The organism is Plantactinospora soyae, assembly GCF_014874095.1.
Lineage (GTDB): Bacteria > Actinomycetota > Actinomycetes > Mycobacteriales > Micromonosporaceae > Plantactinospora > Plantactinospora soyae.
Genome location: NZ_JADBEB010000001.1, coordinates 6719724 through 6775743 on the forward strand (window position 1 = coordinate 6719724; position 56020 = coordinate 6775743).

General features: G+C 72.1%; 55 protein-coding genes and 3 pseudogenes (1 of these 58 running past the window's edge). 30 read left to right on the forward strand and 28 right to left on the reverse strand.

Features of this window, described 5'->3' with window-relative positions:
* Positions 1–202: 202 nt before the first annotated feature.
* The 3 genes and pseudogenes from H4W31_RS44900 (at position 203) to H4W31_RS44905 (ending at position 2070) form a co-directional block, all read left to right on the forward strand.
* Entirely contained in the window at positions 203–397 is a 195-nt protein-coding gene (locus H4W31_RS44900) for a sugar-binding protein (RefSeq protein ID WP_225947228.1), read from the forward strand.
* A 173-nt stretch (positions 398–570) separates the two neighbouring features.
* Positions 571–1644, forward strand: a pseudogene (locus tag H4W31_RS29300) (PQQ-dependent sugar dehydrogenase); the annotation flags it as partial.
* Between the two features lie 15 nt (positions 1645–1659).
* Complete coding sequence (locus H4W31_RS44905) at positions 1660–2070, forward strand: cellulose binding domain-containing protein (RefSeq protein ID WP_404825735.1); 411 nt, start codon at positions 1660–1662, stop codon at positions 2068–2070.
* Between the two features lie 61 nt (positions 2071–2131).
* Here the strand turns inward: H4W31_RS44905 and H4W31_RS29305 are convergent, their stop codons facing one another.
* From H4W31_RS29305 to H4W31_RS29330, 6 genes are all read right to left on the reverse strand, one after another.
* Positions 2132–3316, reverse strand: a complete 1185-nt coding sequence (locus H4W31_RS29305) for a low temperature requirement protein A (protein WP_192769590.1) — start codon at positions 3314–3316, stop codon at positions 2132–2134.
* A gap of 145 nt (positions 3317–3461) precedes the next feature.
* Complete coding sequence (locus H4W31_RS29310) at positions 3462–4772, reverse strand: MFS transporter (RefSeq protein ID WP_192769591.1); 1311 nt, start codon at positions 4770–4772, stop codon at positions 3462–3464.
* Entirely contained in the window at positions 4769–5506 is a 738-nt protein-coding gene (locus H4W31_RS29315; RefSeq protein ID WP_192769592.1) for a Clp protease N-terminal domain-containing protein, read from the reverse strand. Before H4W31_RS29315 ends, H4W31_RS29310 begins: the two co-directional genes overlap by 4 nt.
* 64 nt (positions 5507–5570) lie before the next feature.
* Positions 5571–6074, reverse strand: coding sequence for a ribonuclease HI (gene rnhA, locus H4W31_RS29320; RefSeq protein WP_192769593.1), 504 nt, complete (start codon positions 6072–6074; stop codon positions 5571–5573).
* A 103-nt stretch (positions 6075–6177) separates the two neighbouring features.
* On the reverse strand, positions 6178–7338 hold the full coding sequence (locus H4W31_RS29325) for a low temperature requirement protein A (RefSeq protein ID WP_225945744.1): 1161 nt from the start codon (positions 7336–7338) through the stop codon (positions 6178–6180).
* A 329-nt stretch (positions 7339–7667) separates the two neighbouring features.
* The gene (locus H4W31_RS29330; RefSeq protein WP_192769595.1) at positions 7668–8072 is read right to left on the reverse strand and encodes a hypothetical protein; all 405 of its coding nucleotides are present in this window, start codon (positions 8070–8072) and stop codon (positions 7668–7670) included.
* A gap of 50 nt (positions 8073–8122) precedes the next feature.
* Between H4W31_RS29330 and H4W31_RS29335 the strand changes: the two genes are divergently transcribed.
* The 4 genes from H4W31_RS29335 to H4W31_RS29350 all read left to right on the forward strand — a co-directional run bounded on the left by H4W31_RS29335 (position 8123) and on the right by H4W31_RS29350 (position 13300).
* Positions 8123–8695, forward strand: coding sequence for a TetR/AcrR family transcriptional regulator (locus tag H4W31_RS29335; RefSeq protein WP_192769596.1), 573 nt, complete (start codon positions 8123–8125; stop codon positions 8693–8695).
* 127 nt (positions 8696–8822) lie between these two features.
* Complete coding sequence (locus tag H4W31_RS29340; protein WP_192769597.1) at positions 8823–10106, forward strand: GH1 family beta-glucosidase; 1284 nt, start codon at positions 8823–8825, stop codon at positions 10104–10106.
* Positions 10103–11368, forward strand: coding sequence for an MFS transporter (locus tag H4W31_RS29345; RefSeq protein WP_192769598.1), 1266 nt, complete (start codon positions 10103–10105; stop codon positions 11366–11368). The genes H4W31_RS29340 and H4W31_RS29345 overlap by 4 nt, the downstream gene beginning before the upstream one ends.
* A 228-nt stretch (positions 11369–11596) precedes the next feature.
* Positions 11597–13300, forward strand: a complete 1704-nt coding sequence (locus tag H4W31_RS29350) for a cholesterol oxidase substrate-binding domain-containing protein (RefSeq protein ID WP_192769599.1) — start codon at positions 11597–11599, stop codon at positions 13298–13300.
* Positions 13301–13314: 14 nt separating this feature from the next.
* On the opposite strand, the gene H4W31_RS29355 is transcribed toward H4W31_RS29350, so the two are convergent.
* The 8 genes from H4W31_RS29355 to H4W31_RS29385 all read right to left on the reverse strand — a co-directional run bounded on the left by H4W31_RS29355 (position 13315) and on the right by H4W31_RS29385 (position 21903).
* Positions 13315–14235, reverse strand: a complete 921-nt coding sequence (locus H4W31_RS29355) for a DUF1295 domain-containing protein (RefSeq protein ID WP_192769600.1) — start codon at positions 14233–14235, stop codon at positions 13315–13317.
* 196 nt (positions 14236–14431) lie between these two features.
* Positions 14432–15247, reverse strand: coding sequence for an inositol monophosphatase family protein (locus H4W31_RS29360; protein ID WP_192769601.1), 816 nt, complete (start codon positions 15245–15247; stop codon positions 14432–14434).
* Between the two features lie 73 nt (positions 15248–15320).
* The gene (locus tag H4W31_RS29365; RefSeq protein ID WP_192769602.1) at positions 15321–16787 is read right to left on the reverse strand and encodes an NADH-quinone oxidoreductase subunit NuoF family protein; all 1467 of its coding nucleotides are present in this window, start codon (positions 16785–16787) and stop codon (positions 15321–15323) included.
* A complete protein-coding gene (locus tag H4W31_RS29370; protein WP_192769603.1) occupies positions 16784–18583 on the reverse strand; it encodes a hypothetical protein in 1800 nt (599 codons plus the stop codon). Before H4W31_RS29370 ends, H4W31_RS29365 begins: the two co-directional genes overlap by 4 nt.
* Positions 18584–18966: 383 nt before the next feature.
* Positions 18967–19089 (reverse strand): MFS transporter small subunit, encoded by a 123-nt coding sequence (locus tag H4W31_RS43900; RefSeq protein ID WP_264084089.1) that lies wholly within the window; start codon positions 19087–19089, stop codon positions 18967–18969.
* On the reverse strand, positions 19086–20561 hold the full coding sequence (locus H4W31_RS29375; RefSeq protein ID WP_192772477.1) for an OFA family MFS transporter: 1476 nt from the start codon (positions 20559–20561) through the stop codon (positions 19086–19088). The genes H4W31_RS43900 and H4W31_RS29375 overlap by 4 nt, the downstream gene beginning before the upstream one ends.
* A 332-nt stretch (positions 20562–20893) precedes the next feature.
* On the reverse strand, positions 20894–21661 hold the full coding sequence (locus tag H4W31_RS29380) for an SIR2 family NAD-dependent protein deacylase (protein WP_192769604.1): 768 nt from the start codon (positions 21659–21661) through the stop codon (positions 20894–20896).
* 77 nt (positions 21662–21738) lie between these two features.
* Complete coding sequence (locus H4W31_RS29385; protein ID WP_192769605.1) at positions 21739–21903, reverse strand: hypothetical protein; 165 nt, start codon at positions 21901–21903, stop codon at positions 21739–21741.
* Between H4W31_RS29385 and H4W31_RS29390 the strand changes: the two genes are divergently transcribed.
* The 3 genes from H4W31_RS29390 to H4W31_RS29400 all read left to right on the forward strand — a co-directional run bounded on the left by H4W31_RS29390 (position 21902) and on the right by H4W31_RS29400 (position 24440).
* Positions 21902–22702: an SDR family NAD(P)-dependent oxidoreductase gene (locus H4W31_RS29390; RefSeq protein WP_192769606.1), complete on the forward strand. Its 801-nt coding sequence runs from the start codon at positions 21902–21904 to the stop codon at positions 22700–22702. The two genes, H4W31_RS29385 and H4W31_RS29390, sit on opposite strands and share 2 nt — an antisense overlap.
* Before the next feature lie 199 nt (positions 22703–22901).
* The gene (locus H4W31_RS29395; RefSeq protein WP_192772478.1) at positions 22902–23096 is read left to right on the forward strand and encodes a DUF397 domain-containing protein; all 195 of its coding nucleotides are present in this window, start codon (positions 22902–22904) and stop codon (positions 23094–23096) included.
* A gap of 171 nt (positions 23097–23267) precedes the next feature.
* Positions 23268–24440, forward strand: a complete 1173-nt coding sequence (locus tag H4W31_RS29400) for a winged helix DNA-binding domain-containing protein (RefSeq protein WP_318783466.1) — start codon at positions 23268–23270, stop codon at positions 24438–24440.
* Positions 24441–24465: 25 nt separating this feature from the next.
* Here H4W31_RS29400 and H4W31_RS29405 read toward each other — a convergent pair whose 3' ends face one another.
* Entirely contained in the window at positions 24466–25461 is a 996-nt protein-coding gene (locus tag H4W31_RS29405) for a threonine ammonia-lyase (protein WP_192769608.1), read from the reverse strand.
* Between the two features lie 109 nt (positions 25462–25570).
* Between H4W31_RS29405 and H4W31_RS29410 the strand changes: the two genes are divergently transcribed.
* From H4W31_RS29410 to H4W31_RS29425, 4 genes are all read left to right on the forward strand, one after another.
* The gene (locus H4W31_RS29410) at positions 25571–26755 is read left to right on the forward strand and encodes a low temperature requirement protein A (protein ID WP_318783467.1); all 1185 of its coding nucleotides are present in this window, start codon (positions 25571–25573) and stop codon (positions 26753–26755) included.
* A gap of 108 nt (positions 26756–26863) precedes the next feature.
* Positions 26864–27334 carry a DoxX family membrane protein gene (locus H4W31_RS29415; protein ID WP_192769610.1) on the forward strand — a complete coding sequence of 157 codons (471 nt, stop codon included), beginning with the start codon at positions 26864–26866 and terminating at the stop codon, positions 27332–27334.
* A 137-nt stretch (positions 27335–27471) separates the two neighbouring features.
* Entirely contained in the window at positions 27472–27924 is a 453-nt protein-coding gene (locus H4W31_RS29420) for a YbhB/YbcL family Raf kinase inhibitor-like protein (RefSeq protein ID WP_192769611.1), read from the forward strand.
* A 66-nt stretch (positions 27925–27990) separates the two neighbouring features.
* Complete coding sequence (locus tag H4W31_RS29425) at positions 27991–28956, forward strand: GNAT family N-acetyltransferase (RefSeq protein ID WP_192769612.1); 966 nt, start codon at positions 27991–27993, stop codon at positions 28954–28956.
* Between the two features lie 22 nt (positions 28957–28978).
* Here the strand turns inward: H4W31_RS29425 and H4W31_RS29430 are convergent, their stop codons facing one another.
* Entirely contained in the window at positions 28979–30508 is a 1530-nt protein-coding gene (locus tag H4W31_RS29430; protein ID WP_192769613.1) for a glycoside hydrolase family 43 protein, read from the reverse strand.
* A gap of 311 nt (positions 30509–30819) precedes the next feature.
* On the opposite strand from H4W31_RS29430, the gene H4W31_RS29435 reads away from it, so the two are divergent.
* The 4 genes from H4W31_RS29435 (at position 30820) to H4W31_RS29450 (ending at position 35425) form a co-directional block, all read left to right on the forward strand.
* On the forward strand, positions 30820–31842 hold the full coding sequence (locus H4W31_RS29435; protein WP_192769614.1) for a LacI family DNA-binding transcriptional regulator: 1023 nt from the start codon (positions 30820–30822) through the stop codon (positions 31840–31842).
* 181 nt (positions 31843–32023) lie between these two features.
* Complete coding sequence (locus tag H4W31_RS29440) at positions 32024–33544, forward strand: endo-1,4-beta-xylanase (RefSeq protein ID WP_318783468.1); 1521 nt, start codon at positions 32024–32026, stop codon at positions 33542–33544.
* A gap of 195 nt (positions 33545–33739) precedes the next feature.
* On the forward strand, positions 33740–34045 hold the full coding sequence (locus tag H4W31_RS29445; RefSeq protein WP_192769615.1) for a hypothetical protein: 306 nt from the start codon (positions 33740–33742) through the stop codon (positions 34043–34045).
* Between the two features lie 15 nt (positions 34046–34060).
* The gene (locus H4W31_RS29450) at positions 34061–35425 is read left to right on the forward strand and encodes a cupin domain-containing protein (RefSeq protein WP_192769616.1); all 1365 of its coding nucleotides are present in this window, start codon (positions 34061–34063) and stop codon (positions 35423–35425) included.
* Positions 35426–35493: 68 nt separating this feature from the next.
* Here the strand turns inward: H4W31_RS29450 and H4W31_RS29455 are convergent, their stop codons facing one another.
* The 6 genes and pseudogenes from H4W31_RS29455 to H4W31_RS29475 all read right to left on the reverse strand — a co-directional run bounded on the left by H4W31_RS29455 (position 35494) and on the right by H4W31_RS29475 (position 40747).
* The gene (locus H4W31_RS29455) at positions 35494–36183 is read right to left on the reverse strand and encodes a hypothetical protein (RefSeq protein ID WP_192769617.1); all 690 of its coding nucleotides are present in this window, start codon (positions 36181–36183) and stop codon (positions 35494–35496) included.
* Positions 36180–36890: pseudogene (locus H4W31_RS44465) on the reverse strand (FtsK/SpoIIIE domain-containing protein); the annotation flags it as partial. The gene H4W31_RS29455 and the pseudogene H4W31_RS44465, both read right to left, overlap by 4 nt.
* Before the next feature lie 132 nt (positions 36891–37022).
* A pseudogene (locus H4W31_RS29460) lies at positions 37023–38984 on the reverse strand (FtsK/SpoIIIE domain-containing protein); the annotation flags it as partial.
* Entirely contained in the window at positions 38977–39843 is an 867-nt protein-coding gene (locus tag H4W31_RS29465) for a hypothetical protein (RefSeq protein WP_192769618.1), read from the reverse strand. The pseudogene H4W31_RS29460 and the gene H4W31_RS29465, both read right to left, overlap by 8 nt.
* A gap of 6 nt (positions 39844–39849) precedes the next feature.
* Positions 39850–40110, reverse strand: coding sequence for a hypothetical protein (locus tag H4W31_RS29470; RefSeq protein WP_107259179.1), 261 nt, complete (start codon positions 40108–40110; stop codon positions 39850–39852).
* Between the two features lie 235 nt (positions 40111–40345).
* Entirely contained in the window at positions 40346–40747 is a 402-nt protein-coding gene (locus H4W31_RS29475; RefSeq protein WP_192769619.1) for a PIN domain-containing protein, read from the reverse strand.
* A 169-nt stretch (positions 40748–40916) separates the two neighbouring features.
* On the opposite strand from H4W31_RS29475, the gene H4W31_RS29480 reads away from it, so the two are divergent.
* From H4W31_RS29480 to H4W31_RS29490, 3 genes are all read left to right on the forward strand, one after another.
* Entirely contained in the window at positions 40917–43484 is a 2568-nt protein-coding gene (locus H4W31_RS29480) for an ATP-dependent Clp protease ATP-binding subunit (RefSeq protein ID WP_192769620.1), read from the forward strand.
* Positions 43485–43607: 123 nt separating this feature from the next.
* Positions 43608–43778, forward strand: a complete 171-nt coding sequence (locus tag H4W31_RS29485; protein WP_192769621.1) for a hypothetical protein — start codon at positions 43608–43610, stop codon at positions 43776–43778.
* Positions 43778–44158, forward strand: coding sequence for a DUF3140 domain-containing protein (locus H4W31_RS29490; RefSeq protein WP_192769622.1), 381 nt, complete (start codon positions 43778–43780; stop codon positions 44156–44158). Before H4W31_RS29485 ends, H4W31_RS29490 begins: the two co-directional genes overlap by 1 nt.
* A 73-nt stretch (positions 44159–44231) precedes the next feature.
* Here H4W31_RS29490 and H4W31_RS29495 read toward each other — a convergent pair whose 3' ends face one another.
* Positions 44232–44468: a hypothetical protein gene (locus H4W31_RS29495; RefSeq protein ID WP_192769623.1), complete on the reverse strand. Its 237-nt coding sequence runs from the start codon at positions 44466–44468 to the stop codon at positions 44232–44234.
* On the opposite strand from H4W31_RS29495, the gene H4W31_RS29500 reads away from it, so the two are divergent.
* Positions 44467–44682 (forward strand): hypothetical protein, encoded by a 216-nt coding sequence (locus H4W31_RS29500; protein ID WP_192769624.1) that lies wholly within the window; start codon positions 44467–44469, stop codon positions 44680–44682. The two genes, H4W31_RS29495 and H4W31_RS29500, sit on opposite strands and share 2 nt — an antisense overlap.
* Before the next feature lie 183 nt (positions 44683–44865).
* Here the strand turns inward: H4W31_RS29500 and H4W31_RS29505 are convergent, their stop codons facing one another.
* The 3 genes from H4W31_RS29505 to H4W31_RS29515 form a co-directional block, all read right to left on the reverse strand.
* Positions 44866–45837 (reverse strand): LysR family transcriptional regulator, encoded by a 972-nt coding sequence (locus H4W31_RS29505; RefSeq protein ID WP_192769625.1) that lies wholly within the window; start codon positions 45835–45837, stop codon positions 44866–44868.
* Positions 45838–45931: 94 nt separating this feature from the next.
* Positions 45932–46636, reverse strand: coding sequence for a ThuA domain-containing protein (locus H4W31_RS29510; RefSeq protein ID WP_318783469.1), 705 nt, complete (start codon positions 46634–46636; stop codon positions 45932–45934).
* A gap of 122 nt (positions 46637–46758) precedes the next feature.
* Positions 46759–47400, reverse strand: coding sequence for a hemerythrin domain-containing protein (locus H4W31_RS29515; protein ID WP_192769626.1), 642 nt, complete (start codon positions 47398–47400; stop codon positions 46759–46761).
* A gap of 157 nt (positions 47401–47557) precedes the next feature.
* Here H4W31_RS29515 and H4W31_RS29520 point away from each other — a divergent pair, with 157 nt between their 5' ends.
* Together H4W31_RS29520 and H4W31_RS29525 are read left to right on the forward strand one after the other, a co-directional pair.
* Entirely contained in the window at positions 47558–48886 is a 1329-nt protein-coding gene (locus tag H4W31_RS29520) for a M20/M25/M40 family metallo-hydrolase (RefSeq protein WP_192769627.1), read from the forward strand.
* Between the two features lie 177 nt (positions 48887–49063).
* Positions 49064–49732, forward strand: a complete 669-nt coding sequence (locus H4W31_RS29525) for a hypothetical protein (protein ID WP_192769628.1) — start codon at positions 49064–49066, stop codon at positions 49730–49732.
* A 95-nt stretch (positions 49733–49827) separates the two neighbouring features.
* On the opposite strand, the gene H4W31_RS29530 is transcribed toward H4W31_RS29525, so the two are convergent.
* Both H4W31_RS29530 and H4W31_RS29535 read right to left on the reverse strand, forming a co-directional pair.
* Positions 49828–50019, reverse strand: a complete 192-nt coding sequence (locus tag H4W31_RS29530) for a DUF5703 family protein (protein ID WP_192769629.1) — start codon at positions 50017–50019, stop codon at positions 49828–49830.
* Between the two features lie 145 nt (positions 50020–50164).
* A complete protein-coding gene (locus H4W31_RS29535) occupies positions 50165–51136 on the reverse strand; it encodes an aldo/keto reductase (protein WP_192769630.1) in 972 nt (323 codons plus the stop codon).
* A 258-nt stretch (positions 51137–51394) separates the two neighbouring features.
* Between H4W31_RS29535 and H4W31_RS29540 the strand changes: the two genes are divergently transcribed.
* The 6 genes from H4W31_RS29540 to mshC form a co-directional block, all read left to right on the forward strand.
* Complete coding sequence (locus tag H4W31_RS29540) at positions 51395–52447, forward strand: LLM class F420-dependent oxidoreductase (RefSeq protein WP_192769631.1); 1053 nt, start codon at positions 51395–51397, stop codon at positions 52445–52447.
* Between the two features lie 64 nt (positions 52448–52511).
* Entirely contained in the window at positions 52512–53345 is an 834-nt protein-coding gene (locus H4W31_RS29545; protein ID WP_192769632.1) for an undecaprenyl-diphosphate phosphatase, read from the forward strand.
* A 134-nt stretch (positions 53346–53479) separates the two neighbouring features.
* Entirely contained in the window at positions 53480–54226 is a 747-nt protein-coding gene (locus tag H4W31_RS29550; RefSeq protein ID WP_192769633.1) for a histidine phosphatase family protein, read from the forward strand.
* Between the two features lie 142 nt (positions 54227–54368).
* Positions 54369–54947, forward strand: a complete 579-nt coding sequence (locus H4W31_RS29555) for a DUF3090 domain-containing protein (RefSeq protein ID WP_192769634.1) — start codon at positions 54369–54371, stop codon at positions 54945–54947.
* 31 nt (positions 54948–54978) lie between these two features.
* Entirely contained in the window at positions 54979–55797 is an 819-nt protein-coding gene (locus tag H4W31_RS29560) for an SCO1664 family protein (protein WP_192769635.1), read from the forward strand.
* Positions 55798–55893: 96 nt separating this feature from the next.
* A protein-coding gene (gene mshC / locus H4W31_RS29565; RefSeq protein ID WP_192769636.1) for a cysteine--1-D-myo-inosityl 2-amino-2-deoxy-alpha-D-glucopyranoside ligase crosses the window boundary here: on the forward strand, positions 55894–56020 show its beginning. It continues 1112 nt past the right edge of the window; only the first 127 of its 1239 coding nucleotides appear in the window; its start codon is at positions 55894–55896; its stop codon lies off the right edge, out of view.

Sequence of the window (56020 nt, forward strand, 5' to 3'; positions counted from 1 at the left end):
TCGCGATGAATTATCGGGCCGGCTCCGAAAGTTTGCGGATCGCTCGGCGCCACCCGATGCGGATGATGGCCGGTCTTCCGGAAAGCCGCTGGCGCCGGGGCCACTGCGAAGGGACGGCGAACTCGTGCGAGAGCGCAGGGAGAGCACCGTATCCCACCGCCGGGACCCGACGAAGGTGATGATCATCTCTGTTCCGACGGGAATGCAACGGACTCCCCGACGGCGGCTCCACCGCCTACGAGCCGTCAATCCGCGGGCAGGTGCGCTGGTCGGCTTCGATCTACAGGTCAACGATGCGACCGGGGGTACCCGGACAGCGGCGACCACCTGGCACGACCCGACCGGGCAGTCCTACCTGAACACCTCGCGCTGGGGTGCGGTGGGCCTCGGGTCGTAACGGGCGGGTGGGGGACCCGCCGAGGACGCGGGCGAGCCGGCCGGGCGGGGACCGGCTCGCCCGCCCTCGGCGGCGATCTCGACCGTTGACCGGGGCGGTGATATATTGATGACCATCTCTGCCTTCGGTGGGCGATCGTGTCCTGCGGCGGCAGGTCGGTCCAACTGGAGGTAATGGCAATGAAAAATCGCCTTCTCGTCGCGGGTACGGCCCTGGTCGTCGGGTTGAGCGGTGCCGGGTTCGCTGTCGCGGGGACGACGCCGCAGGGCGGTGTCGGGGTGATGGCAGCCGGTGAATTCGACTTCAGCCGCCCCCAGACCGTCGCCACCAACCTGGTGGCGCCCTGGGGGCTCGGCTTCCTGCCCGACGGCAGTGCGCTGGTCGCCGAGCGGGACAGTGCCCGGGTGATGCAGATCCGTCCGGGGCAGACGCCGCAGCAGGTGGCGACGATCTCCGGTGTCGCGCCCGGCGGCGAGGCCGGTCTGCTCGGCCTGGCGATCTCGCCGACCTACGCCTCGGACCGGTACGTCTACGCGTACTTCACCTCCAGCAGCGACAACCGGATCATCCGGTTCCGGCTCGACGCCCCGCAGACCCAGACGCCGATTCTCACCGGGCTGGCCCGGGCGAACTTCCACGACGGCGGCCGGATCGCGTTCGGCCCCGACGGAATGCTCTACGCGGGGGTCGGCGACGCGGGCGTGACCGCCAACGCGCAGAACGCGCAGAGCCGCAACGGAAAGATCCTGCGGATGCGGCCGGACGGCAGCGTCCCCACCGACAACCCGACCGCCGGCTCACTGGTCTACAGCATGGGCCACCGCAACGTGCAGGGGCTCGCCTGGGACGGCCAGGGCCGGCTCTACGCCAGCGAGTTCGGGCAGAACACCTGGGACGAGGTCAACTACATCGTGCCCGGCGGCAACTACGGTTGGCCGACGGTGGAGGGTCGGGGCAACGATCCCCGGTTCCGGAACCCCATGGTCACCTGGACCACCGCCGAGGCGTCACCGAGCGGCGCCACCATCGACGGCAACGTGCTGTTCGTCGCCGCGCTGCGTGGCACCCGGCTCTGGCAGGTTCCGTTGACCGGTGCCGGTACCGCCGGCACCCCGGTCGCCCAGCTCACCGGCCAGTACGGCCGACTCCGTACGGTCGAGCGGGCTCCGGACGGCTCGCTCTGGGTGGCCACCAGCAACCGTGACGGCCGGGGCTCGCCGGCCGCGACCGACGACCGGGTGCTGCGGTTCCCGCCGGTCGGGGTGACGCCGACGGCGAACCCGACCACCACCCGGCCGCCGACCACGCCCCCGTCGCCGACCGTCCCGCCGACCGTCGTCCCGACCACCACACCGCCGACGGGCAGCGGCGCGTGCACCGCGACGTACCGGCAGACCAACCAGTGGCAGGGCGGCTTCCAGGCCGACGTGACGGTCCGGAACAACGGCACCGCGACGCTGAACGGCTGGACGGTGCGGTGGACCTTCGCCAACGGACAGACGATCGGCCAGCTCTGGAACGGCACCCTGACCGCCAGCGGGTCCTCGATCACGGTCCGGAACGTGGGCCACAACGGGACGCTCGGGGCCAACGCCTCGGCCACCTTCGGCTTCACCGGCAGCTGGAACGGGACCAACACCGCGCCGACCACCCTCACCTGCACCAGTCCCTGAGCCAGCCCGTACCGCCGGCCGGTCGACATCCGCACGGATCTCGGCCGGCCGTCGGCTTTTCTCAGCTCGCCGACCGGATGGCACGGTGCGCCGCCACCGTCTCCCAGCCCGCGGCGGCCAGCAGCACCAGGGTGGCGCCGCCGGCGAGGGCGACCGACGGGGCGATCAGGCCGACCGGCACCAGCGCCACCAGCGTACCGATCGCGAGCAGTCGGGGCACCGGCAGCGCGCCGAAGACCATCCGGGTGAACAACGCGTGACCGACCAGGAAGAGAGCCGGTCCGCCCAGCACGGTGAGGATCACCTCCATCCCCGGCCGGCCGGTCGGCTCGGCGATGGTCAACTCGTCGCCGACCGCGCCGACGATGATGCCGGCCACCATGGGCACGTGCAGGTAGGAGTAGGCCGCGCGGCCGAGTCGGGCCGGGTCGTCGGCGCGGTCGATCACTCGCCGGGCCGCCTCGGCGTCGTGGTCGAAGTAGAGCCACCAGAGCACGGCGGTACCCAGGGTCGCGGTCACGACCGCGAGCACCTGGATCTCGTCGGCCGGTGCACTGCCGAGGGCCTTCCCGGTCACGAGGATGGACTCGCCCAGCGCGATGAGGATGAACAGCTGCATCCGGTCGGCGAGATGCCAGCCGTTGATGGGCCAGTCGGTCGAGCGGGACCGGCCGAGTCCCGGTACCCGGAATCCGAGGGTGGCGCCCGCGTACTCGAGGAGGACGGCGACGGCCCAGAGCCCGATCCGGGTGGGACCGGAGACGATCGCGCCGGCTATCCAGAACGCGCCGCTGGCCAGCTTCCAGATCAACAGCCGTTGGAAGGTGAGTCGCAGTGCCAGTCGCCGCTGCCCGGCACCGGGCTGGTCCGGCTTCGGCCCGGTCGACCTGCCCGGCTCGCCGCCGGGCCGACCGAGTGCGACGAGGGCGAAGAGAGTACGCCCCACCTGGATCGTCACGTACGCCCCGGCGAACCAAGTGCCGCGTCCGTCGAACGCCTGCGGCAGCGAGGCGGAGACCGCCAGGCTGAGCACGGCGACCAGGATCAGCATCAGCCGTACGCTCAACTGGTCCGGGTCGAACCAGTTGGTGACCCAGGTGGTGTCCACCCAGGCCCACCAGATCGCGAGCAGCATCAGCAGGGTCTGCACCATGCCCAGCGGTGTGGGGTGGTCACGCAGGAACTGGGTCAGCTGGGTGACGGCGAGCAGGTAGATCAGGTCGAAGAACAACTCGACGAAGGTCACTTGACGACGTGTCCTGGAGCTGCGGGTGACCCCCGGACCCTCGCCGAGTACCGCCACCTGCCCCCGCCCACCCATGTCGTCCGGACCCGGCCGAACCGATGGTAACGGGCACAACGGGGCGAGGGTCAGCTATGCGGCGAAACAGTCAGGCCGATCGCATCGGCAGGAGTTCGGGTCGGGCGTGCCGGATCGGGGTCAGGATCGCGACGGCGGCGATGCCCAGGCAGACCGCTCCGGCGGCCAGGCAGACCGGCGCGGTGCCGTACCGGGCCACCGCGACGGTCAGCACCGCCGCGCCGAGCGGACCGAGCGCCGAGTGCAGGGTCCAGAACGCCGAGGTGACCCGGCCGAGCAGATGGTCGGGAGTCACCTGCTGGCGCAGCGACAGGGAGCAGATCCCGGCGGTGGCGGTGCAGAACGCGTACCCGGTGACCAGGACCGCGAGCGCCGGAACGGTTACGGTCAGCCCGGCCCCGGCGATGGCCAGCCCGGCGAGGGCGTACGCGCCGATCCAGCAGGCCCCGAAGCCCAGCCTGCGGCGGATCGGGGCGACCAGCAGCGCGGCGACGACCGTGCCCGCCGCCGCACCGGCCAGCACGTAGCCGACGGCACCGTCCGACCGACCGAGGTCGTGTTTGACGTGGTAGATGAAGATGTCGGTCAGCCCGATGGTCAGGAAGGTCAGGAACGACAGCAGCACGGTCAGCGCCCGCAGCACCGGATGACGCCAGAGGAACCGCACTCCCACCAGCAGGTCCGTCCAGTTGCCCCGGGCGGCCGGGGCGCCGTTCCGCGCGTCGGGGCGGGTCGCGGCCGGCGCGCGGAGCCGGACGAGACCAAGGCCCAGCGCGGACAGGGCGAAGGTACCCGCGTCGATGCCGATGGCGGCGGTCGGCCCGAACGCGGCGGAGAGCACCCCGGCCAGCAGGGGCCCGGCCAGCCCGGCCGTCGCGTAACTGGCGTAGAGCTGACCGTTCGCCCTGGTCACCTGCGCGGGGTCGACCAGTCGCGGCACGGCGGCGACATAGCCGACCTGGAAGATCATTCCGATCGCCGCGCAGGCCGGCGCGATCAGGTAGAGCAGCCAGAGCTGTGGCGAGAAGAGCCAGACCAGCGGGATGAGGGCGTACCCGACGGCGCGGGCCAGGTCGCAGCCGATCAGCAGCCTCCGCCGGTCCACCCGGTCCACCAGGAACCCGGCGAAGATCCCGGCCACTATCGTCGCCGCGCCGGCCAGGCCGGTCAGCAGCCCCATCCGGGCGACGGAACCGGTCGCGTGCAGCACCAGCAGCGGCACGGCGACGAGCGAGAACGAGTCCCCGAGCGCGGAGAGGGTCTGCCCGGCCCAGAACAGTGGGAAGTCGCGACCACGCCACAGGGGCGGAGCGTCCTGCTCGGGGGCGGGGGCGGCCCGGTCGTCCGGGCCGGCCGCCGTACCCGGCCGCGTGGTGGTCACTGGCCGGAGCTGGCCGAGCGTGGCATGTCGCGCAGGGTCGCCACGATCCACTCCTCGACCCGGGCCTGGTCGAGCCCCAGCTCGATCAGTGTCCGGGCACCCGGTTCGGCCTCCTCGTGGAGCAGGCCGAGCAGAATGTGCTCGGTGCCGACGTAGTTGTGGCCGAGCCGCAGTGCCTCCTGGAAGGTCCGGTCCCGGACCCGCTTCGCCGCCGGGGCGAAGGGCAGGTGTGCCGGACTCGCCTCACCGGCCGGGCCGAGAAGTGCGACGGTCCGCTCCCGTACCGTGTCGGCCGGTACGCCCAGCGCCTCGATCGCCCGGCAGGCCAGCCCGGCCGGCTCGTGCAGGATCCCCAGCAGCAGGTGCTCGGTGCCGACCTGGGGGGCGCCGAACCGCCGGGCCTCCTCCTGCGCCTTCACGACCACGTTGCGGGCCCGGTCGGTGAACCGGGCGAAGGCGCTGGCCGGAATCGCCTCGTCCTGATCGGACCTGCGGGCCACGAAGCGCTTCTGCACGGCCTGTTTGGTGACGCCCATGCTCTGCCCGATGTCGGTCCAGGATGCGCCGGTCCGGCGGGCCTGGTCGACGAAGTGTCCGATCAGGTGGTCGGCCAGTTCGCCGAGGTACGCGGAGACGAGGACGGCGTCGGACAGTCGTTCCAGGGCGTCGCCACCGGGGTGCTGGCGGCGGACGTACTCGATGAGATCGTCGAGGCGGACCGGAAGTTCCTCCATCCGTCAACCGTAGGTTGACGAACCGGTAATCGTCAACCCGTGGTTGACGATTGTCCGGGAGGGGTCAGGCCGGCACGACCGGCGACCGGCGCGCCGGCCGGGCGCCGACGGCGCTGGCCGCCTCCTGGAGTCCGCGCAGCGCGAGCCGGTCCGCGCGCTCGTTCTCGGGATGACCGTTGTGGCCCTTGACCCAGTGCCACCGCACCTCGTGCTGCGCGGCGGCCGCCTCCAACCGCTGCCACAGGTCGGCGTTCTTGACCGGCTGCTTCGCGGCGGTCCGCCAACCGTTGCGCTTCCAGTTCGGCAGCCATTTCGTGATGCCGTCCCGGACGTACGTGCTGTCGGTGTGCAGCCGTACCGAGACCGTACGGGTCAGGCTCTCCAGCGCCTGGATCGCCGCCATCAGCTCCATCCGGTTGTTGGTGGTCTCGGTCGCCTCGCCGCCGCAGATCTCCCGCTCCCGGTCGCCGTACCGCAACACGGCGCCCCAGCCGCCCGGTCCCGGGTTTCCGCTGCACGCGCCGTCGGTGTAGATGTCCACGGTCTGCGGCGCTGTCTGCTCTGTCACCCCGGCAAGATACCGAGTACGCCCTGCCGACAACCACGAGCCCGCCCGGTGCGCCGGGATCGCCCGCCGAAGGCAGTGGTCCAGGGCGCCCGGCTGCCGTCGGTCACGCCGGGGTACTCGCTGGCGCGGGTGCTTCGGGTGGGTGTCCCCGGGAGCGCGAGGCGTCGGAGACGGCGACCCCGGTTAGAACCAGGGCGACGGCGACGGCGGCCAACAACGGTGGCGCGAACAGCAACGGCGGGGCGAGGGCGAGCAGCGTGAGCAGTGCGATCGGCCGATTTCGGGAGACGCGGCCGAAGACCGTGTGTTCGAGGCGTGCCCGCCCTGCCACGAAAAGTACGGGTCCGCCGAGCAGGGTCGCGATCCACGCCGGCCGGATGTCGCCGAGCGGCTGGGTGATGACGAGTTCATTACCGACCGCGGTCACGACGACGCCGGCCACCATCACCAGGTGTGCGAGGGCCACAGGTCGGGTGAGCCGCACCGGATCCGGTACGGCGGCGATGGCCTGGCCCAGCAGTTCCCCGGCGCGGTGGACGTATATCCGCCAGAACAGCACGGTCGTGGCGATCGAGGCGCCGAAGGCCGCAATGTGATCGGCGTCGAGGTCGTTCTGACTGAACGTCAGCCCGGTGACGAGAATCAGCTCGCCGAGCGCGATGATGAAGAACTGGCGGTGCCGCTCGGCCAGGTGCTCGGCTCCGAGTGGCCAGTCCGGGTTGGTCATCCGACCCAGTCCGGGTGTGGGGTAGCGGAGGGCGAATGCGATGTAGTCCACCGCCGCCGCGAGGATCCACAGCGTTCCACGTCCCGCGCCACGGGCGAATCCTCCGGCGATCCACAGGGCGGCGGAGACGCCGGACCAGAGCAGGATCCGCTGGGCGGCTTGCCTCTGCGGTTCGGGAAGGACAAGCAGCAGGAAGAGCGTGACGCCGATGTGAACGACGGCGGACACGGCCGCGAAGACCAGACCCTGCCCGCCGAAGGCCTCGGGCACCACGGCCGCCATCACCAGACTGGCGACCATGGTCCCGAGGACGACCAGTTGGACCGCCGGGTGGCGGGGCTCCAGGCGGTCGGTCAACCATGCGGTCAGGGTCCAGATCCACGACATGGCCAGCAGCAGCACGAAGGTCTGAAAGGCGCCGTTCCAGGTGAGGTCCTCGAACAGTTTTCGCGACAGCTGGGTGAGGGCGAAGACGAACGCCAGGTCGAAGAACAGCTCCAGTAGCGTGACCCTCTGGCGCTCCCCAGGTCTTCTCAACAGCGGGTCCGCTGCTCCGCCCGTCATCTCCGGCCCGTTCCGTCGGCTACTCGATTGGGTCAGCCGCCGTCGCCGGCAGGGTGCCAGCATATTGCTGCGGCTATTTCGTTGCCCGAGAACATTGATGCGAGAAGCCTGCCGCCTGGAATGTGGGATACTCACCCGCCGGCAGGGCGATGATTCGTGGCGCACTGTGGATCGCCGCGAATTCCAGCTCGCCAACACCATCGAGGCGCGTCGGAGGCACGATCGCTGCGCCAGAGGATGCGCGTTGGCCGGATGCCTGTGGCGGCGTACGACCGCCCGCCAGTAACGACGTAGGGGCGTTGCTACCTGGAGGCGGCGCGATGGAACCGGGTCGGCTGCCGGAAGGCGACCGTCGCCTGGGAGACGGCGAGCGCGGCGAGCCCCGCGACGGAGGCGGCGAGGAGCAACCGGGTGCCGGAGCCGGCGTCGACCGGTGCGCCCCACCAGACACCCGCGACGACGGCGGTGGCGGCGTTGGCGGCGGCGAGCGCGAACAGCAGCCTCCGGCCGGGCCGGCGCGACAGGCGCCAGAGCAGGGCGCCGGCCGCGAGGAAGGTCAGCCCCGCGCCGCCGGCGACGGCCGGCGGAACGGAGTCGGGTAGGCGCCAGAGCCCGCTCCGGGGCGCGGTCACCGCGAGCGCGAGACAGCAGGCCGCCAGGATCACCTCGAACAGCGCGTCGGTACGCAGGATCACGCGTGCGGTCATCTCGCACCCCTTCCCCTCGGCAAGAGTGTAGCGGTTGCTACATTTTTTCGGTGTCCACGTCACGACGGCGCCAGGCGCTGACCGAAGCCGCCTTGGGGTACGTGCTCGTACACGGGCTTCCCGACCTGTCACTGCGCCCCCTGGCCGCGAGCCTCGACACCAGCGACCGGATGCTGATCTACCACTTCGGCAGCAAGGACGGACTTCTCGACGCCGTCCTCGACCTCGCCAACGCCCGGCTGGCCGAGGCGTTCGCGACCCTCGACGGGAAGCCGCGCACCGGGCAGGAGGTCGTCGAGCGCGCGTGGCGGCTCCTCACGCTGCCCCGCAGCGGCGCGATAAGCGGCCTGTACTTCGAGGTGTGCGCGCTGTCGCTGCGTCAACCACAGCGGTGGGCCGCCGTCCACCACCGTCTCCGTCAACCGTGGCTGCGGCTGGTCCACGACGACCTGTGTCGGCTGGGAATCGCCGCCGACCGCGCCACGGCCCTCGCCACGCTGGTCGTCGACGCCCTCGACGGACTCGCCCTCGACCGGCTGGTCAGCGGCGACACGGCCCGGATCGACGCCGCAGTCCACGAACTCGGCCTCCTGCTGACCCGGAGCACAGCACCGCCGCCATGATCGGGGGCTGATCGCCGACCACCACCATCCGCCCTGTTGGCCCTCTGTTCGGCGTCCGCGCAGGGGCTTCCCCGGCGGATCGTGGCGGACTACAGTGCGAGGAACTTTCATGTCCTAGGGGTGATGTATGGCGTTCACCTGGGGCGTCTCGACATCGGCGTACCAGATCGAGGGCGGGGTGACCGACGGCGGTCGCGGGCCGTCGATCTGGGACACGTTCACCCACGAGCCCGGTCGGGTGGCCGACGGCAGCACCGGCGACGTGGCCTGTGACCACTGGCACCGGTACGGCGAAGACGTCGAACTCATGGCCGGGCTGGGCGTGTCCGCGTACCGGTTCTCGGTCGCCTGGCCGCGCATCCAGCCGGACGGCACCGGCCCGGCCGACCCGTCGGGCGTCGCGTTCTACGACCGGCTGGTGGACACTCTGCTTGGAAAGGGCATCGACCCGGTCCTGACGCTCTTCCACTGGGACCTTCCGCAAGCACTGGAGGACAGGGGCGGATGGCGCAGCCGGGACACCGCGTACCGGTTCGCCGACTACGCCGGGCACGTCGCCGACGCGCTTGGGGACCGTATCCGGCTCTGGATCACGCTCAACGAGCCGTTCATCCACATGAGTCTCGGGTACGCGACCGGCGTCCACGCCCCCGGCCACGCGCACCTGTTCGGGGCGCTGCCCGTCGCCCACCACCAACTGCTGGGCCACGGCCTGGCGGTCGCCGCGTTGCGAGACCGGGGCGCCGCCGCCGTGGGCATCACCAACAACTACACGCCGGTGTGGCCGCAGGGTGGCACCGAGGCCGACCTGGTCGCGGCGGCGACGTACGACGCCCTGCACAACCGGCTCTTCACCGACCCCCTGCTCGCGCGCGGTTACCCCGAACTCGGTCTCGATCCGGCCCTCGTCCGGGACGGTGACCTCGACCTCATCGCCGCGCCGCTGGACGTGTTGGGTGTCAACTACTACAACCCGACCGGGGTACGGGCACCGTCCTCTCCGGACAGTCCGATGCCGTTCGACCTCGTGCCACTGGACGGCTACCCGACCACCGACTTCGGCTGGCCGGTTGTGCCGGACGGACTGCGGGAACTCCTCGTCGGCCTGCACCGGGAGTACGGCGACGCCCTGCCGCCGATCCAGGTGACCGAGAGCGGCTGCGCGTACGACGGCATCGACGACCCGCAGCGGGTGGCGTACCTGGACGGGCACATCCGGGCGGTGCGTTCGGCGATCGAGGCGGGAGTCGACGTGCGCGGCTACTTCGTCTGGTCGCTGCTGGACAACTTCGAGTGGGCGGAGGGCTTCAGCAAGCGGTTCGGGCTGGTACACGTTGACTTCGAGACACAGGTGCGTACGCCGAAGACCTCGTACACCTGGTACCGGGATCTCGTCAGAGCCTCTCGATGACGGCGGCCTCCACGCTGCCGGCGGCGCTCACCGAACCCGTCGTACCTGTCCGGCGCGGCTGGATCGTGCTGTTCTTCAGCGCGAACCTCGGCGTCTGGATGGCCTTCTTCACGCCGATCCAGGTCCTGCTGCCGACTCAGGTCGAACTGATCGACCCGGCCAACAAGGAGGCGATGTTCGGCCTGGTGACCGGGCTCGGCGCGCTCGCGGCGGTGGTGGCCAACCCGCTCGTCGGCGCGCTCTCCGACCGGACCTGCCTGCGGATCGGCGACCGCGAGTACGGCCGGCGGCACGTCTGGACGCTGCTCAGCGCGGTCCTCGGCGCGGTGTCGCTGGCGATCCTCGGCCAGCAGCGCACGATCGCCGGCGTCGCCGTGTGCTGGGTGGTCGCCCAGACCTGCTTCAACGCCGCGCTCGCGACCCTGACGGCGGCCATCCCGGACCGGGTGCCGGTGGCGCAGCGCGGACGGGTCTCCGGCTGGGTCGGCATCCCGCAGTCGCTCGGCCTCGTCGTCGGGGCGGTCCTGGTCACCGCCGTGTTCACCGGCAACGCGGGCGGCTACCTGGCGGTGGCGGCGGCCGTACTGGTGCTGGCGCTGCCGTTCGCGCTGGTCACCCCGGACGACGTGCTGCCGCGTACGCACCAGCCACCGCTCCGGCCGCGCGCCCTGCTCCACAGCATGTGGATCAGCCCCCGGGAGCACCCCGACTTCGCCTGGGCCTGGGGCACCCGCTTCCTCGTCCAGGTCGGCAACGCGCTCGGCACGCTCTACCTGCTCTACTTTCTCACCGACGGGGTGAAACACGCCGACCCCGAGAGCGGCCTGCTGATCCTGATCCTGATCTACACGGCCGGCATGATGGCCACCGCGGTCACCGCCGGCCGGCTGTCGGACCGGTCCGGCCGTCGCAAGATCTTCGTCATCTGGTCCGGCGTGATCATGGCGGTGGCGGCGCTGCTGCTCGCGATCTGGCCGTCGTGGCCGATGGCGATGGTCGCGGCGCTGCTGCTCGGCGCCGGGTACGGCGTCTACCTCGCCGTTGACGCCGCGCTGATCACGCAGGTTCTGCCGCAGGCCACCGACCGGGCGAAGGACCTCGGCGTCATCAACATCGCCAACTCGGCCCCACAGGTGCTCGGGCCGGCGATGTCCGCCCCGATCGTCGTCCACCTCGGCGGCTATCCGACCCTGTACGCCCTGACCGCCGTGGTCACCCTCCTCGGCAGCGTGTTCGTGGTGCGGATCCGCTCGGTCCGCTGACCGCCCGGTGTGCACGGCCGCCGCTGGACGAGCCGACCCCCCCGGGGACGGCAGCCACCGGCTCGGGCACGTGAGGGCCGAGCGATCCGGTTACGAGGGTTGGTCGGGTTGGCGCCGGTGTGCCGTCGTTGTCGGTTTGATCGGTGAGGCGGGTTGGCCGCTTGATCGAGTTCCGTCATTGATGTTGACGGGTAAGGCGTCGACCTCTTCCGAGCAGAGAGGATCGCAATGGCTCTCACCCGACGAGGTTTCCTGGAAGCCTCGGCCGTCACGGCGGTCGGCGCACTGTGGACGCCGGGACTCGACCGATCCGCGCCACCGGACTTTCCGACCGACATACCCGTCTACCGCGAGACCTACCGCAACTGGGCCGGCGAGATCCAGGTCGACGGCATGTGGACCTGTGCACCCCGTACCCCGGCCGAGGTGGTCACCGTGACCAACTGGGCGTACGGGCACGGCTATGCGGTACGTCCACGTGGTTACCGGCACACCTGGTCACCGCTCACCGTCCCCAACGGCGGGGCGGCGAACCGGACCATCCTGGTCGACACCACGAAGCACTTGACCTCGATGACGGTGCTGTCCACCGCACCGGGAGCGGCGGCGGTACGGGTCCAGACCGGCGCCTCGATGGAGGACCTCCTCGGCTTCCTGGAGGGGCACGGGCTCGGCGTCACCAACACGCCCGCCCCCGGCGACCTCAGCGTCGGCGGGGTACTGGCGATCAACGGCCACGGCACCTCGGTACCGGCCGACGGCGAGACCCGTACGCCCGGCCACACCTACGGCTCGCTCAGCAACCTCATCCTCTCGCTCACGGCCGTGGTCTGGGACGCGGCGGCCGGCGGGTACGTGCTGCGTACCTTCGACCGGTCGGATCCGGACTGCAAGGCACTGCTCACCCACGTCGGCCGTGCGTTCGTCACCGAGGTGACGATGCGGGTCGGGGCGAACCAGAACCTTCGCTGCGTGAGCACCGTGGACATTCCCGTCTCGGAGCTGTTCGCCGCGCCGGGCAGCGGAGCCCGGCGTACCCTGGCCAGCTTCGTGGCGTCGGCCGGGCGGGTGGAGGCGATCTGGTTCGCCTTCACCGACAAGCCCTGGCTGAAGGTCTGGAGCGTCGCGCCGAGCCGGCCGTTGACCTCCCGACCGGTCGTCGCGCCGTACAACTACGTCTTCTCCGACAACGTCCCCGAACCCGTCTCCGAACTGGCCGAGCTGCTGCTGAACGGAGCCTGGTCGCTCGCGCCGACGTTCGGCCAGGTGCAGTACACCACCGCCGCCACCGGACTGACCGCCACCCTCGCCACCGACCTCTGGGGACCCTCGAAGAACCTGCTGCTCTACGTCAAGCCGACCACCCTGCGGGAGACCGCGAACGGCTACGCGGTGCACACCAACCGGGGCTCGATCCAGCGGGTGGTCAGCGAGTTCGCCCAGTTCTACCAGCGGCAGCTCGCCGCGTACCAGGGTCGGGGCGAGTTCCCGGTCACCGGCCAGGTGGAGATCCGGGTCGCCGGGGTGGACCAGGCCGCCGACGTGGGCGTACCCGGGGCGGAGCCGCCGGCCCTGTCCGCCGTCCGGCCCCGGGCGGACCACCCCGAGTGGGACACCGTGGTCTGGTTCGACGTGCTCACCTTCCCGACCGCACCACGGGCGCACGCGTTCTACCGGGAGATGGAGATCTTCTTCTTCACCAACTACGGCGGCGCGTACGCCGGTTGCCGGGCCGAGTGGTCGAAGGGCTGGGGGTACACCGACGAGGCCGCCTGGGCCGATCCGACCATGCTGACCCAGGTGGTCCCCGACTCGTACCGGCAGGGCCCCGACCCGACCTGGGACTGGGCGGTGGCGACGCTTAACCGGTACGACCCGCACCGGCTGTTCAGTAACCCGTTCCTCGACGTACTGCTGCCCGGCACCGCCTGACCGATCGGGGCGGCTCAGTCCGGGATGCGTCGCCGGACCGGCGGCCGGGGGAGCAGCATCGGCACCTCGCGCCGGTGCGCGGCGTACCCCGGCCGCCGGTCCACCGACCGCCGTTCCATCAGCGGAATCGTCGCCCCGACGAAGAGCGTGAGTACGGTGAGCGGGCCGATCACCGTCCACCACCAGGTCGGGTCGGCGGCCAGGCCGAACAGCCACAGTCCCCACCAGAAGGCGATCTCACCGAGGTAGTTGGGATGTCGGGAGTACCGCCAGAGGCCCCGGTCGCAGATCCGGCCCCGGTTCGCCGGGTCGGCGGCGAATCGGCGCAGCTGCCCGTCGGCGACCGCTTCCAGCCCGATCGCCGCGACGGTGACCAGCACCGCGAGCACGTCCAGCGGGCCGAACGCGCGGTTCCCCGCCACGGCGGGCCAGCCCGACAGCAGGCCGGCGAAGACGACGAGGGTTGGCATCAACTGGATACCGGCGAGGTTCACCAGCCACCACGGCAGCCGGCCCCGGGTCTGCGCCCGGAGTTGACGGTAGCGCCAGTCCTCGTGCCGCAACCCCGACCAGCCCCGCGCCCAGTTCGCGGTCAGCCGCAGCGCCCACACCGTCACCAGCGCCGTCACCAGGAACTGGCGGAGCGCGATCCCGTCCTCCGTCGCCACGATCCAGCCGACGAGAACCAGCGGCGGGGCCACGCTCCAGTACGGGTCGTAGACGCTGGCGTTGGCGAGCACCATCGAGGCGGCGAAGACCAGCAGGGTCGCGACGAGGTCCGCGTACAGGGCGCTGGTCAGCGGATGCTGTGACCCGGCGAGCTGCCAGGTCAGCGCGGCTCCGAGCCCGGCGACCAGGTAGCTCCCGCCGACGACGCCGAACGCCGCCGTCCGGGACGCCTCGGCGAGGGCACCCCCGATCCGGTACGTCCGCATCCTGAGCACCCTACCGTCGGCCGGTCGACTTTCGCCGTGCGCGGAATCCCTGGCCCGGCTTCCCCCACGGGTGGCTGAATAGAGGCGAGTGCGGCCACGGGGAGGAGTCCGATAGGGACGGTGCCGGCGTACGACGAGATCGCGGACTGGTACGAGCGGGAGCCGGGTGGGCCCGCGGCGGCCGTACCCGGGAACTTCAGCCGGCCGCCGCTGGACCGCGCGTGGGGTCGAGGACCCGCAGCGCGGCGGCGTGCAGGGCGTCGCTCCGGGCGAACAGCGACGGGCCGGGGGCCGGCCGGGTCCGGCCATCGAAGCCGCTGTACCGGCCGCCGGCCTCGGTCACGATGAGCGAGGTGGCGGCGAAGTCCCACACCTGGCCACGGGTCTGCACGGCGAGATCCAACTCGCCCCGGGCGACGAGCAGCGCGGCGTGCCGGCGCCACGGGGTCGGGGTGGTCACCGCGCAGAGCGGCGCGATCATCTCGCGTTCGGCGGGGAAGACCTGGTCGTCGACGGGCACCACGCCGAGCCGGCTGCCGGACAGCCGCTCCGGCGCGGTCCGGTCGACGGAGATCCGCCGCTCGTTCCGCTCGCTTCCCTCGGCGATCTCGGCCTCGTAGGCGCCGCTGCCGCGCCCGGCCCACCAGATCTTCCCCTGTGCCGGCACCGCGGCCACCCCGACGACGATCTCGCCGGCCTCCTCCAGCGCGACGAGGACCAGCCACCGGTCGTCGCCGGCGACGAACTGGGCGGTGCCGTCGATCGGGTCGACGATCCACCGTCGGCTGCCCTCGCCGACCTGCCCCGCCTCCTCGCCGAGCACGGCGTCGTCGGGCCGGGCCTCGGTCAGTACCGCCCGGATCGCGGCCTCGACCGCCCGGTCGGCCTCGGTCACCACGCTGCCGTCCGACTTGTGCTCGGGGGAGAGCCGGGCGAGGTCCGCGAAGTAGCGGAGGCCGACCACGGCACCGGCCAGGGCGGCACGCCGAGCCAACAGAAGATCGTTTTCCACGGACCCATCCTCGCGTGCGGCCGGGCGGACCACCGGACCCGGGGTTCTGCCCGGCCGCACCCGCGAGTCGGGGTCAGCCCACCGGCGTCATCCGCAGCGCCAGCGCGGGACACATCCGGACCGCCTTGCGAGCGCCCCCCTCCAGCCAGGTCGGCACCGGCGTGGACGGGAACGAGGGAAAGCCGTTGGCGTCCAGCCGGACGAACTCCGGCACCACATGGGCGCAGAGGCCGTGCCCGTCACAGCGGGACCAGTCGACCACCAGCTTCGACGTGGGGGCGTCCGCCGCCGAGGGCAGGCCCAGCACCCCCTTCACCTTCCGGCCACAGCCGCCCCGGTTGGCGTGCGCCTCCAGGTCCTCGGTGAAGACCTCCAGGGCCGAGGTGGCGAACCGGGCGGTGCCGTCCGGGTGGCTGCACGCACCCCGGCCGCGTACCGCGCCCGCCGCCGCCCGGACCGCTTCGGAAGAGGCGCTGCCGCCGACGATCAGGTCCAGCGTCCGGGCCAGGTCCGGCAGGCCGAGCCGGCACGGCCCGCACTGTCCGGCCGACTCGCCGGCCAGGTACGTCACCACCTGGGCGGCCTCGCCCAGCGGGCAGACGTCGGCGCCCAGCGGCATGATGATGCCGGCGCCGAGCGCGCCCCCGACCTTGGTGAACCCGGCCCGGGACACCTCGGCGGTGGCCGCTCCCTCGGCAGTGATCCACTTTCCGTGGTAGCCGCCGGTGAGCACGCCCGGTCCGGTCGGCGTCTCGCAGAGTTCCAGCACGTCCCGGAGCGGGATGCCGGTCGGGCACTCCACCACCGCGGGTCGGCCGGCGGCGCCGGTCACGGTCAGCAGCACCGTACCGGGCTCGTCGGCGGTGCCGACCGTGCCGTACTCGTACGGGCCGAGTCGGGCCGCCAGCGCGAGCTGTGCGTACGTCTCGGCGTTGGAGAGCAGCGTCGGCAGGCCGCCCACCCCGGTGTCGCTGGCCCGTACCTTGCGGCCCGGTGGGATGTGCGCCTCGCCGTTGATCCCGCGCACCAGGGCACCGCCCTCGCCGGAGATGAACCGGTGCGGCACGGTGACGATGCCGGTGCGTACCGGCATCCGGCGCTCGGCCAGCGCGGCGGTGAGCGACGCCTCCCCGATGCCGTCGTCGGCGACACCGATCACGATCTCTTCCGCGTCCAGTGCGTAGGCGGCGATCGCGGCGCCGTCCAGGATCAGGTGCGGGGCCCGGGTGAGCAGCGCCTTGTCCTTCCACGCGCCCGGTTCGCCCTCGGTCGCGTTCACCACCACCACGGTCGGCAGGTCCTGCCGGTCCGCCGACTCCAGCACCGCCCGGATCTTGCGACCGAACGGGAAGCCGGCGCCGCCCTTGCCCTTGAGTTCGATCCCCTCGACCAACCGGAGCAGGCCCTTGGGGGAGAGCGGGTTGACGGCGCCGTGCACCATCTCGTGCGCGGCCAGGTCCAGCCGGCCGAACTCGTCGAATCCGGCGGTCAGCCGGGGCTCGCCGAAGCAGGCCACCGGCGGTACGGCGGTCAGGCTCATCGTGCCCCTCCCTTCAGGTTGGTCCAATACGCGCCTTCCTCAGCCGCCTCGTCCGGCTCCTTGCGTCGGGAGGACCGGCTGGGCGGTTCGCCGGACTTGCGGGTCCGGCGGGAGGCGAGGTCGGTGAGGGAGGGACGGTCGGCGTCATCGTCGTCGCCCCGGCCGGCGGCCAGGTTGGGCTCGTACCGGGCGGCGCGGCCCCACTCCGCCGTGCTCTCCTCAGCATCGTCGTCGTCCTTGGCCCGGCGTCCGGCGCGCTCCGTGGCGGGTTCCTCCTCGGCCGCCCGGCGTCGCCGACCGGACCTGGTGGCACCGGTCGTCGGCTCGTCGTCGGGCTCCCGCCAGGAGCGTCGTCCGGCGCCGTCGGTGTCGTACCGGGGCCGCCCCTCGTCGTCGGCAGCCCGCCGGGGCCGCCGCTCCTCGTCGGCCACCGGCGTCCGCGACTCGTCGCGGTCGGCGGCCCGAAGCGGTGCGTCCTCGTCGGCCAGCGGTCGGCGGTACGCGGAGTCGTCCGCCCCGCGTCGCGGCCGGTCCCAGGGGTCCTCCGAGTCCCCGGTCGCCCAGCGACGGGGGCTGTCCCAGGGCAGTTCCGGGTCGCCCACCGGAAGGTCGCCGGCAACACCGGTCTCCACGTCCCGACCCAGCGGGACCTCGGGGACGGTGAACCGGTCCGACCGGCGGCGGGACGAGTCCGTGGCGTCGGACTCCCCGGCCCGGGCCCAGCTGTCGATGGCGGCCTCCGACCCGTCGCCGCGCAGGTCGTTGAGGCTCTCCCGGCGTCGCCGACCGACCCGGGTCCCCCGGTCGTCGTCGCGCCCGGTCGGAATGTCCCCGGTGTCGGTGCGGCCGATCCGGATGTCCCCGGTGTCGGCGCGGCCGACCCGGATTTCCGGGTCGCCCTTGCGGCCGCTCATGGTGTCGTCGCCCCGGCCGATCCGGATCTCGGGGTCGCCCTTGCGGCCGCTCATCGTGTCGTCGGCCCGGCCGATCCGGATTTCCGGGTCGTTCTTCCGGCCGCTCATGGTGTCGTCGTCCCACCGGCTGTCCCGGCCGCTCCGCCGACTGTCCGTCGCGCTCCGGCGACCGCTCGTGGCCGGGGAGCTCTGCCGGCTGGCCCGGATCTCGTCCGCCGTGCGGCGTTTGGCCGGGGCCGTGCCCGTGCCGGTCCGGACCGGTCCGCGTGCCCGGGCAGCCCTGCCGACCGGGGCGATCGAGCCGGTGCCCTGGCCCTGCTCCTCGCGCTTGCGACCCAGCGAGACCGAGAGCCGGACCAGCAGCGCGCCCACCACCAGGGCCACGCAGAGCAGGTAACTGACGGTCACCCAGGTGGCCGCGGCGCGACCGGCCTGCAAGCCGTGCACCAGCGCGATCGGCCAGGCGGCGTACGACACGCTGTGCAGGGCGCGCCACAGCCACGGCTTGCCGACACCGGCGAACCGGACCCGGATCAGACCGGTCCAGAGCACGCTCACCATGAGTACCCCGGCGACGGTGCCGAGTCCAACGTAGACAGTGGCACCGCCGACGAACGGCAGGAGCGCGGCGCCCGCGCCGACGTGCCCGGCGGTGATTTTGGTCAACACGTGCAGTACCAGGGCGATCACCGCGATGATGCCGAGCGACCGGTGTGCCGACTGGAGCAACACCCGATGCCGGATCAACAGGACGATGCGGTCGGTCGCCACCAGACCGGCCATCACGGTCAGGCTCAGCGACACCAGGGTGACCGGACCGGCGAAGAACACGATGAACACGAACATGTACGCGTTGATCAGGTTGCCGATCGGGCTGAGCATCGCCGCAGCCCACAGGGCGGCCAACACCGAGACAACGAGTACTGCGACAGCCCCCTTCGGCCGGGGTGTGCTACCCCGGCTGGTGAAGCTCTTGGGAATGCTGGCTCGCTGAATCTGCCTCGTCCGGGCCATACGCTCCTCGATCTCCGCCTCGGTGCCCACCACCGCGCCCCAGCTGACCACTCGTCGGCACGACGAGCACGGTCGCCTATTGTGCCCCGTCCCGATCGTGCCACTTTGGCCGGAGTCGCACCGCCGACGTTCTACTGCCGGCGGTCCGACCCACCACAGGTACGGAGAAACAGGCCGGGGGGATGAGTCCCGTGCCGATTATGTTTCACGATCGGTGGAGTTGGCTCCCCTCCGGGGTGGGCAATCCGGGGTCAACCGGTGAAGAGCTTCGCCGCGGTGATGACGGTCTGTACGACACCGTAACCCAGCAGTACGGCGATCAGCAGCCACGAGATCCAGAGACGGCCGGACTGGCCGTGCGGGTGCTCGGTCATCGAGTGGTGCTCCTCTCGGTACCGACCGAACCGGCGGAGTCGACACCGGTGTCGGACGCAGTGGTGGACCGGTCACCGACCGTCGTTGCCGGCCCGGGTCCGCCGACCGGGGTGGCCGGCTCGTGGAATCGGTCCGGTACGGGCCGGATCAGCAGGTTCGCGACGAACCCGATGGCCAGTACGCCGACCATGGTGAACAGCGCCGGCTGGTACGCGGACGCGGTGAGGGTGCCCGGCTTGCCCTGGGCGTCGAGGAACCCGTTGATGATCAGCGGTCCGGCGATTCCGGCGGCGGACCAGGCGGTCAGCAGTCGACCGTGGATGGCCCCGACCTGATAGGTGCCGAACAGGTCCCGCAGGTACGCGGGGACCGTGGCGAACCCGCCGCCGTAGAAGGACAGGATGACGCAGGCGAGCAGCACGAAGAGCGCGGTCGCGGTGGAGCCGATCAGGGCCAGCAGGGCGTAGAGCACCATGCCGACGCCGAGGTAGACCATGTAGATCGGCTTGCGTCCGATGATGTCGGAGGTCGACGACCAGGCGAACCGGCCCGCCATGTTGAACAGTGACAGCAGTCCGACGAAGCCACCGGCCGCGGCGATGGTGACGGTCGACGTCCCGTTCTCCCGGAAGAAGTCCTGGATCATCGGGCTCGCCTGTTCGAGGATCCCGATCCCGGCGGTGACGTTGCAGAACAGCACGATCCAGAGCAGCCAGAAGCTGCGGGTCCGGATGGCGTTCGTCGCCGAGACGTGCGCGGTGGTGACCAGTGGCTTGGCCGCCACGGTGGCCGGATCGAAGCCGGCCGGCCGCCAACCGGGTGCCGGCACCCGGACGTTGAACACGCCGAACATCATGATGGCGAAGTAGCCAACGCCCAGCGTGACGAAGAGCCCCACCAGCGCTCCGCCGGAGGCCACCGAGGCGGAGTTGGACGGGTCGTAACCGGGGTCGTAGAACGAGAGCAGTTGCCGGGACAGCGGGCTGGCCAGCATCGCGCCGCCGCCGAAGCCCATGATGGCCAGGCCGGTCGCGAGGCCGGGGCGGTCCGGGAACCATTTGATCAGAGTGGACACCGGCGAGATGTATCCGATGCCGAGCCCGATCCCGCCGAGGAAGCCGTAGCCCAGGTAGACCAGCCAGAGCTGCCCGGTCGCGATGCCGAGCGCGCCGACCAGGAAGCCGGTGGCCCAGAAGCACGCCGAGACGAACATCGCCTTGCGTGGTCCGTTCGCCTCCACCCAGGTTCCGCCGACCGCCGCCGACAGCCCCAGCATCACGATGGCGATGCTGAAGATGACGCCGATGGCGGTCTGGCTGGCGTCGAAGTGGGCGATCAGCGAGTTCTTGTAGACGCTTGTCGCGTACGCCTGGCCGATGCACAGGTGCACGGCGAGTGCGGCCGGCGGAATCAGCCAGCGGCTGTATCCCGGTTTGGCGACGGTGTGCTGATGGTCGAGTGCGGACAGCAGCGGCACGGTCGTACCTCGCTTGCGGGCAGGGCGGGCGTGGACGGTGTTACGGCGGTGGACGGCCCGCGTCGTCGACTCCGTCGTGGCTTGCTTTACCGCCCGGAACCTAGTCGCCGGCTTCCGTTGACATGATCAACTCGGATCGGTCGATCGCTCGACGGTCGATGGGCTGAGCCGAACGGTCGTCCGGCATGCGTACGAATATGCCATCGTGACGAGCCGCTCACGGTACGGCGCATCGGGTGCCGCCGATTCGCCCTCCGGCCCAGCCGTTTCGCCCGGCGAGTGCGAAACGGCTCGCCCGGCGAGTGCGAACGGTTCGGCCTGCGGGTTCAGCCGGTCCGGGCGGCGCCGAGTGCGGCGGTGATCCGGGGCAACGCCGTGCTGATCGGTTCGCGGACCACCTCGACCGCCATCGCGTCGTACGGCGTCGGGTCGCGATTGACGATCACGAGCCGAGCACCGGCCCGGACCGCGACCCGACACAGCGAAGCCACCGGCTCGACCTGGAGTGAACTGCCCACCGCCAGCAGCAGTTGGCTCGCCTCGGCGATCTTCTCGGCCTGGGCGAAGGTGTCCTGGTCGAGGTGCTGGCCGAAGAGCACGACGGCCAGCTTGAGAATGCCACCACAGGCCGGGCAGGCCGGGTCCGGATCGCCCGCCGCGACCCTGGTCAGCGTCTCGGAGGTGGGAGTCCGCGCCCGGCAGCCGGTGCAGACCACCGAACGCATGCTGCCGTGCAGTTCCAGGACCTTCCGGGGTGCGATACCGGTCATCTGGTGCAGGCCGTCGACGTTCTGGGTGAGGATCCGCACCGCCAGCCCGGCCCGGTCCAGTTCGGCCAGGGCGTGGTGCCCGGCGTTGGGCTCGGCCCGCCAGGCGGCGTGACCGAGATAGGTCCGCCAGAACCGTGCCCGGACCTCAGGGTCGGCCATGAACCGGTCATACCGGAAAGCGTCCGCGAGGGCCGGATCCCGGGTCCACACCCCGTCCGGACCCCGGTAGTCCGGCACTCCGGAATCGGTGGAGATGCCCGCCCCCGTCAACACAGCGACCCGCCGGACATCCCGTCCCCACTCGGGGAGCGCCACCTCGTTCATGCGCGCCAATGCTAGGCAGCGGAGCGGGTCCAGAGCGAGCGGTTATCGTTCGGCGCCGCCGGTCCGGCCCTGCCGGATCAGCGCCGCCGGATCAGCGCCGCTGGGTCGGTGTGCCGCGTTCCGCTGGACCGCCACCGCTGCGAGGTGCGGTCGGTGCCGCTACGGTCGGATTTGTTGGGAAACCATGCCGGTCCCATCCGGGCCGGCCGTTCCGGATATGTGCTGATGAAGAGGAACCGCATGACCGTCAATATCGACCTGACCGGTCGGACCGCTCTGGTGACCGGCTCGACCCAGGGCATCGGCGCCGCAATCACCACCCAGCTCGCCAGAGCCGGCGCCCGGGTGGCGGTCAACGGGCGTACCGCCGACAGTGTGCGACGGGCGGCGACGGCGCTGCGGGCCGAGGTGCCCGGTGCCGAGGTGATCGAGGTCGCGGCCGACGTCGCCAGCGACGAGGGGGCGGCGCGGACTCTGGAGGTCCTGCCGAGCGTCGACATCCTGGTCAACAACCTGGGCATCTTCGGTGCCGTGCCGGCGCTGGAGATCGACGACGAGCAGTGGCGCCGGTACTTCGAGGTCAACGTGCTGGCCGCGGTACGACTGACCCGCAACTACCTGCCGGGAATGATGGAGCGCGGCTGGGGACGGGTTCAGTACATCGCCAGTGACTCCGCGGTGGTGATCCCGGCCGAGATGATCCATTACGGCGTCTCCAAGACGGCGTTGCTCGGCGTCTCCCGGGGCTTCGCCAAGGCGGCCGCCGGTACGGGCGTGACGGTCAACGCCGTGATCGCCGGACCGACCCACACCGGCGGGGTCGAGGACTTCGTCTACGAACTGGTGGACCGGCAACTGCCGTGGGAAGAGGCGCAGCGCGAGTTCATGCGGGCGCACCGGCCGCAGTCCCTGCTCCAGCGGCTGATCGAGCCCGCCGAGATCGCCAACCTGGTCACCTATCTCGCCTCGCCGCTCGCCTCGGCCACCACCGGCGCGGCCGTCCGGGTCGACGGCGGCTACGTCGACGCCATCGTTCCCTGACGAAACGTCGATCAGGAACCTTGAGATCTTGAACCCGGTGCTCGGTCGAGGTGACTGGTGGGCGGTTCGCGCGGGTTCGGGCGGTCCACCGATGACGCTCTGTCGTGACAGGCTTACCGTCGACAATCGATGGTTCGCCTCCTGAGCTGTAGGTGGGGCAGTCTCTGGAGAAGATCAAGGAGGTGGCGAAGCTGTGGACGTGAGCGGCGCTGTGTGGCGCAAGTCGACCCGCTCCAGCGGTATCGGTGGGCCTTGTGTGGAGGTTGCCGACAACCTGTCCGGCGTAGTCCTGGTGCGCGACACAAAGGATCGTGCCGGCGGCACGCTCGTCTTCCGGCCGGCTGGCTGGCAGGCGTTCGTCGACCTCGCGAAGCGGATCGAGTCCGCCGGATAGCCAGCGATGGAGTCGGACAGTCGGCGGCAGGGTCCCGGTAGCCAGCCGCAGATCTGTCGACGCGCCGACGAGCAGGGACGGCCCCCCGTCCGGCTCACCGGTGACCCGCTGATAGACAGGACGCGGGCGGTGGCGATCCAGGCGGTTGCCACCGGAAGAGGGGGCGGCAGGGTGCGGATCGACGTGGCGCAGCGGCGGGCCAGGATCGGCCGTCGACACCGGCTCGCGGCGGCGGCCCGAACCGACGACCCCGTGGAGGTCGCCCGGGACCTGGTGGCGCTGCACGCCTCCGATCCACCCACGGTCTACCTGGCGCTGTTCGCCCGGATGACGACGGCCGACGTCGCGACCGTCGACCGGGCCCTCTACGAGGACCGGACCCTGGTACGGATGCTGGCGATGCGCCGGACGATGTTCGTCAGCCCGGTCGAACTCGTACCGGTGCTGCACGAGGCGTGCGCCCGTACGGTCGCCGGTCGGGAGCGCCGCAAGATGCTCGGCTTCCTCACCGAGGCCGGCGTGGCCGACGACGTCGAGCGTTGGCTCGCCGAGGTCGAGGAGGTGGCGCTGCGGGCGATCGAGGCGCGTGGCGAGGTGACCTCGACGGAGTTGGCCGAGGAGGATCCACGGCTGCGCCAGCCTCTGGTGTTGTCCCCGGGCAAGTCCTACGAGGGGCGGCAGCGGGTCGTCACCCGGTTACTGCTCCTGCTCGCCGCCGACGGGCGGATCGTCCGGGGCCGGCCCCGGAGCACCTGGGGATACAGCCCCTACCGCTGGGCGCTCGCCGACCGCTGGTACCCGGAGCCACCCGCGCAGTGGTCGGCCGAGGACGCCGAGGTCGAGTTGGCCCGTCGCTGGCTGGCCGCGTACGGGCCCGCCCCGGCCGACGATCTGCGTTGGTGGACGGGTTGGAACGTCGGGCAGGTCCGTCGGGCGTTGGCCCGGCTGAACCCGGTCGAGGTGGAACTCGACGACGGGACCGGGCTGCTCCTCGCCGACGACGTCGCACCGGTCGCCCCGGCGGAGCCCTGGGCCGCACTCCTGCCCGGCCTCGACCCCACCCCGATGGGATGGTCGCGGCGGGACTGGTTCCTCGGCCCGCACGCGCCGTACCTGTTCGACCGGTTCGGCAACATCGGTCCGACGGTGTGGTGGGACGGCCGGATCGTCGGTGGCTGGGCGCAGCGCAAGGACGGCGAGATCGCGTACCGGTTGCTCGAGGACGTCGGCGCGGACGCGCGCGGCGCGGTACGGACGGCCGTCGCGGAACTCACCGACCGGCTCGGCGAGGTACGGGTCACGCCGGCGTTCCGGACCCCGCTGGAACGCGAACTGTCGGCCTGACCCGGTCCCGCCGAGCCGGTCGGGCTCACCCCGCGACGGGCTGGTACGGCCGGGGCAGCCCACCGGTGCGGGCCGCCCAGGCCACCACGTCGGTGACGGTGGCGTTGCCGCCGCAGAGCACGAGTCCGAGCACGGCGTCCCGGCCGACCCGTTCGATCACCCGCCGGGCGGCCGGGACCAGGCAGCCGGCCGCCGGTTCCACCCACAGTTTGGCCTCGTCGGCCAGGGTGAGTACCCCGTCGACAGCCTCGGCGTCGGTGACCACCAGGACCTCCTCGACGTACGCCCGGACGTGCGCCAGGGTCAGGTCGCTGACGGTCGGCGCGCCGAGGGTGCTCGAGATCGAGGTGACGTCGACCCGGACCGGGCGGCCGGCGGCCAGGGACCGGGACATGCTCTCGGCGCCGACCGTCTCCACGCCCCAGATCCGTACCGCCGGGTTCGCCGCCCTGATCGCGGTCGCCACGCCCGAGATGAGCCCGCCGGTGCCGATGCTGACCACGACGTCGGTCAGGTCCGGCCGGTCGGCGATGAACTCGGCGCCGACCGTTCCGTGCCCGGCGACGATGGCCGGATCCCCCAGCGGATCGACGTAGGTCATGCCCTGGCGCCGGTGCTCCTCGGCGATCTCGAAGGCGTGCGAGACGTCGGCGGTGAGCAGCAGTGTCGCCCCGGTGGCGCGGACCCGGGCGATGGACCGGGCGGGGGCCGCCTCCGGCATCACGATGGTCGCCCGGGCGCCCATCCGGGAGGCCATCGCCGCCAGGGCCATGCCGTGGTTGCCGCCGCTGACCGTGACCAGCCCGGCGGCGAAGTCCTCCGGTGATAGCGACAGCAGCTTGTTGGCGATACCCCGGGGCTTGAAGCTGCCGGAATGCTGGAGGATCTCCAGCTTCAGCGCGACCGGAACGTCCAGCACCTCGGCCAACCCGGGGCTGGCGACGGTGGGGGTGTGCAGGACGTGCGGGGCGATGCGGGCAGCGGCTTCCGTTATCCGTGCGGCGGGGATCAGCTCAACCATGCCCACGGACGGTACTCGGCGGTCGGGGGAGCGGACGAGCCGAGAGCGCCGGGCGCGGGGGATGCGGATTAACCCGACGAAAAGCTACATCTTGCCGCAGTCTTGGCGGGTGAGGGCAAGTACCAAGGCGGCACTCGAGCGAGACCCGGAGGGCTCGCGCCGGGTCTCGCTCCTCGAACTCTTCTTCGACCTGGTGTACGTCGTCGCGCTCGCCCTGATCTCGCGGTACCTGGTCCAGAACCTGCACTGGGCCGGGGTCGCCCAGTCGGCGGTGCTGCTCGCCGCGGTGTGGTGGGTCTGGGCGATCACCGCGTTCCTGACCGACCTCTACGATCCGCAGCAGGTCTCGATCCAACTGCTCACCGTCGCGGTCATGCTGGGCAGCCTGCTGATGGCGGCGACCGTGCCGCACGCGTTCGGCTCGGGCGGTCTGGTCCTCGCGTGCGCGTACGTCGGGATCCATCTGGGCCGTGGACTGTTCCTGGTACCCAGCCTGCGGGGTCAGCCGGCGCAGGGCCGGGCGATTCGGATCTTCTTCTGGTTCGTCGTCTCGGCGGTGCCCTGGATCGCCGGCGGACTGACGTCTGGGGAGGGCCTCCGGACCGCCCTCTGGGCGCTGGCGGTGCTGATCGACTACCTCGCCTTCAGCCTGGGCTACCCGACCCCGCGGCTCGGGCGGCTGCCGCAGACGCAGTACAACGTCACCGCCGCCCATCTCGCCGAGCGCTACCAGCAGTTCTTCATGATCGCCCTCGGCGACGCGATCCTGATCACCGGGTTCGCCTACAGCGGGGTCCGGGCCGGGCCGGCGCACTCCGGCGCGTTCATCATCGCCTTCCTGAGCACCGTACTGATGTGGCGGATCTACACCCACCGGGCCGGCGAGGTCCTGCCACTGGCGATCGAGTCCGTCATCGAGACCCGGCGGTTCTTCCGGATCGCCCCGTACACCCATCTGACGATGGTGACCGGGGTCGTGCTCAAGGCCGCGAGCTTCGAACTCATCATCGCCCGTCCGCTCGACCATCCGGGCTGGGCGATGATCGCGCTCGTGCTCGGTGGGCCGGCGTTGTTCCTGATCGGCCGGTCCCGTTTCGAGTACGAGGTCTTCGGCCGGGTCTCCCCGTCCCGACTGGTCGCGTTGGGCGTACTGGGCGCGATCTCCCCGGCGATGCGGCTGCTGCCGCTGGTGGCGGTGGCCGCCTGTGCCATGTTGGTGCTGGCCGGGATGGCGGCGGTCGACACCGCGCGCAGCTGGGGCCGGTCCCCGGAGCGGCCGTCGCCGCCGGTGTAGTCCGGGGCGCGGACCGCCGGCGGGCCGGGCGCGGTCCCGGCGGTGTGCGGCTGGCGTTTGCGGGTAGGCGGGCGCCACAGCAGCGGCACCGGCGAAGTGGAGCGACCGATGAATCTGTCCCATTTTCCGCTGCGCGTCGCCATCGGCGCGTTCTTCCTGAATTCCGGCCTGTCCAAATGGAATCTGGAGGGCGAGGCCGCGGCCGCCACCCACGGGATGGCCGTCGGTGCCATCCCGCAGGTCAGGCGGATCGGACCCGACGTCTTCGCCAGGGTGCTCGCCGGCACCGAACTCGCCCTCGGTGCGGCACTGCTGGTACCGGTCATCCCGTCGGCACTGGTGGGCGCGGGACTGGTCGGATTCGGTGGCGGCCTGATGCGGTTGTATCTGGCGACCCCGGGGCTGCGCGAGCCGGGCAGCGTACGGCCGACCCAGCAGGGTGTCCCGATCGCCAAGGACAGTTGGCTGGTCGGTGCGGGGCTCACCCTGCTGCTGGACGACCTCTTCGGGCGGATGTCGGGTAGGCGCCGGGCCATGGGCGTGCATCTCGCCCGGAACTGCGGAAGGCGTCGGGGCTGACCCCGTCCGGTTCCGTTTCGCCGCGCCGAGGCGGGGTACCCGCGAGCCGAGCAGCGGCAGCACCGAGATGACCACCGACACCACGAGCGCGATCATGACCGGGCTCCGGACGACGGCACCCGGGGGAGGGCGACGGTATGGCTGGGATCGTCCTGCGAAGTTTCGCCTTCAACGACCACGACCGGCTGCCGGACCGGTTCTCCCGGTCCGGCGGGAACATCTCGCCGCCGTTGGAGTGGCTCGACGTCCCCGAAGAGGCCACCGAACTGGTCCTGCTGGTCGAGGACCGGGACGCGGGGCGGACACCGTTCCTGCACTGGCTGGTCACGGGCATCGAGGCGGTCTCCGGCGGCGTCGACGAGGGTGAGACACCGCCGGGCGGGCGTACCTGGGTCAACGGCTTCGGTACGGCCGGCTGGGGCGGCCCGCACCCGCCGATGAACGACGACCCGCACCGGTACTTCTTCCGGCTCTACGCGGTGAACCGTCCGCTGGAACTGCCCGGTGCCCCGCAGGCGCCCGACGTGCACGCCGCCGTCGAGAAGCTGGAACTGGCCAGCGGCAACATGGTCGGCACCTTCGCCCGCTGAACCGCCACCTCTCAGGGCCGGAAAACCAGCGGCGCGACGGCCGTGGCCTCGGGTTAGATGCTCGACATGCGGTTCCCCCCTGGCTGGTCGGTACGCCGGCCCACCCTCGACGACGTGTCGGCGATCCTGGCCGTCGTGCAGGCGAGTGACATCGCGGCCCTCGGGCACGCCGACTTCAGCGCCGAGGACGTCCACGAGGTGCTGACCGCGCCGGACGTCGACCCGGCCCGGGACTCCTGGCTGGCGCTGGAGCCGGACGGCGGGATCGTCGGCTGGGCCTACCTGGAGGACTCCAACCGGGGACCACGGGAGACCGTCGAGGTCTACGTACACCCGGAGCGGGGGCGGCCGGCCCAGGCACCGCTGCTGGCCCTGCAACTGCTCCGCTCCGCCGAGCGCGCGGCGGAGTTCGGCCTCGACCGGATGACGGTGCGGGTTCTCGCGCTGCCCACCGAGGAGCACTGGATCGGCATCGTCCGGACCGCCGGGTTCGAGTTCGTCAAGCGGTACGCCCGGATGCGCCGGTCGCTCACCGGGGTACCGACGCAACCGCCGTCACCCCCGCCCGGGGTGCTGATCCGGCCGGTGCGGTCGACGGACGACACCGACCTGCGGGAGTTCCACCAGATCCTGGACAGCGCGTTCCGGGACACCCCGGACTACCAGCCGGCGACCTACGAGCAGTGGCGCGCGCAGGTCGCCGCGTTGCCGAGCGTCGCCTGGGACGAGTGGTTCGTGGCCACGGTCGACGGCCGGCCGGTCGGCATCCTCCAGTCCGCCGACCAGACACTCGACCAGAACGAGGGCTGGGTGAAGCAGTTGGCCGTGCTGCGGTCGTACCGCCGACGCGGGGTGGGCGGCGCGCTGCTCGCCCGGGCCTTCGCCTGCTACGCGGCCAAGGGACGCGAGTACGCCGGCCTCGGCGTCGACCTGAGCAATCCGGCCGAGCCGGTCCGGCTCTACCGGGCGGCGGGAATGAGCCCGAGGTACGAGGCGGACGTCTTCGAGCGGACCGTCGCCGCCACGCCCTGACCCCGCGGGCCGGCTGTGGGGCTCACGCGTCGACCAGGTCGTCGGCGACGTCGACCCGGTCGAGCGAGGAGAGGATGCGGTAGTCGTACCAGTCGATCTGGATGGCACCGGCGGTGGCGTAGCAGCCGATGACCCGGCCGGTGAAGCCGCCGGCGACCTCGGTCGACAGGTATCGCCCGTCCAGTTCGGCGAGGACGACGAACTCGCCGTCCTCCGCTTCGAAGCCCAGTCGTACGACGTCCGGCTCCTGCCGGGGATGGTCCATGCCCGGCCCGGAGGACCAGGTCTCGACGCGTAGCACCACCGGGCCGGCGACCGTACGGCTGGCGAGTTGCTCGGACAGGGGGCCGATCCGGGCCCGTACCCGCACCTCGCCCTCGTCCAACTCCACCGCGTAGTGGTGCTGTTCGTCCAGGCGTACCGCCAGGCCGCCCCGGCCCTGAGGGGCGTCGACCAGCGCGCGTACCGCGAGGTCGTGCTGTTCCTGCCGGCGCCCGACGAAGGTCACCATCGGGTCGTCCAGCGAGCCGCCCCGGGCCCGCAGGGTCAGCCAGCCGGGCCGCTCGACCAGCGAGACGTCCTCGGGTGGGCGGGACCGGAGCGAGATCCACCGAGGATGCAGCTCCGCCGCGTCGAAGTCGTCCCGTGCCGGCGTGGCCGCCACCGGGGCCGCCGGCAGGGTCGGGGCACGCATCACCGGTGCGACGGTGCCGATCACCGGCCAGCCGTCGGACCAGGTGACCGGGGCGAGGAAGGTCTCCCGGCCGAGTACGTGCCAGCCGGGCGTCCCGCCACGGGGTCGTACGCCGAGGAAGAGCAGCCACCACGAGCCGTCCCCGGCCTGAACCAGATCGCCGTGCCCGGTGTTCTGGATCGGCTGGTCGGTGCTGCGGTGGCTGAGGATCGGGTTGGCCGGGCACGGTTCGAACGGGCCGTCGGGCGCGGGGCCACGGGCCACCGAGATGGCGTGGCCGCGCTCGGTGCCGCCCTCGGCGATTAGCAGGTACCAGGTGTCGCCGACCCGGTAGAGGTGCGGAGCCTCCGGGAACTGGGCTCCCGGGGTGCCCGACCAGATGCGGGTCGGCTCGCTCAACACCGCGCCGCTGAGCGGATCGATCCGGACCTGGCCGATCCCGGCGAAGGTGCACCAGCAGTTGCCCTCGTCATCCCAGGCCAGATCCGGATCGATGCCGAGTACGTCGGGCAGGTGCACCGGCTCGGACCACTTGCCGGCGGGATCGTCGGCGGTGACCAGTATCGTGCCGCCGTGCGGGATGTTCGACGTGATGAGCCAGAACCGGCCGTCGTGGTGGCGCAGCGTAGGCGCGTAGATCCCGCCGGAGGACGGTGTGCCCGGCGGCAGGAGCAGTTGGCTCGGCCGGTCCAGGACATTTCCGATCTGGGTCCAGCCGACCAGGTCCCGGCTGTGGAAGATCGGCACCCCGGGGAAGTACTCGAAGCTAGAGCAGGCCAGGTAGTAGTCGTCCCCGACCCGGCACACGCTCGGGTCGGGGTAGCAACCGGCGATGACCGGGTTGGCGAACGTTCGCATCAGCGGTCGATCAGAACTCGGTCGCCGGCAGCCCGGCCGGCCACTGCCCGGGGCACGGCTGAACGTGTCGGTGACTTCCTCGTCCCGCGTCCGCAGCGTGTCCCGGCGGAACGGGTCACCTTCATCGACTATCCTTTCCGGCGAAAACTTTCCGGAATAATTCCGTAACTAGATCGGAACGCTATGGCCCACCGTCCGGACAGTCAACCCCGAAACCTGAGGCAAAATACTGTGCACCCGGGCTGTGGACGCCGGTGCAGCCTCGGAAGTGTTTCGGTCGTAGGCTGAAGCCTCAACAAAGGAGCCGCCTCGTGACGGTCGACGAAGGACGCAGGATCACCATCACCGCCATCGCCCAGGAGGCGGGCGTGTCGGTGCCGACGGTCTCCCGGGTACTCAACGGCCGCAACGACGTGGCGCCGCAGACCCGCGAGCGGGTGGAGGAGCTCCTCCGCCGGCACGGTTACCGCCGCCGGGCGACCCGGCCCCGGGCCGGGGCGAGCCTGATCGACCTGATCTTCAACGACCTCGACAGCCCCTGGGCGGTGGAGATCATCCGAGGTGTCGAGGACGTCGCGCACGCCTCCGGGGTCGGCACGGTGGTCTCCGCCATCCATCGACGTTCCACCTCCACCCGGCAGTGGTTGCAGAATCTGCGTACCCGGGCCACCGACGGGGTGATCCTGGTCGCCAGTGATCTGGCCCCGCCGGTGCACGCCGAGCTGCGCCGGCTCAACGTGCCGATGGTGTTGGTCGACCCGGCCGGCGTACCGAACATCGACATCCCGACCATCGGCGCGACGAACTGGGCGGGCGGGCTGCGCGCGACCGAGCATCTGCTCTCGCTCGGGCACCGGCGGATCGGCTTCATCGCCGGCCCGCCCCGACTGCTCTGTAGCCGGGCCCGTCTCGACGGCTACCGTGCCGCACTGGACGCCGCCGGCATGCCGCTGCACGATGAGCTGATTGTGCCCGGCGATTTCTACCACGAGTCGGGTTACTCCGGCGGCGCCGCGCTGCTCGACCTCGACGAGCCGCCGACGGCGATCTTCGCCTCCAGCGACCAGATGGCGTTCGGGGCGTACGAGGCGGTCCGGCGGCGGGGGCTCCGGGTGCCCGACGACGTCAGTGTGGTCGGCTTCGACGACCTGCCGGAGGCGCGCTGGGCGTCGCCGCCGCTGACCACCGTGCGCCAGCCGTTGGCCGAGATGGGCCTGCTGGCCGCCCGGACCGTGCTCCGGCTGGCCCAGGGCGAGCCGCTGGACACCCCGCGGGTGGAGCTTTCCACCGATCTGGTCGTCCGGGACAGCTCGGCGCCGTATTCGGGCCGCTGAGGTCGAATTTCCGGTAGAACGGCTGCTGCATTACCGGGAGATTTCCGGTATGGCTTGACGGTTGGACCGGAATCGGCGAATACTTGGGAACGCTCCCATGGTGACGTTGAGTTAGTCGTCGGAGCCGGCCCTCCTGGTGTCGGGCCGCGGGTTGTCCGCCATCCGGCAAGGAGGCCCCGCCGTGGTCGACCACGTCCGTCCCACCACCCGGAACACCTCACCGGACATCCGGAGGCCCCGAGGAGATTGGCGTGCCCTCGGCGCCGGACTGGTCGCCGCCCTCGCCTCGGCGATGCTGACCGCCGGAATGAGCGTCGTCGTGCCCGCCGGTCCGGCTGGTGCCGCCACCACCACACTGGCCCAGTTGGCCGCCACCCGGGACAAGCAGATCGGCGTCGCGCTGGCGCCGGACCGGCTGACCGACCCGGCGTACCGGAACATCGCCGACAGCGAGTTCGACCACGTCGTGGCCGAGGACGCGATGACCTGGGCCGCCACCGAATCCCTCCGCGGCTCGTTCACCTGGTCCGCCGCCGACGAGATCGCGACGTACGCGGCCACCAGCGGCAAGGCACTGACCGGGCACGCCCTGGTCTCGCCCACCCAGGTGCCGGCCTGGGTCGACGAGATCACCTCCACCGACGACCTGCGCGCCGCGCTGCGCGAGCACATCAGCGCCGTGGTCGGCCGGTACGGCGACCAGGTCGAGTACTGGAACGTCCTCGACGAGGTGTTCGCCGAGGACGGCAACTGGCGGGAGGACTCGGTCTTCCAGCGGCTCGACAACTTCTACTGGATGGAGGAGGCGCTGTACGCCGCCCGGGCGGCCGCACCGAACGCCAAGCTCTGTGTCAACGACCACGGCACCGAGGCGATCAGATCCAAGGCCACCGCGCTCTACAACCTGGTGCTGCAGTACCAGGCCCGTGGCGTGCCGATCGACTGCGTCGGCTTCCAGACGCACCTGGCCGTCAACGGGGTGCCGGACACGCTCCAGGAGAATCTGCAACGCTTCGCCGACCTCGGCATCGACGTCCGGATCACCGAGTTGGACATCCGGGTCCCCGTCCCGGCCAGTCCCGCCGACCTGCGGGCACAAGCCACCGACTACCGGCGGGTCTTCCAAGCCTGTCTCGCGGTGACCCGGTGCACCGGCATCACCGTCTGGGGCGTCACCGACCGGTACTCCTGGATCCCGGACGCCCTACCCGGACAGGGCGCCGGGCTGCTCTGGGACGAGGGGTACGCCAAGAAGCCGGCGTACGACGGGGTGACGGCGGCGCTCCTCGACACCACGAACCCCACCTTCACCTCGCCGCCGCCCACCCCGTCCGCCCCCGGGCCGGGCCCGTCGCCGACCGTGACCTCCCCGGCACCGCCGAGCGGCTGCACGGTGACGTACCGGGACATCACCTGGAACCGAGGGTTCATCGCCAGCATCCGGATCGGCAACGACACCACCTCCCCGGTGCACGGCTGGACCCTGACCTTCTCGCTCGGTGTCGGCCAGCGCGTCAGCCACGGCTTCAACGCGACGGTCACCCAGTCGGGTGCCCAGGTGACCGCCCGGAACGTCGGACACAACCGGACCATCGGGGCCAACGGGGGAGCGCAGAGCTTCGGCTACCAGGCCACCCAGACCGGCGGCAACCCCGCACCGACCTCGTTCGCGCTCAACGGGCGGCCCTGCCGTACCGCCTGACGCCGTCGTCCCCGGCCGCCCGGCGTCGCGTACGGCGTCGCCGACGTGCCGGAGTCGGGTCCGCTCCGCCGCAACCAACCCCATCCGGCGGAGCGGACCGGTTTGCCGGGTTAGAGGTGATCGGGTGCGGGGTACCACCCGCGGTAGCGACGCCCTGCCGCAAGGTGGGGCGCTGGACCCGAGGGAGCAGCACCGATGAGACTCGACGACGACGACATTCGGACCACGGGCGGCGGTGGCGGGGAGGGTCCGGCCGACGGCGGGGCCAACCCGATGGGCCGGGACGGTGGCGCCGACGGTGCCGCCGAGGGCCCGGCCGACGCGGGTGCCACCGCGGGGCAACATGACGGTGGGGCCGACGGTGCCGCCGAGGGGCCGGCCGACGGAGGCGCCACCCCGGGCCAGCACGACGGTGGGGCCGACGGTGCCGCCGAGGGCCCGGCCGACGCGGGTGCCACCCCGGGGCAGCAGGACGGTGGCGCCGACGGCGCCGCCCGGTAGCGCCGGACCGGCGCGATGATCGAGGACGGACGTCCGGCCGACACGGTGGCGGGGGAGCAGACGCCCGGACCTTCCGGACCGGCCCGGACAACCGCGCCGGGCGGCGAGGGCCGCCCGGCGCGGGCCGCCGGTACGACCACCACCCGACCTCCGGCGCTCGCCCGGTGCGTGGCCGTCGAGCCGGCCAAGTTCGCCGCCGCCTACTGGGGGCGGGCCGCACTGCTGTCCCGGGCCGCCGAACTCGCCAACCCGGACGGCTTCACCGACCTGCTCAGTCCGGCCGACGCCGACGAACTGCTCAGCCGGCGTGGCCTGCGGACCCCCTTCCTGCGCGCGGCTCGGGGCGGCCAGGTGCTTCCGACCGGGCAGTACACCGGCGGCGGCGGGGCCGGCGCGGAGATCACCGACCAGGTACTCGACGAGCGCGTCCTCGCGCTCTACGCCGACGGCGCCACGCTGGTGCTCCAGGGCCTGCACCGGACCTGGCCACCCCTGATCGACTTCACCCGCGAACTGGGCCTGACCCTCGGGCAGCCGTTACAGGTCAACGCCTATCTCACCCCGGCCGGCAACCAGGGATTCGGCACCCACTACGACACCCACGACGTCTTCGTGCTCCAGGTGGACGGGCACAAGCACTGGCAGGTCCACGAGCCCGTTCTGCCCGACCCGCTGGAGCGGCAGCCGTGGGGCGGCCGCGCCGACGAGGTGACCGCGGTCGCCGAAGGCCCGCCCGCGCTGGACGTGGTACTCGCCCCCGGGGACGCGTTCTACCTGCCCCGGGGCTGGCTGCACAGCGCCCGCGCCCAGGACGAGAGCAGCCTGCACCTGACGGTCGGCGTCCGGGCGCTGACCCGCTACACGATCGTCGAGACCCTGCTGGACCTGGCCGCCGAGGACCGCAGGCTGCGCGCACCCCTGCCGTTCGGGGTCGACGTCGCCGACGTCGACCAGGTCGAACCGGAGCTGACCGAGACCGTCGAGGCACTACGGGACTGGCTGCTCCGTGCCGACCCGGCGGCGGTCGCCGAGCGGTTGCGGGCCCGAGCCTGGCCGGCGGCCCGACCGGCGCCGATCCGGCCACTCGCCCAGGCGGCGGCGATCGGCGCCGTCGACGCCGACACCCTCCTCGCCCCACGCGACGGCCTGCGCTGGCAGCTGACGGCAGAGCCCGCCGACGCCGACGGCGGTGCGGGCCAGGTCACCCTGCACCTGTTTGACCGCACCATCACCCTCCCCGGCCAGTGCGCCCTCGCCGTCCGGGTGTTCCTCTCCGGCGGGGTTTCCCGGGTCGGTGACCTGCCCGGCCTCGACGACGACGCCGACCGGATCGTGCTGGCCCGCCGGCTGCTCCGCGAGGCGGTAGCGGTACCCGCGTGAAAGGAAGGGCCCCTTCTTATCGCTTTCTGTATAGGAAGGGCCCCCTGCTAACCGCCTTGCCGCGGTGGTCAGCGGAGGAGTGCGAAGAGCGCGCCGGTGGTGAGCGCGCCGGCGCCCACCACCATCAGGACCGCCCGGACGTCCAGACCGGCGTGACGCCGGTCGGCGAGCACTCTCGCCGGCGCCAACCCGACCACCGGCCCGAGCAGGGTCACCAGCAGCGCGAGCACCGGCATCGCCACCGCCAGGTCGCCGCCGTACCGGACGCCGACGGCCCGGGCGGCGACCCCGAGGGCGTACGCGCCGGCCGCGCCGAGCACACCGAACGCCGCCAGCAGTGGTCGCGTCGCGCCCGGTAGCTCACCGGGTCTGCGGGCCCGGTCGAGCAGCTCACGAACCCCGTCCAGCAGCGTCTCGGTGTCGGCCGGTCCGCCGCCCTGCGGCACCGGAGGCTCGCCGATCCGCCGGTCCGCCGATCCGAGCTGCCCGCGCAGCGTGCTCCAGAGGTGGATCACCTCCGCCTCGGTGCCGTCGACCTCCTCCTGGGCGGCGGCCACCTCCGCCTCGGCCCGTCGTACGGAGTGCTCCGCGTCCCGTACGGCCCGGGTGGCGGCGGCGCACTGGCGCTCGTACCAGGTGTCCGCCTCGGCCCGTTCGGTCTCGGCCTGCCGGGTCACCTCGGCGAGTTGCCGGATCGAGCGGGCGTACGTCTCGGTCGACCCGGCGTACGGGTCGGTCTGCTCGGGACGGGCGGTCATCGTGACGGTCCGTAGGGAATGATCACTTGACCGGTGCGGTGCACCGAGCGGTCGAAGAAGAGCCCACGCCACGGGCGCGGGTACCAGTCGGGGCCGCCGCCGGGTCCCGGGTACAGCGCGGAGGTGAGCTCGGCCCCCTGGACGTCCAGTGCCACCCAGGCACCGATCTGATCGGTCCGGGACGCCGGTCCGCCGAGGTCCACCCGCATCCGGGCCACCCCCCGCCACCAGGCCAGGGTGTGGGTACGCCGCTCCGGCCCGTTGTGCAGGACGTGCCGCAGGTGTTCCAGCCCGGAGCGCCCGCCGACGGTGCCAGAGAGCTGGCTGGCGGCCGCGTCCACCGCGTAGAGGAGCAGGTAGTGCGGCTGGCCCAGGGTGCCGCCGTGGCCCAGCCCGTTCGCCGTCTCGGCCATCAGCTCGCCGATGTCCTCCTCCTCGTACCAGGAGGCGTCGGTGCCCAGCGCGTCGTAGAGCGACCGGGCGGCGGTGTCCGCGTCCGGGTCGAGACAGGCGATCGAGAACCGCGCGGTGCCGGGCCGGTGCTGGCGGTGCAGGGACCGGGCCGCCGCGTCCAGCACGGCGCACGCCTCGTCGACTCCGGTGCCGAGTACGGCCAGGTTGCGGCCGGGTGCGCGAGGCAGCCGCATCCCCGCCGACCGTGCCTGTACATCGATGATCTCGCCGAGCAACGCGACCGGTCCCCGGACACCACCGCTGGGCCGGTCCGGGCCGGTTCCGCTCCGGTTCGGGCCGGCCTCGGAACGGTCCGGGACGGCGGTCCGATCCGGCTCGCCGTCGGCGCCGAGCTGGACGGTCGCCCGGGACCCGTCGGGGTCGCCCGGTGGGCGCAGCGCGACGAAGTCCGGCGCCTCCTCCAGCCGGGGTATCGCGTCCCCGTCGAAGAGTCGGGCCGGGGCGGCGTCCGGTGGGCGCATCCGCCACAGTCGGTGCTGCAGATCGCTCCAGGTGCCCCAGTCGCTGGCCGCCGGGATCCGGGCCACCTGGTTGCCCTCGGACATTCCCGACTCGGCGTTGACCACCGCGTGGTGCCGGGGGAGCGACTGCGCGGCGTCGTTGCGCTCGGCCAGGATCCGCAACGCCTTGGGCAGCGCGATCCGCAGGGTGAACTGGGCGACCAGCGCCGGCCGACCCCACAGCGCCTCGATGCCGCGCACGTCCTGCGAGGCCAGCACCAGGTGGATGCCCTGGGAACGGCCCCGCCGGGCCAGGTCCTCCAGGAGGTCGGCGGACTCCCGGGCGACCGCGTCCCGGCCGGCCAGCAGCATCTGGAACTCGTCCACCACGGCGACGATCCGGGGCCAGCGGCCGGTCGGGTCCACCGCGCGCAACTCGGCGAGCTTGGTCACCTCGTGCCGCTTGGCGGCGTCGGCCCGACGGCGCAGTTCCTCGGCCAGGAACCGCAGCAGGGCCAGCCCGAACTCGCGGTCGGTGTTGACGTTGATCCCGACCAGCCGCATGTGCGGCAGCCAGCTCGGATCCCGCCGCCCCTGGGCGAACCGGGCGAAGGACACCCCCTCTTTGAAGTCGAGCAGGTAGAACTCGAGTTCGGCGGGGGAGTACCGGGCGGCCAGCGAACCGATCCAGGCGAAGATCAGATTGGTCTTGCCGGTACCGGAGGGGCCGCCGATCAGCGCGTGCGGCGGGTAGTCGCCGAGGGTCAGCGACACCGGCCGGCCCTGGGGGCCGTCGCCGATCGGCGCGACCAGGCTGTGCGCCGAGTCCTCCTGCCACATGGCGTCGACCGGTGGCAGCAGGTCGGTGAAGGGCGTCGGTGGCGGGCCGGCGTTGACCTGGGCGGCGACCTCCCGACAGGTCTCGGTGACCAGGGTCGCCGGGGGCGCCGGGTCGGTGCGTACGGTCAGCCCGGGGCAGGAGTCCAGTCGGGTACCGTCGGCCGTCACCACCACCCGGTGCACGGCGGGCTCGTCCGGCAGGTCGATCCCGCGCACCACGAGATGCACCCCGCAGGCCGCTCCGGTCCGGACGACCCGGTCCAACTGCCCACGCTCGTGTCGGGACAGCTCGTCGCCGCCGAGCAGCACCGCCACCCGCCACGGCTCGGGACGCCGTCCGGTCGCCGCCGCCAGCTCGCGCAGTGAGCCGTACTCCCCGGCGAGCACCGTCTCGTTGATCCGGCGGATCTGGTCGACCAGGTCGTCGAGCAGTCGGGCCAGCCCGCCGGGCCCGACGAAGGTCAGCAGGCCGGCCGTGGAGAGCGGGGCGAACCCGGCGAGCCCGCCGCCGAGGTGCTCCGGGTCGTAGCCGACCAGCCGGACCGCGCCGGGGGCGGCGCGGCCGATGGCGCGGAGCAGCAGGGCGGCGACGACCGCGTCGCAGCCCGCCCGGTCGGCCCCGGACAGGTGGACGTGACCCGCGTCGAGCAGCGGCACGAGCGCCGGCACGGGGACGCTGTCGGGCAGGCGTACCGTGCCGATCCGCAGCGGCCCGGGAGCCTCGCCCCGGACGACCGGGGTGGGTTGCCAGCCGGGCCAGTCCGCTCCGGCGGCACCGGGGGCCTCCCGCTCCGCGGCCTGGGCGGCCCGGTCGGCGAGGCCGGCGATCCGGTCGCCGTACCGGTCGGCGAGGTCGGTGATCCGCTGGTCCCGTTCCGCGCCGACCCGGGCCGGGACCCGCCCGGCGGCGTCCCGGGTACGGCGTAGCCGGTCCTGCGCGGCGCCGAGTTCGGACCGGGCCGCCGTGAGCCGGGCCCGGGACGCGCCAAGGGCGTGCGACAACATGGTGCGGACCCGGGTGACCAGCTGGGTCCGGAGGTCAGGCATGGGTGTCCCGGGGGGCACGGGCGGTGACCGGTCGCTGGTCGACGCCGAGCCGGCGCATGAGCAGACCGGTGAGTACGCCGGCCGCCACCGCCGGGTCGGCCGGATGCGGCTGCTCCACCGGATCCTTCGGCGGTGGCATCCGGCAGACCCGACTGAGCAACGTGTCGAGCACTCCCGGCGGCAGGTTCGGCACGAGGTCCTGCACCTGCCCGGTGACCTCGCGGCGCAGCCGGGGCAGGTCCGCCGCCCGGGGCGGGTGGCCGAGCAGTTCGGTGGCCAGGTCGCGCAGCACCGGCGGGGCCACCGAGGCCAGTCCGAGCCCGATGTTGGCCTCCACGCCCCGCAGTTCGGTGTGCAGCCGACCGTGGTCGCCGGAGCGGACGTCACTGGTCACCCGGCGCAGCAGCTCCTCCGCATCGGTGATCTCCTGGTCCGGCTTGGCGGCCGGGGTGCCGTGCCGGCCGAACAACTCGGCGACCCGGACCGACCACCAGCCGCCGGTCGGCGCCGGCACACCACGCCGGACGGGCCCGGTGGGCTTGTCCGCGACCGGGCCGCCGGGTCCGGCGGGCGGCCGGCCGGGCGTGGGACCGGGGGCGCCGTCGCGGGCCAGGCCGATCGCGGCCAGGTACGTCGCAAGCTGGTCCTGGGCGAGCCGCAGCGCGGAACCGGCGGTCTCCGCGTGTTCGGTGGCGGCGGACAACTCGGGTACGCCCATCGGGTCGGACGACTCCTGCCGGACCCACCGGAGCCGCTCGGAGGCGAGCTTGAGGTGGTCGAGCGCCTTTATCACCAGGTCGACGGGCAGCTCGTCGGACGTCGCCCGTACCTGGGCTCCGAGTTCCTCGATGATGGACATCCGTCGTCAGAGCGTCGACACGTAGAGCTGGGCGTGCTCGACGGCGGCGAGCGTCGCGGCGAGGCACTCCTCCAGTTCCTGGGCGGCCTGGGACAGCGACGCCTGCGCGGCGTCCACCGTGGAGTGTCCACTGCCCTCAAGGGCGCCGGCCAGGGTCTGCTGCGCCTCGGCCAGCTTGTCGCTGGCGGCCTGCACCGCAGCCTGGCCGTCGCCGATCTGCTGCAGTGCGGCATCGATGGCCGCTTTCAGCTCGGCAACGCTCGCCACGGCGAAACCTCCTGGGGGCGGGGAGGGCTCTTATTAGAGCTTATCCCGATGAGCGGTTCTCAGGCCCCTGGGCGTTTACTGCCCGCCTGACCGTTCCCAGCTAGATCGGCCGGCGACGGCTGGACGCCGAGCGTCCTCCCACTTTGTGCCACCCTCCGACTACAGAGTCGGATCTCCGACAGTTCTCTGGCCGGAAGTCGGAAGCTGCGCTTCTTGGTGCAACTTCCAGCCGTTCTCAGTCGTTCGAGGCCGGCTCGACCGGCAGGGCCAACCAGCGCGGTCCGCGTACCTCGGTGCCGAGCGCGGTGACCCGGGCCCGCAACTCGCGGTCGGAGGTGACCACGACGCAGCTCCGCTCGGTGGCCTCCACCCGGACCAGGCCCACGATGGCGTCGTCGCCGGACCCCTCCGCCGCGACCACCCGGACCTCGTCGGTGCCCGCGACCCGCCGGGCGACCCCCTCCACCACGAGCACCACCTCGACCGGCGGCGGCAGCCCGGGGAGGCCGCGCTGCCGCAGCGGCGCCAGCCGGTCGCGCAGCCGGGTCGTGGCCGCGGCCCGGTCCCGCCACCAGCCGTCCGGCTTCGATCCCACGACGTTGGCGGCGTCCACGACGAGGAGCGGCTCGGCTGTCATCCGCCCAGCCTGCCATCCCGACCCGCGCGTGATCGCCGCCACGCTGCCGTCGGACCGCTGTCGCGTCCGCCGGTCGCGGCGGCTCGCCCGCCGTTACGCCGCGTTTGTCGGGGCTTCCGCCGGGTAGCCCAGGTGACGCCAGTGCCCGCGCCCGTAAGGGGGACAAGAGATGACCCAGGGACCCGGTGACCTTGGCCCCGACCCGTGGGACGAGTTCCTGGCCCGATACTTCGGCCGCGGCGAGAACCGCCGGCAGGGGCAACGGGTGGACATCACCAGGTTGATGACCGCGGACGCGCGGGAACTGCTCGCCGACGCGGCACGCCGGGCGGCGCAGGCGAACAGCAGTGACCTGGACACCGACCACCTGCTCTGGGCGGCACTGCAACGTGAACCCCTGCGGGACCTGCTCACCCGGGCCGGAGCCGATCCGGAGACCCTGCTCGGCGCGCTCGGCGGCGAGCAGCGGGTGGACCGGCCAGCCAAGCACGGCCAGGTGCCGTCGAACATGTCCCTCACCCCGGCGGCGAAGCGGGCGCTGCTCGACGCCCACCAACTCTCCCGGGCGATGAACGCGTCGTACATCGGGCCGGAGCACATCCTGATGGCCCTGCCGCTCAACCCGGAGTCGCCGGCCGGCCGGATGCTCGCCGCCGGCCGGATCCAGCCGCAGTCCCTACAGGCCGCGAGCGCCGGCGGGGGCGGCAACGGTGGCACGCCGGACCGGGGCACCCCGACGCTGGACCAGTACGGCCAGGACCTGACCGACCTGGCCCGGGCCGACGAGATCGACCCGGTGATCGGCCGGGCCGACGAGATCGAGCAGGCGGTCGAGATCCTGTCCCGCCGGACCAAGAACAATCCGGTGCTGATCGGCGAGGCCGGGGTGGGCAAGACCGCCATCGTCGAAGGGCTCGCCGAACGGATCGCCGACGGAGACGTACCACAGACGCTGATCGGCAAGCGGGTGATCCAGTTGGACCTCGCCCGGCTGGTCGCCGGCACCCGCTACCGGGGTGACTTCGAGGAACGGCTGAAGAAGGTCATCGACGAGATCCGGGCACACGGCGACGAGCTGATCATCTTCCTCGACGAGCTGCACACCCTGGTCGGCGCGGGCGGGGCCGGTGCCGAGGGCGGGATGGACGCCGGCAACATGCTCAAGCCGGCGCTGGCCCGTGGCCACATGCGGGTGGTCGGCGCCACCACACTCAACGAGTACCGCCGGAACATCGAGAAGGACGCCGCGCTGGCCCGACGGTTCCAACCGGTGCTGGTGCCGGAGCCCACCGTCGAGGACACCGTCGCCATCCTGCGCGGGCTGCGGGACCGGTACGAGGCCCACCACCAGGTCCGGTTCAGCGACGAGGCGCTGGTGGCCTGTGCCGAACTCTCCGACCGGTACGTCACCGACCGGTTCCTGCCGGACAAGGCGATCGACCTGCTCGACCAGGCGGGTGCCCGGGTCCGGCTGCGCACCCGCACCCCGGCCGGGGACGTACGGGAGCTGGAGCAGGCACTCGAGGAGGTCCGCCGGGAGAAGGACCAGGCGGTTGCCGACGAGCAGTACGAGCGGGCGTCCGAGCTGCGGGACCGGTTGCAGGAGGTACGCGACCGGTTGGAGGCGGCACACGGCAACGGTGGCCGGTCCTCCGTACCGGAGGTGCGGCCGCAGGACATCGCCGAGGTGGTGTCCCGGGCCACCGGGATCCCGGTCAGCCAGCTCACCGAGGAGGAGCGGGACCGGCTGCTGCGGCTGGAGGGGCACCTGCACGAGCGGGTGGTCGGCCAGGACGATGCGGTGGGCGCGGTCGCCGAGGCGGTACGGCGGTCCCGCACCGGGCTCGCCGACCCGGACCGGCCGATGGGCAGCTTCATGTTCCTCGGCCCTACCGGAGTGGGGAAGACCGAGCTGGCCCGGGCACTGGCCGAGGCGTTGTTCGGCGAGTCGGACCGGATGATCCGGCTGGACATGAGCGAGTTCCAGGAACGGCACACCGTCAGCCGGCTGGTCGGCGCACCGCCCGGCTACGTCGGGTACGAGGAGGCGGGCCAGCTCACCGAGGCGGTACGCCGCCGCCCGTACGCCGTGGTGCTGCTCGACGAGATCGAGAAGGCGCACCCCGACGTGTTCAACATCCTGTTGCAGGTGCTCGACGACGGTCGGCTCACCGACAGCCAGGGACGTACGGTGAACTTCCGCAACAGCGTACTGATCATGACGAGCAACCTCGGCTCGGAGCTGATCACCGGTACCCAGCGCAGCGTCGGCTTCGGCGGTGGCGCCGAGGGCGGTGCCGAGGAGGAGAACACCGAGCTGCGGGAGCGGCTGATGCGCCGACTCCAGGAGTCGTTCCGGCCGGAGTTCCTCAACCGGATCGACGAGGTGATCATTTTCCGGCGACTGGAGAGCGAGCAGTTGCGCCAGATCACCGGACTGTTGCTGGAGGACACCCGGCGACGGCTGCACGCCCAGGACATCGGCGTCGACTTCACCACCGAGGGAGTGGACTGGCTCGCCGAGCACGGCTACCAGCCGGAGTTCGGAGCCCGGCCGTTGCGCCGGACGATCCAGCGCGAGGTCGACAACCGGCTGTCGCGGATGCTGCTCGACGGAACGCTCGTTCCGGGCCAACGGGTCACGGTCGGCGTCCGGGACGGCGAGCTGACCTTCGACGTGTCCGCCGGCGAGCGGTCCGGAGGCCGGAGTCCGGCCGCCCTCTCCGCGGGTCGTTGAGGTGCGGCGCCGGAACACCGGTCGGGGTGGGACGTCGGCGACGGCCGGGACGTCGTCGGCGGCAGCGGCCCGGAACCGGGTGCTGTCCGCCGGAGGCGGCCGGATCGAGGAGAGGAGTCCACCGTGAGTCAGCCCGAGGAGAACCGCGAGAAGAGCGCCAAGACCGACGCGGTACTGCGCCCGCCGTCCGTCGCGCCCAAGCCGGCTCCGCCCCCGTCGGCCCGGCGCGGACGGAAGAACACCGAGAACGAGCCGGCGCCCGCCGCGCCGCCATCGGAGGAGGAGGAAGGCTGATGGCCCGGCAACAACGGGTGGAGCCGGAGGTCGAGCAGTTGTGGCAGGACTTCCACAGCCGCGTGAACGTCACCTCCGAGCAACTACGGAGCTGGCTGCTCACCCAGGGCTCCGGCGAGCAGGCGTTCGGGTCCGATCCGGATCTCGGGCTGCCCGAACCCGGGCGGCGGATCCTCGCCATCCTGGGCAAGCGCAAGGTCGACCTGACCGGCGACGACATCCAGGTCATGCGGGAGACCGTGAGCGAGATCGAGGATCTGGTCGAGACCCGTCCGTCCGGCGGCGTCACCGACGAGGACTGGCGCCGGGCGCTGCTCGACCTCGGGCACGACCCGCTGATCGAGCCGAAGACCACCACGACCTACCGACGCCAGCCGTAGCCCGACACCGTGAACGACCTCTCCGGCACCTGCCGGAGAGGTCGTCGAGGCGTCGGCCTACGCGCCGATGGGCCTAAGCGCCGCCGATGGTGGACACCCCCAACCCGGCCGCCTCGGCCGCGTCGGCGCGCTCGGCACGCAGTGCCTCCTCCCGCGCCAGCAGGGCCGCGTACTCGGCAACGTCCTCCGGCGTGGGCAGCGCCGGAACCCGACGCAGGAAGGCCTCCACGTCACGGGAGGCGGCGGTGTGCGCGGCCGCGATCCGTCGTACGGTCTCCCGGTCGTCCTCGGGTGGGATGAGGTCGGTCATGCCGTTACCGGTACCCGATCGCGGCCGGTTCGCACCGGTCCGGCCGAGGTACCTGGCCCCGGTGCGGTACCTGGCCCGGGCGCGGAGCCGGAAGGGCGCCAGCAAGGGCGGGATCGTGGTGGCCCGTGCGCCGTCCGGCCCGGAACCGGACGGCGCACGGTGGCCGGTGCCCCGCCGACCGGGGGTCAGACCGGCGCTGCCGAGGGCGATCTGAAGGTCGCCACGGACACCGTCGGTTCTGGATCGGGTAGGACACGGTTAAGGTAACCGGCGACGATCGACCGAGCCAGATACCGCCTAGCTCATACCGCCAGCTGGCGGATCGCCACGCCCGGCAGTGGCGGCTGTCCGGTAGGGCCGCCACCGGATGACCCGTCGGCGTTCCGGACCGGCCGGTTCAGGCGGCGGCCAGGTCCTGGGGACCGAAGTTGGGATTGCTGGCCAGCCAGGCCAGGTAGTGCGGGTTGCGGGACAGTGAGTCGGTGTACGCGGCGATGGCCTGTGCGAGTACCCGGTCGGCGATCGCGGCCGCCGGTGCGTCCGGATGCCAGCCGAGCAGCAGCCGCCATCGCAGCGGTGTGTTCGCCAGCGGGCGGGTGACCAGGCCGGACACCGGCCGGAAGGTCGCCTGAGCGAGGGCCACCGCCTCGCCCGCCTCGACCAGGTCGATACAGCTGCGGATGTCGGTCTCGTAGATCTTCCTCGGCGTGAACCCGGCTCGGGCACAGGCCGCGGCGAAGCAGTCGGCGAAGCACCCGTCGCCGGGGGCCGCCGCCCAGCGTTCCTCGCCCAGAGCGGCCAGGGGCACCTCGTCGTGGGCGGCCAGCGGATGCGCCTCGGGCAGGAGTACGAAGACCGCGTCGTTCGCCACCGCCCGCCAGGTGAGGCCGAACTCCGCCGACGGAGTGGCGTCGCCACAGACGCCCGATAGGACGTAGTCGAGTCGTCCACTGAGCACCATCTGGGCCAGCTCGTCGACCGACCAGGACGCGAAGGTGCTGATCTGCGCGTGCGGCTGGTCGGCGGCCAACCGGTGCACCAGCCCGCCGAGAATCGGGCTGTTCACCCCGCCGAACCGGAACCGGGTCAGCGCCGCGCCCGTACCCGCGAGTCGGGCGGCCTCGTCCTGCAGGCCCTTCATCGCGGGCAGCAGGACCCGGGCCCGGGCCAGCACCAGTTCGCCCAGCGCGGTGGGTCGGGCACCCCGGCGGTCCCGCTCGAACAGCGGTCCGCCGAGAGTGCGCTCGATGCGCTGGAGCTGTGCGGTGAGGGCGGGCTGCGCCAGCCCCAGGGTCGAGGCCGCCTTCGTCACGCTGCCCGTCTCCGCGATCGCGCAGACCACCTTCAGGTGCCGCAGCTCCAGGTTCATAGCGTGACGGTAGGACCCGAAAGGGATTCACGGGAAGACCTTTGGCTAGTGAAAGATCCCCCAAAGGAAACCCAAACTGCGACCGAACGGACACCTATTTCTGACGTGCGGCCCAGAGCAGCCCTCGTTCGGTGATCGTCCGGATCGGCGGGAGCGTCAGGTCGTCGAGTTTGTGGCCGACCGTCGAGACGAATACCCGGCCCGCGCCCCACGATCTGGTCCAGACGGCGGGCAGGGTGACGGGGTGCCGCCACGGCGTCATCGCGGGCGCCCCGTCCGCCCCCGGCGCGGTGTCCGGGTCCGGCCCCGGGTCGAACGTCACCGTCGCCAGTACGTCGTTGAGCGGGTCGGTCAGCACCCAGTACTTCTCGGTGTGCAGGGACACCGGACCGATCCCCCGGACGATCGGATGACCGGCCCGGTCCGGCAGCACCGTCAGCTCGTGGTCCACGAAGCCGGCCGGATGGTGCACGAACACCCCGCCGGTGAGCTGGTGGTAGGCGTTGTGGTGGAACGCGCCGACGATCCCGCCGTGCCAGCCGGCGAACCCGGTACCGGCGCGGACCGCCGCGATCAGTCCGGTCGCCTGTGCCTCGGTGACGGTCCCGATCGACCAGCACTGCACCACCAGGTCGGCGGCGGCCATCCGGTCCGGGTCGGCGTAGACCGCCAGATCGTCGTGGACCTCCACCGCGAAGCCCTGTCCACGCAGGAACGGGATGAACACCTCGGTCGCCGGCACCGGAACGTGTCCGTCCCAGCCGCCCCGGACCACTATCGCGTCTCGCACCGCCACCACCCGTCCATCCGTCCACCGTCGTCCTCGGCCGGCCCGGCGCGTACCCGCGCCACGCCCCGGTACGCCGAGCGGCCCGACGCGGGTACGCGCCGGGCCGGCCGATCATGACATCCGCGCGGTGCTCACGTCGGCGGTGGCGGCGGGGTCAGGTCGTCGACGTACGTCGGGCGGCCGCTCACCGCGTCCCGGACCTTGTCGACCACGCCGAGGGCCGGCTCGACGACGCGGTTCCACGGCGGAGTGGCCGGGGCGGCCGGGTGTGGCCGGGTCGGTGCGGCCTCCTCGGCGATCTCCACCCGGTTGCCCAGCCGGATCAGCTCGGCGTCACTGGCCGCCGAGCGCAGGGCCGGGAAGATCTGGGTCGACGCCGTCTCGGTGTGCCGGAGCAGTTGACCGGCCACCTCACCGGCAAGCTGGTCGAACCGGGTCTCCGTCGGCGTGACACTGGAGAGTTCCCGCAGCGTACGGAGCATCTGGTTGTCCGCGGCGATCTCCCGGTCGGCCAGCGGCCCACCGTCGGGCAGCGCACTACGCACGGTGGGGTAGAGGTACTGCTCCTCGCCGGACAGGTGCCGGGCGACCGTGGCGGTCAGCACTTCGGCGACCTGGCTGCGCCGCTCCGGCGCGACATCGTTGGTCAGCTCACCGCAGAGCGCGACGATCTGGTCGTGCTCCTCGGCGAGCAGCTCCACCATGCTGCGCCCGCCGGGCCGGTAGTCCTCGTCCTCACCGGTCGGGGGAAGCGGGGGCAGGGGCAGGGTCACGGTTGGCCTCCTTACAGGCTGGTCCCGGATCCAACGCCGCTTCATCGACCGACGCTGCTCCGTGGACACCGCGCAGGTACCCCCGGTCGCGGACGGCGAAACCCGGACGGTGGGTCGGGCGGACACCCGGCGACGGCCGGCTGGTATGAAGAACCGCATGAGTAGCCAGTCCGCGTCCGCCCACCCGAGCGCCACCGACGATGTCGTCGAGCTGTGCCGGGACCTGCTCCGCATCGACACCAGCAACACCGGGGACACCGAGACCAGCGCCGGCGAGCGGGTGGCCGCGGAGTACGTCGCGGAGAAGCTCGCCGAGGTGGGCGTCGAGTCGCACATCCGCGAGTCGGCGCCGGGCCGGACCAACCTGGTCGCCCGGATTCCAGGTACCGATCCGGGCCGGGGGGCCCTGCTGGTGCACGGGCACCTGGACGTCGTACCCGCCGACGCCAGCGAATGGTCGGTGGACCCGTTCTCCGGCGAGATCTCCGACGGCTACCTCTGGGGCCGGGGCGCCATCGACATGAAGGACTTCGACGCGATGGTGCTCGCGGTGGTCCGGAACTGGCAGCGCACCGGGGTACGCCCACCCCGCGACCTGGTCCTCGCGTTCACCGCCGACGAGGAGGCCGGTGGCGAGTACGGCGCGCACTTCCTGGTCGACCAGCATGCCGACCTGCTCGACGGCTGCACCGAGGCGATCGGCGAAGTCGGCGGCTTCTCGTACTCGGTCAACTCCGATCTCCGGCTCTACCTGATCGAAACGGCCGAGAAGGGGCTCGAGTGGCTGCGGCTGCACGCCCGGGGCCGCCCCGGGCACGGGTCGATGGTGCACGACGACAACGCCGTCACCGCGCTCGCCGAGGCGGTCGCCCGGGTCGGCCGGCACCGGTTCCCGATCGTGCTGACGCCGACCGTCCAGGCGTTCCTGGAGCAGGTGTCGGAGGCACTCGGCATCGAACTCGACCCGACCGATCCGGAGCTGGCGATCGCCAAGCTCGGGCCGATCGCCAATCTGATCGGTGCGACGGTCCGCAACACCGCGAACCCCACCCGGCTGGCCGCCGGGTACAAGGACAACGTGATCCCCAGCCGGGCCAGCGCCACCATCGACTGCCGGAGCCTGCCCGGCCAGGCCGAGATTTTTCTGGAGCAGTTGCGTGAGGTGGTCGGGCCGGACATCGAGATCGAGCACATCCAGCGGCAGCCGGCGCTCGAGACCAGTTTCGACGGCGACCTCGTGGCCGCGATGGGGGCGGCGCTGCGGGCCGAGGACCCGGGCGCCCGGCCGGTGCCGTACATGCTCTCCGGCGGTACCGACGCCAAGGCGTTCGCCAAGCTCGGCATCCGGTGTTTCGGCTTCGCGCCGTTGCGGCTGCCGGCCGATCTGAACTTCTCCGCGCTCTTCCATGGCATTGACGAGCGGGTGCCGGTCGACGGACTACAGTTCGGCGTGCGGGTGCTCGACCGGTTTCTGCGCCAGAGCTGACCGCCCGTCCGGCTGGCACAGACGCCCGGCACCCACCTACCATCCTGGGCGATCCATCCACTTCCGGTTCAGCTACCTCCGGTCCACCCATTTCGGCCCGCGTCGGAGTCGACGACCGCCCGCCGGGCGGTCGTCCGGCGGGCTGGTGAACACCGCATTGAAGGGAAAGGCCACACCATGACCGACCAGCACGCCGAGCTGGACGTTGCCCTGGAACGGGTCATCGAGACCGCCCGGGCGCACCTTGCCGCGGTCCGGGCCGCCGAGGGCCGGATCGACGACGACGCCGTCTGGCAGGCGTACGTCGAGCTCAACAACGCGTCGTACGAGTACGACGAGCAACTGCTCGACGCCTTCGGCGAGGTCACGCCGTGGGACGTGGAGGCGATCGACCCGGACGAGGCGGACGAGCGCTACGGAGTGGGCCTCGGCGGAGCCGACGGTACCGAGCCGGGCGACCCGCACCCGCTCGTGCTCTCCGTACGCCACCGGCGCGACTACCGGGTGCCCAGCGTGGCCGCCCTGCTGCGGGTGGCGCAGGCGGCCCGGCGTGCCGGCGTACCGGACGAGGAGGAGTCGGCGGCGGTGGAGGGCGTCGGCGAGGCGGTGCTGGAGCTGCTGCAGAGCGGTGACGGCTCGCTAGGTGCGCTGGACATTCCCGAGCTGGAGCCCCTCGACGGAGTGGTGATGGTCAGCGAGGTGACCGTTCCGCTCGATCTGGAGTCCTTCGACGACGAGGACAGCAGCGGGCCGTTCACGCCGGGCGCGGACGACCGACTCGTCGGCCGGCTGGACGAGCACCCGTTCGTCTCGGATCTCGACGAGGAGCCCGAGCGGGCCCGGTAGGGCCCGGTAATGCCCATCCGCCGAGCCAGGTCGACCCGTCCGGGTGCCAGCGGCAGCGCCGTTGGCGCCCAGGGCCGGGCGAAGCGGCTCGTCGGTCAGTAGGAGAGGCCCGGTTGCGACTGGTTGACGACGCGTCGCCGCAGCATCACCTGACGCGTACCGTCGCGGAACAGTCGTACCCGGGCCAGTTCCCAGCCGGAGAATTCGGCTTGGATCGCCAGTTGCGCCGTCGCGGTCAACCGGTCGACGTTCGGCGGTAACCGTAATGGCGCGTATTCGTAGTCCATGTCCTCTATCCTGCCCACGCCGGCGGGGAGACACCAGTCCTTCACCGGGGTGAGCTGGGCCGACCGCAGAGGCTGTCACCCTCCGAGGTCGCTCGTCCCATTTTGGGGCGACTGTCCGTCTCCGGGTCGATCGTGGTCCTCCGGGTCAGCTGTCGCGTTCCGGATAGCCGACGGGGACCGCCGAAACGTCGTCGAGGGCGCGGGCGATCTCGTCCGGCAACGTCATCCGCTCGACCTGGAGCGCCCCGAGCAGCTGGCCGACCGTACGGGCACCGAGGATCGGGGCGACCACACCGGGCCGGTCCCGGACCCAGGCGAGGGCGACCTCCAGCGGCGACACGCCCAGGCCGCCCGCCGCGGTCGCCACCGCCTCCACGATGCTGGAGCAGCGGGGCTCCAGGTAACTGGCCACGAAGCGCTCGAAGTGCGCCGAGGCGGCCCGCGAGTCGGCCGGACGGCCGTGCCGGTACTTGCCGGTCAGCACCCCGCGACCCAGCGGCGACCAGGGCAGCACGCCGAGCCCCAGACCCTCACAGGCCGGCAGCACCTCCCGCTCGACGCCCCGCTCGAGCAGCGAGTACTCGACCTGGACCGCCACCACCGGGGCGCGTCCCGGAAAGGCCGCCTGCCAGGTCGCGGCCCGTGCGGTCTGCCAGCCGGAGAAGTTGGAGACCCCGACGTACCGGACCCGGCCGCTGGCCACCGCGTGGTCCAGCGCGGCCAGCGTCTCCTCCAGCGGGGTGGCCGGGTCGTACCCGTGCACCTGCCACAGGTCGACGTGGTCGGTGCCCAGCCGGCGCAGCGAGGCGTCCAGGGTGCGCAGCAGGTGGCCCCGGGAGCCGTCCCGGCGCCGGGCGGCGCCCGGCCGGAGCCCGGCCTTGGTGGCGATGAGCAGGTCGTCGCGGGGCACCAGGGTGCCCAGCAGGGAGCCGATCACCGCCTCCGCGTCGCCGTCGCCGTACACGTCGGCCGTGTCGACGAGGTTGCCCCCGGCGTCCAGGTAACTCTTCAACTGGGCGGCAGCGTCATCCGCGTCGGTGTCCCGACCCCAGGTCATGGTGCCGAGCGCGAGCCGGGAAACCGCCAGCCCGCTTCGGCCGAGCGGTCGCTGTTGCATGGTTGAACTTTATTCAGAACATCGCTCCGCCGATATCCTCGCTCCCGCCAACACCGCTCGCGTCGCGGGGCACAAAGCCGACGTCCGGGCACGGGTCCGGCACTGACGGGCAGGAGACGGGCAACTGACGGGCAGGTGACGGGCGGCCGGCCGGGTCGTCGCGAGGAGCACCGGCGCGTTGGGCCCACCGGTCGTCGGGTACCGGATGCCCATTGCGTACCCTGATGCGACTTGCGGACGGATGGGGGAGAGGGACCAGTGCGACTCGGGCTCAGCCTCGGATATCAGACGGCGTGGAGCACTCCCGCCGACCACCTGGCCCTGGCCCGCGAGGCGGACCGGCTCGGTTACTCCGTGGTCTGGACCGCGGAGGCGTACGGCTCGGACTCGCCCAGCATGCTCGCCTGGCTGGCCGGCCAGACCGAGCGGATCGACCTCGGTGCCGGGGTGATGCAGATCCCGGCGCGCGGCCCGGCGGCTACGGCCATGACGGCGGCCACCATCGACGCGGTCTCCGGCGGCCGGTTCCGGCTCGGCCTCGGCGTCTCCGGCCCACAGGTCTCCGAGGGCTGGCACGGCGTGCGGTTCGCCAAGCCGCTGGCCCGGACCCGGGAGTACGTCGACATCGTCAAGTTGGCGCTGGCCCGCAAGCCGGTGGAGTACGACGGTGCCCACTACCAGCTGCCCCTGCCGGACGGTCCGGGCAAGGCGCTGCGGCTCGGCTTCCATCCGCCGCGCGAGCAGATCCCGATCTACCTCGCCGCGGTCGGGCCGAAGAACCTGGAACTCGCCGGTGAGATCGCCGACGGCTGGCTGGGGGTCTTCTACGCGCCGGAGTTCGCGGCCGAGCAACTCGCCTCGGTCGCCGCCGGACGGGCCCGGGCCGGTCGGGAACTCGCCGGCTTCGACGTGGTGCCCACCGTGCCGGTGGTGGTCGGCGACGACATCGCCAACTGTGCCGAGCTGGTCCGGTGGTACGCCGCGCTCTACGTCGGCGGGATGGGCAGCCGGGAGCAGAACTTCTACAACCAGCTCGCCACCCGGATGGGGTACGGCGACGCGGCCCGGGAGGTGCAGGAGCTCTACCTGGCGAAGCGGCAGCGTGACGCCGCGGCGGCGGTGCCGTTGGAGTTCATCGACCGCACCTCCCTGCTCGGCCCGAAGGAGCGGATCGCCGATCGGATGCGCGAGTACGCCGCCGCGGGTGTGACCACGCTCTCGGTGAGCCTCTTCGTCGCCGACGCGGACAGCGGCATCCAGACCCTGCGTACCTGCGCCGAGGCGCTGGATCTCGCCGGGGTCGGCGAGTGAGCGGTCGGGGACACCGGGGGCCGGCCGGCGGACGGCGGGACGCGGCGACGAGCGGGGTGCGAGGGTGAGCTGGATCGAGGCAATCGTCCTGGGGATCGTCCAGGGCCTGACCGAGTTCCTGCCGGTGAGTTCGTCGGGGCACCTGCGGATCACCTCGGCGATCTTCTTCGACCAGGACGCCGGGGCGTCGTTCACCGCGGTCACCCAGCTCGGGACCGAGGCCGCCGTACTCCTCTACTTCGCCAAGGACATCTGGCGGATCACCAAGGTCTGGGTGATCGGGATCTGGGACTCCTCGGTCCGGTCGAGCCTGGACTACCGGATGGGCTGGTACGTCATCATCGGCTCGATCCCGATCGGGCTGTTCGGTTTCCTCTTCAAGGACCAGATCCGTACCGCGGCCCGGAACCTGTGGCTGGTCGCCACCACGCTGATCGTCTTCGCCTTCGTGCTCGCCTTCGCCGAGTACTGGGGCCGGCAGACCCGACGGCTCGAGAACTTCACCCTCAAGGACGGCATCGTGATGGGCATCGCCCAGGCGATGGCGCTGATTCCCGGGGTCTCCCGGTCCGGCGGAACGCTGACCGCCGGCCTGTTCCTCAACCTGACCCGGGAGGCGGCGGCCCGCTACTCGTTCCTGTTGGCCATCCCGGCGGTGGTGATGTCCGGGGTGTTCAGCATCCCGGACGTCTTCGACAGCAGTGGCGGCGGTTCGATCCCGTCCGGGGCGCAGATGATCGTGGCTACGGTGATCGCCTTCGGGGTGGGGTACGCCGCCATCGCCTGGCTGCTGCGCTATGTCGCCCACCACACCCTCTACGTCTTCGTGCTCTACCGGGTCGCGCTCGGCAGCCTCGTACTGGCGCTGTTGCTGACCGGCACCATCTCGGCGACCTGACGGCCCGCGCCGACCACCGACGGACCGGCGCGGCGGGGCGGATCGGCCCTGCTCCGCGGGGGCGGAGGCGGCGTCGGCACCGGGCCGGGAGGGTGCCGGCGCAGCGGCGCGGCCGGGCCGTAGGGTGGGAAGGCGTGGCAACCCTTCTCCTCCTCCGGCACGGCCGGACCACGGCCAACGCCGACGGCGGCCTCGCCGGCCGGCAACCCGTGGAACTCGACGACACCGGCCGGGCCCAGGCGGCGGCGGTGGGGGCGAGACTGCGCGCGATCCCGCTGGCCGCGGTGGTCACCAGCCCGCTGATCCGGTGTCGTCAGACGCTGGAGCTGGCACTGCCGGACGCCGCCCCGGTCGTCGAGGACGGGCTGGTCGAGTGCGACTACGGCGCCTGGCAGGGGCAGCCGCTCAAGAAGCTGGCCAAGGATCCACTGTGGCAGGTCGTGCAGCAGCACCCGAGCGCGGTGGTCTTCCCGGGCGGCGAGACGATGGCCGGGATGGCCGCCCGCGCGGTCGAGACGGTACGTCGCTGGGACGCCCGGATCACCGCCGAGCACGGGCCGGAGGCGATCTGGCTGGCGTGCAGCCACGGCGATGTGATCAAGGCCATCGTCGCGGACGCGATGGGCATCCACCTGGACCTCTTCCAGCGGATCGTCGCCGACCCGGGTTCGGTGACCGGGATCCGCTACACCCCGGTGCGGCCGTTCGTCCTGCGGCTCAACGACACCGGGGGTGACCTGACCGGCCTGGTGGTACCGCGCCGGGGCCGGCGGCGGCGTTCCCGGGCGGCCGAGTCGGACGCCCCGGTCGGCGGCGGGGCGGGCGCCTCCGCCACCAGCGCGGGATCGGACGTGCCGGCCGCCACCGACGGGCGGAAGTGATGATCGGGTCTGTCGCCGGAACGGGGTCGCCGGACCGGGCCGCCGGCCGGGACAGGGCCGTCGACCGGGCCCGACCGGGGCTTACGGTGATTCGGGTCGGTGGGCTGCACGGTGTGGTATCCGGCCGGATAGGGTCGTGGGTATGACCCACCAGGTGCACGCATTCGAGCCGCCGGAGCGGTTCGTCGCCGGGACCGTGGGTCCGCCGGGTGAGCGGACGTTCTTCCTACAGGCGCGGGGCGGTGGCCGGCTGGTCAGCGTCGCGCTGGAGAAGGTCCAGGTCTCGCTGCTGGCGGAGAAGCTGGAGGAGTTGCTGACCGAGGCGCACCGCCGGTTCGGCGTGGAGCTGCCCGAGGCCCCGGTCGCGGTCACCTCGGACAACGAGCCGCTGGACACGCCGGTCGACGAGGAGTTCCGGGTCGGCACCCTGGGCCTGGCCTTCGACGTCGACACGGCGACGGTGGTGATCGAGGCGATCGCCGCCGGGGAGGCGGAGGCGGAGGTCGAACTCGGTGCCGGGGAGGACGAGGTCGACGAGGACGAGGAGCCGGACGACGATCTCGACCGGCTGCGAGTCCGGTTGACCCCTCAGGCGGCCCGTGAGTTCATCGACCGGGCCCGACGGGTGGTGTCCGCCGGCCGGCCGCCGTGTCCGCTCTGCGGCCAGCCGCTCGACCCCGCCGGACACCTCTGTCCCCGTCACAACGGCTACCACCGGTGATGGTTCCCGCCCCCGGGCCGGGACCGGCCCGGTGACCTCGGCCGACCTGCGACCCGTGCTGGACGAGAGTGATGCCCTGCGCCTCCTGCTCGGGGGTGAGTTCGAGCTGGAGGGACGGCTGGTCGACGCCTCCAACACCACCCTGCGGGGCTTCCTGACCCTGGACGGGGTGACGGTCCGCTGCGTCTACAAGCCGGTCCGGGGGGAACGGCCGCTCTGGGACTTCCCGGACGGCACGCTGGCCGGTCGGGAGGTCGGCGCGTACCTGGTCTCCCGGGCCACCGGTTGGGACCTCATCCCGCCGACCGTGCTCCGGGACGGTCCGCTGGGCCCGGGCGCGTGCCAGCTCTGGATCGACGAACCGGAGGAGACCGAGCCGCTGGTCGGATTCGTACCGGCGGGAAGCCTGCCGGCCCGCTGGTTCCGGGTGGCGGCCGCCCAGGACGACGACGGCACGCCGTACGCCCTCGCGCACGCCGACGATCCCCGGTTGGCCCGGCTCGCCGTACTCGACGCCGTGATCAACAATGCCGATCGCAAGGGCGGCCACGTCCTCGTCGGGTCGGACGACCGGATCTACGGTGTCGATCACGGCGTCTGCTTCCACGTCGACGACAAGCTGCGGACGGTGCTCTGGGGCTGGTCGCGGCGGATCCTGCCGCCGGACGCGCTGGAGATGCTGGAGAGCCTGGCCGAGGGGCTGGTCGGCCCGCTGGGCGAGTCGCTGGCAGAGCATCTGACGCTGTCCGAGGTCACCGCGGTGCGGGGCCGGGTCGCCCGGCTGTTGGCGACGACCAGCTTCCCGGAACCGTCCGAGGAATGGCCGCCGATCCCCTGGCCGCCAATCTGACCCTCCGGCAGCGCTGCGGGCGCCCTCGTGTCGGTCTGATCACCTCGTCCGCCGGCCCGGGTGATCAACGCCGTACGGCTGGCTAGGCTGGTGACCATGGAAACGTGGGTGGGTCACGAGATTCCGCGACTGCCGGGCCGGGGACGGCAGCTCGCCCTGTTCGACTCCGCGCGCCGTTCGGTGCAGCCGACCCGTCCCTCCGGCGCGGCGACCATGTACGTCT

Coding starts and splice junctions, on each gene's coding strand:
- H4W31_RS44900 (WP_225947228.1), top strand. CDS start 203: ATGCAACGGACTCCCCGACGGCGGCTCCACCGCCTACGAGCCGTCAAT.
- H4W31_RS29315 (WP_192769592.1), bottom strand. CDS start 5,506: ATGGAGGAACTTCCGGTCCGCCTCGACGATCTCATCGAGTACGTCCGC.
- H4W31_RS29330 (WP_192769595.1), bottom strand. CDS start 8,072: ATGACCGCACGCGTGATCCTGCGTACCGACGCGCTGTTCGAGGTGATC.
- H4W31_RS29340 (WP_192769597.1), top strand. CDS start 8,823: ATGGCGTTCACCTGGGGCGTCTCGACATCGGCGTACCAGATCGAGGGC.
- H4W31_RS29345 (WP_192769598.1), top strand. CDS start 10,103: ATGACGGCGGCCTCCACGCTGCCGGCGGCGCTCACCGAACCCGTCGTA.
- H4W31_RS29350 (WP_192769599.1), top strand. CDS start 11,597: ATGGCTCTCACCCGACGAGGTTTCCTGGAAGCCTCGGCCGTCACGGCG.
- H4W31_RS29355 (WP_192769600.1), bottom strand. CDS start 14,235: ATGCGGACGTACCGGATCGGGGGTGCCCTCGCCGAGGCGTCCCGGACG.
- H4W31_RS29365 (WP_192769602.1), bottom strand. CDS start 16,787: ATGAGCCTGACCGCCGTACCGCCGGTGGCCTGCTTCGGCGAGCCCCGG.
- H4W31_RS29370 (WP_192769603.1), bottom strand. CDS start 18,583: ATGCTCAGCCCGATCGGCAACCTGATCAACGCGTACATGTTCGTGTTC.
- H4W31_RS43900 (WP_264084089.1), bottom strand. CDS start 19,089: ATGACCGAGCACCCGCACGGCCAGTCCGGCCGTCTCTGGATCTCGTGG.
- H4W31_RS29380 (WP_192769604.1), bottom strand. CDS start 21,661: ATGAACGAGGTGGCGCTCCCCGAGTGGGGACGGGATGTCCGGCGGGTC.
- H4W31_RS29390 (WP_192769606.1), top strand. CDS start 21,902: ATGACCGTCAATATCGACCTGACCGGTCGGACCGCTCTGGTGACCGGC.
- H4W31_RS29385 (WP_192769605.1), bottom strand. CDS start 21,903: ATGCGGTTCCTCTTCATCAGCACATATCCGGAACGGCCGGCCCGGATG.
- H4W31_RS29405 (WP_192769608.1), bottom strand. CDS start 25,461: ATGGTTGAGCTGATCCCCGCCGCACGGATAACGGAAGCCGCTGCCCGC.
- H4W31_RS29415 (WP_192769610.1), top strand. CDS start 26,864: ATGAATCTGTCCCATTTTCCGCTGCGCGTCGCCATCGGCGCGTTCTTC.
- H4W31_RS29420 (WP_192769611.1), top strand. CDS start 27,472: ATGGCTGGGATCGTCCTGCGAAGTTTCGCCTTCAACGACCACGACCGG.
- H4W31_RS29425 (WP_192769612.1), top strand. CDS start 27,991: ATGCGGTTCCCCCCTGGCTGGTCGGTACGCCGGCCCACCCTCGACGAC.
- H4W31_RS29430 (WP_192769613.1), bottom strand. CDS start 30,508: ATGCGAACGTTCGCCAACCCGGTCATCGCCGGTTGCTACCCCGACCCG.
- H4W31_RS29445 (WP_192769615.1), top strand. CDS start 33,740: ATGAGACTCGACGACGACGACATTCGGACCACGGGCGGCGGTGGCGGG.
- H4W31_RS29450 (WP_192769616.1), top strand. CDS start 34,061: ATGATCGAGGACGGACGTCCGGCCGACACGGTGGCGGGGGAGCAGACG.
- H4W31_RS29455 (WP_192769617.1), bottom strand. CDS start 36,183: ATGACCGCCCGTCCCGAGCAGACCGACCCGTACGCCGGGTCGACCGAG.
- H4W31_RS29465 (WP_192769618.1), bottom strand. CDS start 39,843: ATGTCCATCATCGAGGAACTCGGAGCCCAGGTACGGGCGACGTCCGAC.
- H4W31_RS29475 (WP_192769619.1), bottom strand. CDS start 40,747: ATGACAGCCGAGCCGCTCCTCGTCGTGGACGCCGCCAACGTCGTGGGA.
- H4W31_RS29480 (WP_192769620.1), top strand. CDS start 40,917: ATGACCCAGGGACCCGGTGACCTTGGCCCCGACCCGTGGGACGAGTTC.
- H4W31_RS29490 (WP_192769622.1), top strand. CDS start 43,778: ATGGCCCGGCAACAACGGGTGGAGCCGGAGGTCGAGCAGTTGTGGCAG.
- H4W31_RS29500 (WP_192769624.1), top strand. CDS start 44,467: ATGCCGTTACCGGTACCCGATCGCGGCCGGTTCGCACCGGTCCGGCCG.
- H4W31_RS29495 (WP_192769623.1), bottom strand. CDS start 44,468: ATGACCGACCTCATCCCACCCGAGGACGACCGGGAGACCGTACGACGG.
- H4W31_RS29505 (WP_192769625.1), bottom strand. CDS start 45,837: ATGAACCTGGAGCTGCGGCACCTGAAGGTGGTCTGCGCGATCGCGGAG.
- H4W31_RS29520 (WP_192769627.1), top strand. CDS start 47,558: ATGAGTAGCCAGTCCGCGTCCGCCCACCCGAGCGCCACCGACGATGTC.
- H4W31_RS29525 (WP_192769628.1), top strand. CDS start 49,064: ATGACCGACCAGCACGCCGAGCTGGACGTTGCCCTGGAACGGGTCATC.
- H4W31_RS29530 (WP_192769629.1), bottom strand. CDS start 50,019: ATGGACTACGAATACGCGCCATTACGGTTACCGCCGAACGTCGACCGG.
- H4W31_RS29535 (WP_192769630.1), bottom strand. CDS start 51,136: ATGCAACAGCGACCGCTCGGCCGAAGCGGGCTGGCGGTTTCCCGGCTC.
- H4W31_RS29555 (WP_192769634.1), top strand. CDS start 54,369: ATGACCCACCAGGTGCACGCATTCGAGCCGCCGGAGCGGTTCGTCGCC.